The 57671-nt window shown below is 44.3% G+C and carries 42 protein-coding genes and 1 pseudogene (1 of these 43 running past the window's edge); 40 read left to right on the forward strand and 3 right to left on the reverse strand.

Annotation, left to right across the window (positions count from 1 at the left end):
• Positions 1 to 6 precede the first annotated feature (6 nt).
• Positions 7 to 279: pseudogene (locus tag BM377_RS10445) on the forward strand (transposase domain-containing protein); the annotation flags it as partial.
• Between the two features lie 31 nt (positions 280 to 310).
• Here BM377_RS10445 and yidC (BM377_RS10450) read toward each other — a convergent pair.
• Genes yidC (BM377_RS10450) through yidC (BM377_RS10460) form a run of 3 tightly spaced genes read right to left on the reverse strand, consistent with a single transcriptional unit; the run spans position 311 to position 7132 of the window.
• Positions 311 to 3082, reverse strand: a complete 2772-nt coding sequence (yidC, locus tag BM377_RS10450; protein WP_092247784.1) for a YidC/Oxa1 family membrane protein insertase — start codon at positions 3080 to 3082, stop codon at positions 311 to 313.
• A gap of 31 nt (positions 3083 to 3113) precedes the next feature.
• On the reverse strand, positions 3114 to 4349 hold the full coding sequence (locus BM377_RS10455; protein ID WP_092247787.1) for a CDP-glycerol glycerophosphotransferase family protein: 1236 nt from the start codon (positions 4347 to 4349) through the stop codon (positions 3114 to 3116).
• Positions 4350 to 4363: 14 nt separating this feature from the next.
• The gene (yidC, locus tag BM377_RS10460) at positions 4364 to 7132 is read right to left on the reverse strand and encodes a membrane protein insertase YidC (RefSeq protein ID WP_092247790.1); all 2769 of its coding nucleotides are present in this window, start codon (positions 7130 to 7132) and stop codon (positions 4364 to 4366) included.
• A gap of 137 nt (positions 7133 to 7269) precedes the next feature.
• On the opposite strand from yidC (BM377_RS10460), the gene aepX reads away from it, so the two are divergent.
• The 39 genes from aepX to BM377_RS10655 all read left to right on the forward strand — a co-directional run.
• Positions 7270 to 8571 carry a phosphoenolpyruvate mutase gene (aepX, locus tag BM377_RS10465; protein WP_092247793.1) on the forward strand — a complete coding sequence of 434 codons (1302 nt, stop codon included), beginning with the start codon at positions 7270 to 7272 and terminating at the stop codon, positions 8569 to 8571.
• A 16-nt stretch (positions 8572 to 8587) separates the two neighbouring features.
• Positions 8588 to 9334 carry a metallophosphoesterase family protein gene (locus BM377_RS10470; protein ID WP_092247796.1) on the forward strand — a complete coding sequence of 249 codons (747 nt, stop codon included), beginning with the start codon at positions 8588 to 8590 and terminating at the stop codon, positions 9332 to 9334.
• A 26-nt stretch (positions 9335 to 9360) separates the two neighbouring features.
• Positions 9361 to 10362, forward strand: coding sequence for an NAD-dependent epimerase/dehydratase family protein (locus tag BM377_RS10475; protein WP_092247799.1), 1002 nt, complete (start codon positions 9361 to 9363; stop codon positions 10360 to 10362).
• A 33-nt stretch (positions 10363 to 10395) separates the two neighbouring features.
• Positions 10396 to 11154: a DUF6564 domain-containing protein gene (locus BM377_RS10480; RefSeq protein ID WP_092247802.1), complete on the forward strand. Its 759-nt coding sequence runs from the start codon at positions 10396 to 10398 to the stop codon at positions 11152 to 11154.
• Positions 11151 to 12341, forward strand: coding sequence for a saccharopine dehydrogenase NADP-binding domain-containing protein (locus BM377_RS10485; RefSeq protein ID WP_092247805.1), 1191 nt, complete (start codon positions 11151 to 11153; stop codon positions 12339 to 12341). Before BM377_RS10480 ends, BM377_RS10485 begins: the two co-directional genes overlap by 4 nt.
• Positions 12342 to 12353: 12 nt before the next feature.
• Complete coding sequence (aepY, locus tag BM377_RS10490; RefSeq protein WP_092247808.1) at positions 12354 to 13475, forward strand: phosphonopyruvate decarboxylase; 1122 nt, start codon at positions 12354 to 12356, stop codon at positions 13473 to 13475.
• Between the two features lie 104 nt (positions 13476 to 13579).
• A complete protein-coding gene (gene pseB / locus BM377_RS10495) occupies positions 13580 to 14590 on the forward strand; it encodes a UDP-N-acetylglucosamine 4,6-dehydratase (inverting) (RefSeq protein ID WP_330392977.1) in 1011 nt (336 codons plus the stop codon).
• A gap of 148 nt (positions 14591 to 14738) precedes the next feature.
• The gene (locus BM377_RS10500) at positions 14739 to 15560 is read left to right on the forward strand and encodes a HipA domain-containing protein (RefSeq protein ID WP_242948149.1); all 822 of its coding nucleotides are present in this window, start codon (positions 14739 to 14741) and stop codon (positions 15558 to 15560) included.
• Positions 15535 to 16320 (forward strand): hypothetical protein, encoded by a 786-nt coding sequence (locus BM377_RS10505; protein ID WP_092247815.1) that lies wholly within the window; start codon positions 15535 to 15537, stop codon positions 16318 to 16320. The genes BM377_RS10500 and BM377_RS10505 overlap by 26 nt, the downstream gene beginning before the upstream one ends.
• A gap of 170 nt (positions 16321 to 16490) precedes the next feature.
• Positions 16491 to 17690 carry an SGNH/GDSL hydrolase family protein gene (locus BM377_RS10510; protein WP_092247819.1) on the forward strand — a complete coding sequence of 400 codons (1200 nt, stop codon included), beginning with the start codon at positions 16491 to 16493 and terminating at the stop codon, positions 17688 to 17690.
• A 228-nt stretch (positions 17691 to 17918) separates the two neighbouring features.
• A complete protein-coding gene (locus BM377_RS10515; RefSeq protein ID WP_092247822.1) occupies positions 17919 to 19505 on the forward strand; it encodes an NAD(P)/FAD-dependent oxidoreductase in 1587 nt (528 codons plus the stop codon).
• Positions 19506 to 19672: 167 nt separating this feature from the next.
• Positions 19673 to 20620 (forward strand): glycosyltransferase family 2 protein, encoded by a 948-nt coding sequence (locus BM377_RS10520; RefSeq protein ID WP_092247825.1) that lies wholly within the window; start codon positions 19673 to 19675, stop codon positions 20618 to 20620.
• Between the two features lie 38 nt (positions 20621 to 20658).
• Positions 20659 to 22119 carry an MBOAT family O-acyltransferase gene (locus BM377_RS10525; RefSeq protein WP_092247828.1) on the forward strand — a complete coding sequence of 487 codons (1461 nt, stop codon included), beginning with the start codon at positions 20659 to 20661 and terminating at the stop codon, positions 22117 to 22119.
• A gap of 7 nt (positions 22120 to 22126) precedes the next feature.
• Complete coding sequence (locus BM377_RS10530) at positions 22127 to 23620, forward strand: hypothetical protein (RefSeq protein WP_092247830.1); 1494 nt, start codon at positions 22127 to 22129, stop codon at positions 23618 to 23620.
• Positions 23610 to 24230 carry a uridine kinase gene (gene udk, locus BM377_RS10535; protein ID WP_092247833.1) on the forward strand — a complete coding sequence of 207 codons (621 nt, stop codon included), beginning with the start codon at positions 23610 to 23612 and terminating at the stop codon, positions 24228 to 24230. The genes BM377_RS10530 and udk overlap by 11 nt, the downstream gene beginning before the upstream one ends.
• Before the next feature lie 3 nt (positions 24231 to 24233).
• The gene (locus BM377_RS10540) at positions 24234 to 25427 is read left to right on the forward strand and encodes a DUF6077 domain-containing protein (protein WP_092247836.1); all 1194 of its coding nucleotides are present in this window, start codon (positions 24234 to 24236) and stop codon (positions 25425 to 25427) included.
• 66 nt (positions 25428 to 25493) lie between these two features.
• The gene (locus tag BM377_RS10545) at positions 25494 to 26324 is read left to right on the forward strand and encodes a hypothetical protein (protein ID WP_092247839.1); all 831 of its coding nucleotides are present in this window, start codon (positions 25494 to 25496) and stop codon (positions 26322 to 26324) included.
• Positions 26325 to 26423: 99 nt separating this feature from the next.
• On the forward strand, positions 26424 to 27380 hold the full coding sequence (locus BM377_RS10550) for a LicD family protein (RefSeq protein WP_177223858.1): 957 nt from the start codon (positions 26424 to 26426) through the stop codon (positions 27378 to 27380).
• Positions 27381 to 27383: 3 nt separating this feature from the next.
• On the forward strand, positions 27384 to 28097 hold the full coding sequence (locus BM377_RS10555) for an IspD/TarI family cytidylyltransferase (RefSeq protein ID WP_092247845.1): 714 nt from the start codon (positions 27384 to 27386) through the stop codon (positions 28095 to 28097).
• Positions 28098 to 28134: 37 nt separating this feature from the next.
• Positions 28135 to 29610, forward strand: coding sequence for an MBOAT family O-acyltransferase (locus BM377_RS10560; protein WP_177223859.1), 1476 nt, complete (start codon positions 28135 to 28137; stop codon positions 29608 to 29610).
• 71 nt (positions 29611 to 29681) lie between these two features.
• A complete protein-coding gene (locus BM377_RS10565) occupies positions 29682 to 30752 on the forward strand; it encodes a hypothetical protein (protein WP_092247851.1) in 1071 nt (356 codons plus the stop codon).
• 462 nt (positions 30753 to 31214) lie between these two features.
• A complete protein-coding gene (locus tag BM377_RS10570) occupies positions 31215 to 32813 on the forward strand; it encodes a DUF6056 family protein (protein ID WP_143104500.1) in 1599 nt (532 codons plus the stop codon).
• A gap of 2 nt (positions 32814 to 32815) precedes the next feature.
• Positions 32816 to 34021 (forward strand): SGNH/GDSL hydrolase family protein, encoded by a 1206-nt coding sequence (locus BM377_RS10575; RefSeq protein ID WP_092247857.1) that lies wholly within the window; start codon positions 32816 to 32818, stop codon positions 34019 to 34021.
• Positions 34022 to 34083: 62 nt separating this feature from the next.
• Positions 34084 to 34455 carry a transporter gene (locus BM377_RS10580; protein WP_092247860.1) on the forward strand — a complete coding sequence of 124 codons (372 nt, stop codon included), beginning with the start codon at positions 34084 to 34086 and terminating at the stop codon, positions 34453 to 34455.
• Positions 34445 to 34795: a DMT family transporter gene (locus tag BM377_RS10585; protein ID WP_092247863.1), complete on the forward strand. Its 351-nt coding sequence runs from the start codon at positions 34445 to 34447 to the stop codon at positions 34793 to 34795. Before BM377_RS10580 ends, BM377_RS10585 begins: the two co-directional genes overlap by 11 nt.
• A 3-nt stretch (positions 34796 to 34798) precedes the next feature.
• Complete coding sequence (locus BM377_RS10590) at positions 34799 to 36571, forward strand: hypothetical protein (protein WP_092247866.1); 1773 nt, start codon at positions 34799 to 34801, stop codon at positions 36569 to 36571.
• 1003 nt (positions 36572 to 37574) lie between these two features.
• Complete coding sequence (locus tag BM377_RS10595) at positions 37575 to 41318, forward strand: glycoside hydrolase family 25 protein (protein WP_092247868.1); 3744 nt, start codon at positions 37575 to 37577, stop codon at positions 41316 to 41318.
• A gap of 116 nt (positions 41319 to 41434) precedes the next feature.
• Positions 41435 to 42940, forward strand: coding sequence for a hypothetical protein (locus tag BM377_RS10600; RefSeq protein ID WP_092247871.1), 1506 nt, complete (start codon positions 41435 to 41437; stop codon positions 42938 to 42940).
• An 81-nt stretch (positions 42941 to 43021) separates the two neighbouring features.
• The gene (gene rfbB / locus BM377_RS10605) at positions 43022 to 44107 is read left to right on the forward strand and encodes a dTDP-glucose 4,6-dehydratase (RefSeq protein WP_092247874.1); all 1086 of its coding nucleotides are present in this window, start codon (positions 43022 to 43024) and stop codon (positions 44105 to 44107) included.
• A gap of 59 nt (positions 44108 to 44166) precedes the next feature.
• Entirely contained in the window at positions 44167 to 45036 is an 870-nt protein-coding gene (gene rfbA / locus BM377_RS10610) for a glucose-1-phosphate thymidylyltransferase RfbA (protein WP_092247877.1), read from the forward strand.
• Positions 45037 to 45144: 108 nt separating this feature from the next.
• A complete protein-coding gene (locus tag BM377_RS10615) occupies positions 45145 to 45618 on the forward strand; it encodes a hypothetical protein (protein WP_092247880.1) in 474 nt (157 codons plus the stop codon).
• A gap of 89 nt (positions 45619 to 45707) precedes the next feature.
• On the forward strand, positions 45708 to 46253 hold the full coding sequence (gene rfbC, locus BM377_RS10620) for a dTDP-4-dehydrorhamnose 3,5-epimerase (RefSeq protein ID WP_092247883.1): 546 nt from the start codon (positions 45708 to 45710) through the stop codon (positions 46251 to 46253).
• Positions 46250 to 47299, forward strand: coding sequence for an ABC transporter permease (locus BM377_RS10625; RefSeq protein WP_242948150.1), 1050 nt, complete (start codon positions 46250 to 46252; stop codon positions 47297 to 47299). The genes rfbC and BM377_RS10625 overlap by 4 nt, the downstream gene beginning before the upstream one ends.
• A gap of 42 nt (positions 47300 to 47341) precedes the next feature.
• Positions 47342 to 48766, forward strand: coding sequence for an ABC transporter ATP-binding protein (locus BM377_RS10630; RefSeq protein WP_092247886.1), 1425 nt, complete (start codon positions 47342 to 47344; stop codon positions 48764 to 48766).
• Positions 48750 to 50936: a class I SAM-dependent methyltransferase gene (locus BM377_RS10635; protein ID WP_092247889.1), complete on the forward strand. Its 2187-nt coding sequence runs from the start codon at positions 48750 to 48752 to the stop codon at positions 50934 to 50936. Before BM377_RS10630 ends, BM377_RS10635 begins: the two co-directional genes overlap by 17 nt.
• 10 nt (positions 50937 to 50946) lie before the next feature.
• Complete coding sequence (locus tag BM377_RS10640; RefSeq protein WP_092247892.1) at positions 50947 to 53058, forward strand: glycosyltransferase family 2 protein; 2112 nt, start codon at positions 50947 to 50949, stop codon at positions 53056 to 53058.
• Positions 53059 to 53070: 12 nt separating this feature from the next.
• Positions 53071 to 55134: a glycosyltransferase family 2 protein gene (locus tag BM377_RS10645; RefSeq protein WP_092247894.1), complete on the forward strand. Its 2064-nt coding sequence runs from the start codon at positions 53071 to 53073 to the stop codon at positions 55132 to 55134.
• 123 nt (positions 55135 to 55257) lie between these two features.
• Entirely contained in the window at positions 55258 to 56997 is a 1740-nt protein-coding gene (locus BM377_RS10650; protein WP_092247897.1) for a phospho-sugar mutase, read from the forward strand.
• A 66-nt stretch (positions 56998 to 57063) separates the two neighbouring features.
• A protein-coding gene (locus BM377_RS10655) for a glycosyltransferase (protein WP_177223860.1) crosses the window boundary here: on the forward strand, positions 57064 to 57671 show its 5' end (the start). The gene runs 802 nt beyond the window's last position; only the first 608 of its 1410 coding nucleotides appear in the window; the start codon lies at positions 57064 to 57066; its stop codon lies beyond the right edge, outside the window.

Genomic DNA, 57671 nt, shown 5'->3' on the forward strand with positions numbered 1-57671 from the left:
TAAGCTGCTGAACGAAGTATAAGACCGTTCACGATAGGCAGAAAGAACTGGGAGTTCATGAACACCATCAGAGGCGCGAAAGCCAGTGCTGTGATCTATTCAGTTGTTGAGACTGCAAGATTAAATAACCTCAGTTCCTATTACTACGTTGATCACCTCCTTACAGAACTTCCAAAGCTCCGTGATGAGAATGGAAATATAGATACGGCAAGTCTGGATCAGTTATTACCATGGTCCGAGACATTACCAGATAACTGCCGTAAACCACGCCGCAAATAAACCTGCGGCGTTTATTTTACAGATAGGCGGATTATTTGACGCTTACCTTACAATTATCAACATCAAAGATATTCTGATTCTTTATTGAAAAACGCTTTGGATCCATAAATGTGTTGCCGTTGTTTTTCTCAATAGATGATTCACTGTAAATGCCATATAATTCATCATCATTTTTTCTGTCTTCGTTTATAGGATTACCTGTAAATGGATTAACAGGGTTATCTATGATGCCTTTGAATGCTTCCGAAGGAACATCCGCAATGGTCATAAACTCATTTGATACGGTGAATTCATCACTTCCGAAATCTTTGATCATAAACAACGGATTGACACTCATGGGATCGAGCTCTTCGGAAGATATACCATCTCCTGTTAAGAGATCAAGACCGATGCATCTTCCATGGTCGGCTGTGATTATTATCCTTGTGTTATCCCATACACCGCCTGCTCTAAGATAATCAAACCATTTTCCAAGTTGAATAAGAGCGGCCATATTACTTTGATAATGCTCCATCTGTTCAGCGGTTGTAAGCTGTAGATCTTTATGATCGGGAGCAGTTCTTACGGCGTGTTCCGATTCATATTCGGTATTGTCAACTTCGTTCTTTGGCTCGAATTCCGGTTCCTGAAGCATTGTGACGTCATGGGTTGTGCCGTTTGCAAGCGACAGATAAGTGTTTTCGTCGGAATCGGTAATCTTAGTCATAGATGACAAGTTTTCAAGTGCGGTATATGAAGAAATAAAATCACCGTTTACACCTGTAGAAGTGTAAATACCGGATGGCGTATAACCGTAGTTCCATCCATCATCATTGTAACGATAACGATAATCGGCATAGTTATATATTCCGTCATTATAAACTTCTTTATGCAAGAATACGGGGCAGATCTTGAAAAGAGAATAACAGAACAGGTTTCTGTTTAATATCTGCTCATTTTGGGCGATTCGATTTTCGTCATTGTCATTAAACTTATCTGTTGTTGTATAAGCATTAATGCCACTGTATTCATCAAAAATACTAAGATCAGGATTCCATTTATAGTTGGCATAAGGAGGGTCACATACGGTAACCTTGTAGCCTTCGTTCATAAAGAGAACAGGCATTACCTTAAGGGCTTCATTATGCTTATCTTTTAATGACTCATCAGCTCTTGCATCTATTTCGTTTGGCATATATTCATAGCCACCATAGATCGGAGGAGCACCTACATTGGTACACATGCCGAAAGAGAATGCATTGGGATAAAAAGTGAATCCGGCAAATTGCTCTTTGAGCTCAGGTTTTTCTTCCATAAGATACGGAAGTAGCGCACCAATGGCTCTGTCCATCATAAGTACGATTACGTTTTGGCCTGTTGTACTAAGAGTAAACTCCGGCTGTTCCAGCTTTCTCTGTTCGGAAAGAACTTTAAGCTCTGCTGTTTCGTTCTTGATCTTTATCACATTAATAAAGGACATTACTGCGAGAGCGATGCATCCGATAATACATATAGCTTTTACTAATTCGCTTTTTCCTTTTTTCCATATGAAGTATATGATTCCGACTACTAAGCTAAGAACCAGAAAATTAATCAGGTATTCCTTGGCGGATATTTCTATAGGCAGGTCAAACTTAAGAGTTGATGAAATATTGCCATATCCCTTACCGAAAAACATGTATTCCACTACTGCACAGAATACCATGAACACAGACCCTAGGCTGAAAGCTTTCTTGGCCTTGTCGGATGAGAGTTTATAGAAAACTATGAACCACACCATAAATGTTCCGATTGCCATAAGCGCTGTGCGGAGTACATATCTTAGTGGTGAATGGAAATCGGACAGCTCAACAAACTCAGGTGTTGAGGTACTTATGATGGCTGAAGGAATAAGTACGCCGACAAGTATTGTCATAAGAAGGCAGCATGCATAGAAGATGACCTTGGCAGTGTTGTCGCCAATATGAGATTCCTTATCGGTTACGTTTTTACCTGCTTTAATAAAATATTTCTTTAGAAGCGGAAGCTGTAATATTAAAGCTACTATCAGAGAAAGAGCTTTTCTTCTTATGCCGGTAAAGAACATAAATCCTGCTATCAGGATAGCTATTCCCGTAATCGAGCATATGATCTTTATTACCTTCTTGGGATTGGGTATCTTGTAGAAGATATTTTTAACCAGTGAGAATAGGTTGTTTAAGGTCCAGTAGAATACAAGTCCCGCGGGTGATTCATATAACAGTACAAGGAAGATAAGGGCCATTCCGTAGAGCTGTATCTTGCTCTTAAGCGGCATTCCTTTTGTATATATGATACCGGAGACTATGTTTATAGCGGTCATAAGTATAGGGAGTAAATGCAAACTGATCCTTCCTATGGTGATCAGGTTGTCAGGTGCTCCCAGATCGGCAATGGGACCAAATGATGCTCCGTTAAGCAGGTTTAAGTTAGAAAGATAATGATAAGCTGCTATAAAGAACGGAATCTCCAGAAGAAGCGACAAAGAGCCTTTAAGAGCATAATAAGGCTTGTAGTTATTCTGGCGATAGAATGTCTGCAGCATCATAAAGCGCTCGTCGCCTTTGAAAACTTTTCTTATATGATCTACGCCGGGCTTGAGCTTAAGCGATTGATCCCTTTCTTCCTCCTGAAGTGCATCTGCTCTGCGGTAAAGCGGCAGAACCAAGAGATTGATCGTAAGGCTAAGGAAGATAAGGGATAATCCCGGATTACTCGTAGCCTTAAGCGCTAATGCATAAACTACGTCAAAGAGCAGTTCAAGCGGTCCTAATACAATTGTATGTAAAATCTGTAATATCGTCATAGTTTATTCTTTAAAAATCCTAATTAAATAATTATACTGCCAGAGTTTTCTGTTTCTCTATAAGGTAATCTACAGTACTGTTTACCGAATTGCCGATGTTAGCCCAACACTCGGATCTGGCTTGATCTCTTCCTTCTTTGAAGCGATTGTCTGTGAGGCAGAGATCTATTATTTCTTTTACATTTCCGATGTTCTCGTCGGTGAGCTCTACACCGATCTTATCAAGAACTTCGAAAGTCCATTCTTTCTTCTTAAGCCACCATGAATCATAGATTCCGTTGTCAAATTTAGCTTCCGTATAGATTACGGGCTTATCAAATACTAATGAATAATCAAAGATTACTCCGGAGAAATCGGAAATTAATATATCTGATTGATGGAGCGATTCGAAGTTATCACTTTTTCTGTCCCATACAAGTTTATCTGAGTCGGGATATGCCTTTAAAAGCGGATCAAGCATTTCCTTCTCAGATACAAAAGACTGGGGGTGAGGTCTGATGATGATCTTATAACCTGTTGCAATAAGTGCGTCGATCATTGTCTTTCCATATTTGTTCAGTATGGAATTGGAACCCCAAGAGGGAGCAAGAAGTACAGTAGTTTCGTGTTCCTGTTTGGGTGCTGCATTTAATAATTTATTCCTAAGATCATCCATATGAGGAAGTCCGACAAGCTTAACTTCCTTTTCGGGAAGATGGCGCAGTTCTTCAAGCTCGCGAACCTGCTGTGTCTGAAAATCACCGCTAAGAAGCAGTGAATCATAGTAGTCTACTCCGAACATACGATACATTGAGATATCGCCGGCAGCATGAAGGATATGTGTATACCATTTAACGTCCCTTGATCGTTTCCACTGATAAACATCAAGCCCCGGTGTTGTTGACAGAACCACATCTGCCTTAAGCATATTCATCCTTGCGTATGCTTTGTTTCCTTCGCCGATAAATTCAGCCTTTACGGTTTTATAGTTTTCATTTAAGATCGGATCGTCTTTTTCCGCAGTAAGGTATACAAGTGATTGTCCACGCTTATCCATCTCGTCGCATATTGGCTTGAAAATGGTCTGGTATCTTTTACTGTCTGTGAATATAGCAAAAGGGACACGTCCCTCATCTTTGGCCTTTACATTTCCTCCTGAAAAAGAAAACTTTATCTTCATAAAGGTATCTCTGAGGAAGTAATAACCTGCTCCCAAAAGACCTATAAGTATTGTGAATAACATACTTCCCGTTCCGGGATCGATATAAAGAAGCATTATCATATTCATATGTTCTAAACCTCTCAATTATTGTATGTCCAATTATCCGCATCAAAGATATTCTGATTCTTTAATGAGAAAGATATCGGATCGCTAAATGTATTACCGTTGTTCTTTTCTACAGACCATTCGGTTGATATTCCATACAGAACATCATCGTTTTTTCTATCCTCGTTTATGGGATTACTTGTAAATGGATTCACAGGGTTATCAATGATGTCTTTGAATGCTTCCGAAGGAACATCAGCGGTTGTCACGAATGTATTGTCTTCAGTATATTCTGTGCTTCCAAAATCCTTGATCATAAATAGCGGATTAGCACACATGGGGTCAAGACTATCAACTGTATCATCACATATGAAAGGATTAAGACCAACAGCTCTTCCGTGATCGGATATTATTATTATCCTGGTGTTGTCCCATACGCCGTTTTGTTTAAGATATTCGAACCATTTTCCGAGTTGTATAAAAGCGGCCATGTTACATTGATAATGTTCAACTGCATCTACTACATTAATCTGTAAATCTTTTTTCCCCGGAGCGGTCCTTACAGCGTGAGCTTTTTCGTATTCGGTATTATCGATATGGTTCCGTGGCTCAAATTCGGGCTCCTGAAGCATCGTGATGTCATGTGTAGCAGTGTTGGCAAATGACAAGAAAGTATTTTCGTCAGAATCTGTAATATTTGTCATAAACGGCAAGTTCTGCAAAGCTCGGATAGAAGAAATGAAATCACCGTTTATACCTGTGCAGGTATATATATCAGGGGACGTATGACCGTAAATCCACTCATCGTCTTCTTCTGAGCCGGTGGAGTAATCAGCATAATTGTAAATTCCGTCATTATACACTTCTTTGTGTAAGAACACAGGACAGACTTTAAAAAGAGAATAGCAGAAAAGATTTCTGTTTATAGTATTATCCTTCTGTGCGATTCGTTCCTCGGAATCATCGTTGAATTCTCCGTAAGTTATATAAGAATTCATTTCAGGGTATTTATCAAAAATGCTTAGATCGGGCACATACTTATAGTTAGCATAAGGTGGGTCACATACGGTAACCTTGTAGCCTTCATTCATAAATAGAACAGGCATAACCAAAAGAGCTTCGTTATGTTTGTCTTTGAGTGATTCATCAGCTCTGGCGTCAATCTCATAGGGCATATATTCGTATCCGCCATAGATCGGAGGAGCACCTACATTGGTGGCTTGTCCAAACGAAAAGGCGTTAGGATAGAAGGTGAAACCTGCAAATTGCTCTTTTAGCTCAGACCTTTCTTCCAATAAATATGGAACAAATGCGCCTATTGCTCTGTCCATCATTATTACAACAACGTTTTTGCCGGATTTACTGAGCGAGAATTCAGGCTTCTCTTGTTTCCTTTGATCGGCAAGTATTTTAAGTTCTGCTGTTTCGTTCTTGATCTTTATCACATTAATAAAGGACATTACTGCGATGGCAATGCATCCTATAATACATATAGCCTTTACTAATTCGCTTTTTCCCTTTTTCCATAAGAAATATATGGCTCCGGCTACAATGCCCAGAATAAGTAGGTTTATAAGATAGTCCTTGGCAGATATTTCTAAGGGAAGATCATATATAAGTAGTGATGAAATATTACCGTATCCCTTACCGAAAAACATGTATTCTACAATCGCACAGAATACCATGATAACAGAACCAAGGCTGAAAGCTTTCTTGGCCTTATCGGATGAGAGTTTATAGAAAACTATGAACCACACCATAAATGTTCCGATTGCCATAAGCGCTGTGCGGAATACATATCTTAAAGGTGAATGGAAATCAGTCAGTTCTATAAATTCTGTTGTTGACGTGCTGATGATAGCTGATGGGATAAGTACGCCAACGAGTATTGTCATAAGAAGACAGCACGCATAGAAAATCACCTTGGCTGTATCTGAACTTACAGTTTCTTTATCTTCGTTGAGCTTACTGTTTCCTCTCTTTATATAATTCTTAAACAGAGGGAACTGAAGAACCAGTGCTACGATCAGAGAAAGAGCCTTTCTTCTGATACCTGTAAAGAACATAAATCCTGCTATCAGAATAGCGATTCCTGTGATCGAGCATATGATCTTAATTACCTTCTTTGGATTAGGTATCTTATAGAATATATTTTTAACCAGTGAGAACAGGTTGTTTAATGTCCAATAGAATACAAGTCCCGCGGGTGATTCATATAACAGTACAAGGAAGATAAGGGCCATTCCGTAGAGCTGTATCTTGCTCTTAAGTGGCATTCCTTTTGTATATATGATTCCGGAGACAATATTTATAGCTGTCATTAATATAGGAAGCAGATGCAGGCTGATACTACCTATGGTGATCAGGTTGTCAGGTGCTCCCAAATCAGAGATGGGACCAAATGATGCTCCATTAAGCAGGTTTAAGTTAGAAAGATAATGATAAGCTGCTATAAAGAACGGGATCTCCAGAAGAAGTGACAAAGAGCCTTTAAGCGCATAATAAGGCTTGTAGTCATTCTGGCGATAGAATGTCTGCAGCATCATAAAGCGCTCGTCGCCTTTGAAAACTTTTCTTATATGATCTACGCCGGGCTTGAGCTTAAGCGACTGATCTCTTTCTTCCTCCTGAAGTGCATCTGCTCTGCGATAGAGGGGCAGAACCAAGAGATTGATCGTAAGGCTGAGGAAGATAAGGGATAACCCTGGGTTGCTCGTAGCCTTGAGCGCGATCGCGTAAACTACATCAAATAGTAGTTCGAGCGGTCCTAATACAATTGTATGCAAGATATTTAATATCGACATAGCTATTCTCCGTTGTTTTTTAATAAAAGACCAATAGTAATATTACCACAATCAAAACAACTAGCAAAAGGAAATTATTCAATGTATAATGTGATAGATGTTTTTTACTATAGATACATAGGAGAGGTGTTTTATAGATGAGTAAAACAGCATATACCTGTTTTAGCACGGATGTTATTCATGCCGGGCATTTGAATATTATAAAGGAAGCACAGAAATACGGAAAAGTAGTTGTAGGATGCCTTAGCGATAAGGCTTCTATTCGTTATAATCGCTTTCCTACCGTCCCTGAGAAGGACAGAATTGAAATGTATAATAATATAGAAGGTGTGGATTCTGTTGTGTTGCAGAATGACATGCTTTATGATGACGTTATCGAGAAGCTTCATCCTGATTATATTATCCATGGCGATAACTGGACCAAGGGCGTAGAATCGGCTATTCGCAGCCATGTAGAGAAGCTTGTTTCCGCATATGGTGGACAGATTATAGATGTTCCTTATACATACAACGAGGAAGTAAGTAAGATTGACCTTCAGCTTAAGGAGCGTCTTTCTATGCCTGAATATCGTAGAAAGCGTCTTCGCCAGCTTATTGAGATGACTCCGGTAGTAAAGGTTATGGAGGCTCATTCCGGACTTACAGGTCTTATCGTAGAAAAGACGGTTATCGAGGGAGATAACGGCAAGCTTGATCAGTTCGATGCTATGTGGATCTCAAGCCTTTGTGATTCTACAGCTAAGGGAAAGCCTGATATCGAGCTTGTTGATATGACTTCAAGATTCCGCACGATTGAAGATATCACTGAGGTTACGACCAAACCTATTATCTTTGACGGTGATACGGGCGGACTTACCGAGCACTTTGTATATACTGTAAGATCACTTGAGCGTCTCGGCGTTTCTGCGGTTATTATCGAGGATAAGAAGGGACTTAAGAAGAACAGTCTTTTCGGCACTGAAGTTGAGCAGACTCAGGCTACTATCGAAGAGATGAGTGATAAGATTACAGCCGGCAAGAAAGCGCAGCTTACAGATGATTTCATGATCATCGCCAGAATTGAGAGCCTTATTCTTGAAAAAGGAATGGATGATGCGCTTGAGCGTGCATTTGCTTTCGTTGAAGCGGGCGCAGACGGCATTATGATCCATAGCCGTAAGAAAGATCCTGCAGAGATAGTAGAGTTCTGCGATAAATTCAGAGCTAAAGATAAGACAACACCGATAGTTGTTGTTCCGAGTTCATTTAATGTGATCACAGAGGATGAGCTTGCTGCGCATGGTGTTAATATCGTAATCTATGCCAACCAGCTTACAAGGTCGGCATTCCCTGCCATGCAGCAGACAGCAATGGATATCCTTAAATATCACAGAGCTAAAGAAGTAGACGACAGGCTTATGTCGATCAAAGATATAATCACACTTATTGATGAGATTTAAAGAGGATTAGAGACAATTGGAAGATAAATATTTAATCCTATCGGATATTCACGGAAATGTGAGTGCATTTGATGCGGTACTTCAGGATTGCTCCGGAACAGATTTTACCGGAGTAATTCTTTTGGGAGATCTTATCGATTATGGCATGCGTTCCAATGATATCGTTCAAAAATTGATAGCATTGAAAAACGGAGCATGGAAAGATAAGATTCTTGTGAATATCTGGGGAAATCATGAAAAACTTGTAGTTGATAAAGATCTTGAGCGCCTTTCATCGGACAGAGGACGTGTTATGGCACAGTACACCGCTAGGCAGTTAACCGGTGAATCGGTAGATTATATCAACGAAAGCATGAATAAAGCAGGTATTCAGGAATTTGAACTTTACGGTCTTAAATGCCTTGCTGTTCATGGATCTTTGGAAGACAACTACTGGAAAGCAATCGGACCTGACAATCTGCGCGGTGAATATGCTGCGTATGATCTTGTTTTCGGAGGTCATTCTCATTATTCACATTGTTTCACACATTTTTATCCTATTGAGGATCAGGAGCTTAGAAATAAGAAGGCTGTTACGTTTGTTAATCCGGGATCGGTCGGACAGCCTAGGAATCAGAATCCTTGTGCACAGTATGCGGTTCTGTCGCTTCCTTCTAAGTCTGTAGAGCTTCGGGCGGTGGAATATGATATTGCCTATGAGCAATCTCTTTTTCCTGAGGAGATTGATGAGTTTTATAAGACAAGACTGACAAGAGGTGTCTGAAGATATACACGAAAGGTGGTTTTGGTATGAGTAAGTTATATGCGATCAGCGGTGTTACCGGTATGACCGGAAACGAACTGGTAAGACAGATTTTGATTGACGGAAGCACAGATCATATCCTTGGATTTGATAATTTTTATGCTTCATCAATCGATACGGTTGCAGACCATATTGATGATAACAGATTTGAGTTTTTTGAATATGACATAAACAATAAGGAGCAGATGAATGACTTCGAGAGTAGGGTAAAGGCGCAGGCGTCAAACTACGACGAGGTTATCTATATCAATTGTGCTGCGGTTGTTCACACAGAGCATTTCTACCATGTTTATGAGACATTTGAGACCAATGTTGAGGGAATGAATGAATTTCTTCAGCAGGCTATAAGAGTCGGAGCGCAGAAGTATATTAACTGCTCTACATCCGAGGTTTATTCCATGAACTCCTGGAATGAAAATGGTGGTGTCAAGGAGAGTGATTTCCTTACTATGGCGGTTGCCGAGCATAGCCAGAGAACTTCTTATGCTACAGGTAAGCTTCTTACTGAATTCTTTATGAAGGATGCCGTTGATGAGGGTAAGATTAAGGGGTGCAGCATTCGCTTTGCCAACGTTTATTCCAAGGATGAACGTTATCCCAAGCACATTATTCCTTTTATCATCAACAGTTTTAAGGATAACGGTAAGGTTGTGCTCCTTGAAAACAGCAGAAAAAACAAGAGAACTTTTTTGAACAATTATGATAGTTGCAGTGCGGTTCTTGCGCTTGCATCCACTGATTCGGCACTTGACGGAACTGTGTATAACGTTGCTACCGATGAGGAAATTTCTATTATAGATCTTGCAAAGTTATGTGCATCCAAGATGGGGATAGATAATCCTGTGATCGAGTTTGAGGGATATCGTGAGTCAGATCCCGAAAGAAGACTTTTAAGCACGGACAAGATCAAGACAAGAACCAATTGGAAGCCGGTTGTAGGTCTTGATAAAGGCTTGGAAGAGTGTATAAACAATTATCTTAAAGGATAATGTGATTAATTAGGGAAATGGGTGGATTGTTGTATGAAGATTGCGATAATCACAAATGCCGGGATATCAAGCAGGTTTAACGAAGGCGTTCCGGAAAGTGATAAAAAGCTGAAGGCAATATTTTATGAGAAAGACAGCAAGAGTACACTGCTTTATCATCAGCTTCTTAAGTGCTCGTATGCCGATAAGATCATTCTTGTGAGCGGATATAAAGCCGATTCGCTTGGTGAGTATGTAAAGACGCTGGAAGATGAGCTTAAGGATAAGATTACGATTGTATTTAATGATCATTTCAGCGATCTTGCTTCAGGCTACAGCTTGTATCTGGGACTTGAGGAAGCGTTTAAATATGAGCCTTCGGAAATACTTTTTGTTGAAGGTGATCTGGATATAGACGATAGCTCTTTTGCCCAAGTGATAGCTTCTTCAAAGAGCGTATTAACTTATACTTATGAGCCGATTTATGCCAATAAGGCGGTTGTGCTCTATAAGGATGGTGATGATAAATATCGCTATGCTTTTAATAGCAGCCACGGGATGCTTACAATAGATTCTCCGTTTTCATGCATATTGAATTCCGGTCAGACTTGGAAATTTACGGAGATAGATAAGCTTATACCGGCTAACAAAAAGTTTTTTGACGAAGCAAAAGGTGATACCAATCTAAAGATTATTCAGAATTATCTGGACTTTGGCGTTGATATTGAATTGATCCCGCTTAAGCGTTGGACGAACTGCAATACGCGGGATGATTATAGAAAAATAGTTTCATACTGGGAGAATGAGGAATGAGAAGTTTACAGGAAAGACTTAGTGTTGTAGAGAAGCACGTTAAAAATGATGATATTAAAATCATGATAATCGGACTTGGCAGCGTGGGAGCGTATCTTCTTGATTATCTTATCAGCAAAAACGATCCTGCCATCAATGTGGTCGTAGTCGGACGTGACGAAGATAAAATGCAGACCAAGGTTAATATCACAAGAGTAGCGGGGCTTATCCGCGGTGTCAATAAGAGTCATATAGAGGTTGAAGGCGGTGTTGATCTTAATGATATAGCTGCCATTCAGAAGGTTGTTGAGAAGTATAAGCCTGACTTTATTGTTAATTCAAGCCGTGCATATCCCGGACTTAAGTATGGAAGCATAAGCTGGGCCAATGTAAGAGCTTATGGAATATGGAGCCCTCTTGCAATCAGATTTACCAAGAATGTAATGGAAGCTTGCGACAAGGCTGACACGGATGCAATCGTTATCAATACATCATATTCCGATGCTGTTATTCCTTGGCTTAAGAGCGCAGGAAAGGCTTATCCCGATTTTGGATCGGGTAATCTCAATCACCTGGTTCCCCGTATGAAGTTTGCTGTTGCAAATATGCTTGGTGTTAAGGATTATTGGAATGTCGATGTTATGTTTGCAGCAGGACATTTCCATGATGTATGCATAAGTAAGGAAGGCCAGACTGAAGGCGTAGAACTTCCTCTTAAAGTTTATTACAAGGGTGAGGAGCAGAAGAATCTCAATGTAGATGAGATTTATAAGGCATGTCACATCGCTATGCCTGTCGATCAGACCAGAAATATGATGAATGCATCAAGTAACTATCAGATAATCACAGCGATTATTGATGCAATCAGAAGTGGTAAGAATCAGAAAGTGTTCACTCCCGGATTTGACGGAAATATCGGTGGATATCCAGTGCTTGTAGGATACAAAGACGGCAAGCTCGACGCTTGGATCGATGAGTCTGTATTTAGCTTTGAAGAGATGAATAAGGCTGACAGAGCATCTATGGCACTTGACGGTGTTGAAGATGTTGTAGACGGTAAGCTTATCTACACTGATGCACTTATAGAAAAGGCACAGAAAGCATTTGGAAAGACTCTTCCCAAGGAAGTTCCGTTCGCAGAGATTGAGAAGACGGCGCAGTGGATCATAGATGAGATAATTCTTCCACAGACTGAGAAAAAAGGATAATAGGTTATTGCGATGAAAGTTGAGAAATTAGTTGAAATTATTGATTCGGATTTTTACACGGGAGTACCTGATTCACAGCTTAAGGCTCTTTGTAATTATCTGATGGACAGATACGGAATAGATCCCAAGCATCATGTGATCGCAGCAAATGAAGGTAACTGTACAGCTCTTGCTGCAGGCTATCATTTGGCGACAGGCAAGGTTCCTGTAGTTTACATGCAGAACTCAGGTGAGGGTAATATTATAAATCCTGTTGCGAGTCTTTTGAATGATAAGGTTTACGCCATTCCGATGGTATTTATCGTTGGTTGGAGAGGCGAACCCGGAATTCATGATGAGCCTCAGCACATATACCAGGGAGAAGTAACCGTTAAGCTCCTTGAGGATATGGGAATAGAGTCTTTTATCATCGGCAAAGAAACTACCGATGATGAAGTTGTAGAAGCAATGGATAAGTTTAAGAAGGTGCTTGATGCAGGTAAGGATGTAGCTTTTGTTATTCGTAAAGGCGCGCTTACCGATGCTCCTTCCGTTAAGTATGAAAACAAGAATACTATGGTCAGAGAAGAGATTATACAGCATATCGTAAAGGTATCTGGTGAAGATCCTATTGTGAGCACTACAGGTAAGGCTTCTCGTGAGCTCTTCGAGACAAGAGTAGCCAATAACCAGAGCCATAAATATGATTTCTTAACTGTCGGTTCAATGGGACACAGTTCTTCGATTGCACTCGGAGTTGCGATAAATAAACCAAATCAAAAGATATGGTGTATCGACGGAGATGGTGCTGTGCTTATGCACATGGGTGCAATGGCTGTTGTCGGTGCCAATAAGCCTTCAAATCTTGTGCATGTCGTTATCAATAACGGAGCACATGAGACTGTCGGAGGTATGCCTACTGTTGCATCTTCGATTGATGTTGTTTCAATTGCTAAGGCTTGCGGATATACAAGTGCTGTTTCGGTAGATTCTTTTGAGGCGCTGGATAAAGAGCTTGAAAGAGCAAAGGCCGCCAATGAGCTTTGTCTTATAGAAGTTAAATGCTCTATCGGAGCAAGAGAGGATCTTGGAAGGCCTACTACAACAGCACTTGAGAACAAAGAGAACTTTATGGATTATATAAAGAGCCTATAATCTCATTGCCAATCCTGCCTTTGATAAATATAATATATCGGTAAACTTATTTTTTCTGATATAATAGGTAGTGATTTCAGATTTTTATGGAGATAAGGAATATAATGAAGAATTCGATTTTGGATAACAAGACAATATTGGTTACGGGCGGTACAGGCTCTTTTGGACATTGCTTTACTGAGTATGTCCTTCAGCACTACAATCCCAAGAAGATTATCATCTACTCAAGGGATGAGTACAAGCAATTCACCATGGCCAATGAGAAGATATACAAAGAGAACGCAGACAAGATGCGTTTCTTTATCGGTGACGTAAGGGACAGAGCGAGATTTGAGCGCGCGTGTGAGAATGTTGATTACATCATTCATGCGGCAGCACTTAAGCAGGTGCCTGCATGCGAGTACAATCCTGATGAGGCGATCAAGACCAATATCACGGGCGCGCAGAATGTTATCAACGCTGCGCTTAATACAGGAGTTAAGAGAGTAGTTGCTCTTTCAACGGATAAGGCGGTTAATCCGGTTAATCTTTACGGTGCGACCAAGATGGTTTCCGACAAGCTCTTTATTGCAGCCAATGCATATTCGGGAACCAAGGATGTGAATTTCTCTATCGTTCGTTACGGTAACGTTGCAGGCAGCAGAGGTTCTATCATTCCTTTCTTCAAGCAGCTTATTGAGAAGGGTGAGAAAGAGCTTCCTATTACGGATTATCGCATGACTCGTTTCTGGATCAGTCTTCCCGAGGGTGTTGAGCTTGTTCTCAAGGCTCTTGCTGAGGCTAAGGGCGGCGAGACATTCATCAGTAAGATTCCTTCATTCCATATCAAGGATCTTGCAGAGGCTATGTGCCCGGGCATCAAGACTGTTGAGGTTGGTATCAGACCCGGCGAGAAGCTTGATGAGATCATGGTAACAACAGAGGATGCTCCTTTTACATACGAGTATGACAAGCACTTCATCGTATATCCTCAGGTTACATTTAATGACAAGCAGGTTCCGGATCTTTCGGGTAAGAAAGTTCCCGACGGATTCTACTACAGTTCAGGTAATAACACAGAGTGGATGAGCGTTGAAGAGATCAGAAGAAGACTTTCGGAAGCTGTTGATCATTGAGAATAATATAATTGATAGATAGCGCCACGTATCTCGTGAAGAGGTACGTGGTTTTTTTGTTCACAGAGATATATTTGACGTGCGTCAAATAAAATGTTAACATTATATTATACATTTGACGTGCGTCAAATAAAACAAGGAGATCATGATGGCAACAATAATCAGAGAAACTCAAGATCTTACATATCTTAACTGGGCACATGCAAGGAATTCTTCGGGAACAGCGGGCACTTTTTTGAAATCAAGTGCTGTGATCGGAGGATATAAGAAGTACTATAAGCTTTCTAATTTTGATGCAGGTAAAGGTGTGATAGGACATGAATGCATAAATGAAATAATAGTGGATAGATTACTTGATATTTTTCATATTGAGCATCTTAATTATGAACTTATAAATGCTGATATAGAGGTGGATGGAAGAATTTATAACACATATCTTTGTGCGTCCTATGATTTTAAAGAGAGGGGAGAGAGTAAGGCTTCTCTGGACGATTACTACAGACTTAACGCTTTACCCGGTGAATCACACTATGATTTTTGCGTTAGAATGGGATGGCGAGATTACATTGATAGGATGTTGGTAGTTGATTATCTGGTTCTTAATAGGGACAGGCACGGAGCAAATATTGAAATTCTTAGAAATTCAAGAGCACAAACGGTGAGACCGGCGCCTTTATTTGACCATGGTCTGTCACTTTTATGCACTTGCTCTTCGGATGAAGAGGCTAAGGCTTTTGATATAATGGGCGATAAGCAGTGCAATAATTTTATAGGGAGCAGATCAACTTTTGATAATCTGTCTCTTTTAACTAAAGAAAGTGTCAAGTTGACGGGAATTCTTAAGCCTAAGCACAAGAAAGAGTTATTTGAGGGGATGGACGGAGTGCTTTCGGATGTGTTTATAGACAGGATCTGGGACATGATTTATGGAAGGTATAAAGTATATGAGAGTCTACCAAATATACGATGAAGAAAGCCAAATTGATATCGGAATTCTTTTGTATTATGAGAAAAGTAAGGATTACATAATTGAACTACGGCCTGAGCTGGATGAATGGACTGCGCCGCTTCTTTTTACTGCCTTTGTTAAAGCGGGAATATATACGATCCCGAGGGATGCAAGTCTTATGTGGGTTATGGAAAGAGTTATTCCTGTTGGCAGACAGAACATTGGCAGTATTCTGTCAACGCATAAGTTAAAAGAATATGATGAGATGGCACTCTTAGAGCTGGCCGGTGGGCGATGCTCGCAGGATGGGCTGTGCATTAGGCGGATAGAAGAAGTTCCTGAGTTTGTAAAAGAGCGAAGTGAACATAATCTGGTTGATTGCACTGCTCTTGAAGGTAATTTGCTTTTATGTTTTTTTGTGGATAAAACAGTGAAAAAGGTCTCGCTTAATGATATCAGCGATCATAAAAAAGTAGATAATGTGATCGCAAACAATGATCTGTATGAGTCGTGCGCATTGGGGCTTGGAGGATATTATGTCTCTTTTAATGATTCAATCGACATACCGGCGTGGCTTCTTTATGAGAAGGGTCGAACTGTAGATGTGGCCTATGATGACTTCCTGGCATTTGCCAAGAAGAATATCTGTGACACTACAAAGGCATGTGAGATACTTGAATGCACCAGGCAGAATCTTAACTATTTGGTGAAGAAAGAGGGCATAACGCCGATTATGACAGGTGTTAAGGGAAATTTGTATTTGAAAAATGAGTTGATATAATTTGCCGATAAACGATATTCCGTTAACTCCTTAAGACTTTCTTAAGATTAACGGCAGAAATTCTTAATTTTGATTCGAGACTATTTATTTCCCTCAAAAAGATGATACAATGATTTTGGTGTACAGCAAAAGACAGAGAAGGTGTACAGCAGATAAGAGGAGAAAAAGGAATGAGAAAAATATATACGAAGGCATTTTCTGTAATGCTTTCACTTACAATGGTTCTTACTGCGTGCTCTGCTCCGGGGAAGGGAACGGACACTGCGGAAGAATATGTTAACGAAGACATTTTAAATAATGGAGAGCAGGCGAATGACGCTGCATCTCAGGACGCTTCAATTGTAATGGCTGAGAATCTTACACAGCCTGCATTGGAGCAGGGAGCTGCATCAGCTTCAACTTCAACTGCCACACAGGAACAGCCTGCACAGGAGACACCTGAAGAGGAGAAGGCTCCTGACAGATGTTATATGGTATTCATCGGCGATAGCCAGATGGAGAACGGATTAAGTGAGAGAACGGACATTGCGCACTTGGTTGCTGAGAGAGTTCCTCATGCCAAGGTTTATAATCTTGGAATCGGCGGAACTACGGCTTGTGTTGAGATGTCTACTTCAGACACTAATCTGGACAACTGGGATTCACCTTCATTTAACGGAATCTGCTACGGCCTTGCAGGCAAGATCGATGTAGACGGCGTATTTGCCAACCGTGAAGACGTAAGACATGCTATAAAAGAAATTGATCCCGCTACAGTTGATTATTATTTTATAGAATATGGTGCCAACGATTTCTTCCAGAAGATGCCGCTTGACAATACTCAGCATGACGGCAATGATCTTCATACATTCTATGGTGGACTTGAGAGAGGTATTGCTACTCTTAAGGAGATCAGTCCCCAGGCTAAGATTGTTGTAATGACACCTTTCTACGGAATTTATACAGACGGTAACGGTAAGTATCTCGGTGACTCTTATATCGTAAGTAACGGGGTGGATACACTTGCCAACTACGCAAGAAAGGCACTTAATGTTGCCGATGATATGAAGGTTATCGATTTCGATTGTATGAACGATAAGCGTTTTGATCTTTACCTTGATACTGCAGATGAGTACCTTATGGACGGAACCCATCTTACACTCAAGGGAAGACAGGTGGTTGCAAGACTTCTTGCACATATTCCGAATTTCTATGAAGAAAATGAACCTTATGAGTATTTGGAACAAGATTATATTAAGATAGCAGATTTTGATCCCGAAGAATACTTCATGGTGCCCAATTCCGAGCTTAAGGAAGCTAACTTCAATAAACTAATTAGAGAAGGCGGATTCCCTTTGGCACGTGAGCATGGCGCAGCTGACGATAACTAAGTTTACGCACGGATTTCGCATCCATGCGTAAATCCTTCAACAAAATAACCAACAAAAGGAAAGCCCACAGACTCCCTCAAACGTCTGTGGGTTTTTCCTTGTCTAATTTAGGGGAATTCGCGTAATTCTTGAAGAATTTAGGCTCTTAGAGTATACTACTAATATTAGTGGTACTATGCCCACGGGGCGACCGCTTATTTTAAACTATAGAAGTTGAGGGTAAACAATATGAAAAAGGCTCTTATAATTGGTGCAGGTCCTGCAGGACTTACAGCTGCTTACGAGCTATTGACCAAGTCAAAAGATTATCAGGTAGTGATATTTGAGGAGACCGACCAGTTTGGCGGTATTTCCAGAACCGTAGAATACAAGGGTAACCGCATGGATATGGGCGGTCACAGATTCTTTACCAAGGTTCCCGAAGTTAACGAGTGGTGGGACAAGATGCTCCCGCGTCAGGGTAAGCCCACTTACGATGATATAGTTCTAGATAGACCGATGCAGATGAATGAGGGAGGCCCGGATCCGGAGAAGACGGACAGGGTTATGCTCAGAAGAAACAGAGTATCCAGAATCTTTTTTGACCGTAAGTTCTATGACTATCCTATTTCTCTGAAGGCTGAGACTTTCAAGAACATGGGACTTATCAAGACAATTGAATGTGGATTTTCTTATATAGGTGCTATGCTTTTCAAGCGCAAAGAGAATTCACTTGAAGATTTCTATATTAACCGTTTCGGTAAGAAGCTCTATTCAATGTTCTTTGAGTATTACACAGAGAACCTTTGGGGCAGACATCCTTCCGATATCGACCCTTCATGGGGAGCACAGCGAGTTAAGGGCGTTTCCATTATGGCGGTTCTTAAGAATGCTTTCCGTAAGCTTACAGGAAAGACCGGCGGCAAGGTTGAGACATCTCTTATCGAAGAGTTCAGCTATCCTAAGTTAGGTCCCGGACAGCTTTGGGAGGTGACGGCCGATGAGATCAAGAAACTCGGCGGTACGATCATCATGAACGCCAAGGTTACCGGAATCAAGAAGGACGGCAATCACATTAAGGGCGTATCCTACATAATGGATGGTAAAGAAGTTGAGATCGACGGCGATATCGTTATTAGTTCAATGCCAATCAAGGATCTCGTTGCAGGAATGAATGATGTTCCCGCTGATCCCGCAAGGATCGCCGCAGGACTTCCTTATCGTGATTACATGACTCTCGGCGTACTTGTTCCCAAGCTCAATCTTGAGAATAAGACCAAGATCAAGACAATCGGCAATATCGTGCCCGACAACTGGGTATATGTTCAGGACAGAACAGTTAAGATGGGAAGATTCCAGATTTATAACAACTGGTCTCCTTATTTGGTAAAAGATCTTGAGAACACTGTATGGGTAGGACTTGAGTACTTCTGTTTTGAAGGCGACAACATGTGGAACATGACTGAGGATGAATTCGCCAAGATGGCAATCGGTGAGATGGTCACACTTAACCTCATTAGCAGCGCCGACGAGGTTATGGATTATCACATGGAAAGAGTTAAGAAGGCATATCCGGCTTACTTTGATACCTATGAAGAGATGGATAAGCTCATCGAGTATCTCGATACTATCGACAATCTCTACTGCGTAGGTAGAAACGGTCAGCATAGATATAACAATATCGACCATTCAATGTGTACTTCTTTCGAGGTTGTAAAGAACATCATAAGCGGCAAGATAGACCGTAGCAATATCTGGAACGTCAACACCGAGAAGGAATATCATGAGACTGATGCGGCAGAGAATGCAGCAGAAGAAGAGGTTGAAGTAGACTAACGGGCGTAAAAACCCCAAGATATATTTGCAAACACAATGCGGTGCTTGAAAGAACATGGCACCGCATTTCTTTAAGTAATCACCAGATTTGGTATTTTCAAATCGTGGTGTACTACTTAGTTCTGGCGAGCGAATGCGAGAGCAGAACCTCATTTTTAGGAGTATTTATGAAAAAAATCAGCATTTTAATCCCTTGCTTCAACGAAGAGGAGAACGTCGAGGGAATATCGGCCGCAGTTGAAAAGGTTCTAGTAAATGACCTTTCAAACTACGACTATGAGATAGTATTTATAGACAACGCATCAACTGACAGCACAAGGCCCAAGATTGAGAAGATCTGCGAAGGCAACAAGAAGATCAAGGCAATCTTTAACGTGACGAATTTCGGACAGTTCAATTCGCCGTTCCACGGAATGTGTTCACTTGACGGAGACTGCGTGATCCCTGTTTGCGCGGACTTCCAGGATCCCGTTGAGATGATCCCCGTATTTGTAAAAAAGTGGGAAGAGGGACACAAGATTGTCAGCGGCGTTAAGTCATCGAGTAAGGAAAACGGATTCGTCTATTTCCTTCGTACGATGTACTACAAGATGATCAAGAACATGTCTAAAGTCCGCATGATCGAGCACTTTACGGGCTTTGGTCTTTACGATAAGACTTTCATTCAGCTTCTTCGTAAGCTTGACGATCCGGTGCCTTTCATAAGAGGTATTGTTGCTGAGTACGGCGAGGGCTTTAACATGACTACCGTCGAGTACGAGCAGCCTCAGAGAAGAGCCGGTAAGACTCACAACAATTTTTATACTTTATACGATGCGGCAATGCTCAGTATTACATCTTACACCAAGGTTGGTTTAAGACTTTGCACGATCGCGGGCTTTGTCTGCGCGCTTATCGATATCATCGTAGCATTTGTTTACCTTGTGCTTAAGCTTACTCACTGGTACAGCTTCCATGCAGGTTACGCGCCGATGATCATCGGAATGTTCCTTATCGGGGCTGTTCAGCTCTTTTTCATAGGACTTATGGGCGAGTATATTCTCAACATCAACACGAGAGTTATCGGTCGTCCCATCGTAGTCGAAGAAAAACGCATCAACTTCGATACAGAGTAGAAGTGATGCGTATCTAATAAAAATGTTCGGGAGAGAGTATGAGCTTTATTTCGTATGCGTTCATGGCATTTTTGCCGGTAGCAGTACTTATAAACTTCATAGTTCCAAGAAAATACCGCTACATCTGGCTTCTTATCGTGAGCCTTGCGTTTTATGCAACGGCGGGGATAGGGGCTGCGATTATTTTGGTTATCTCTATGACTTCCGTTTATGCGGCAGGTCTTTTGCTTGATAAGTATAGAGACAAGGCCAAGCAGATCTTTATCTCGTGCCTTGTATTTAATCTTGGAATTCTTTTTGTATTTAAATATCTTAATTTCTTTATGAGAATTGTGGGGCTGGTGTCATTTGGTGCTATTGATGACATACGCTTCAATCTGATACTTCCGATCGGGCTTTCTTTTTACATTCTTAAGTCCGCCGGATATCTTATCGACGTTTACAGAGGTGACATTGAAGCCGAGAAAGATCCGGTTATGCTGGCTCTTTTTATCTCATTCTTCCCTCAGATAGTTGCGGGACCGATCGAGAGAGCGGGCAATATGCTGCCTCAGTTTAAAGATCCTACGCCTGTTGATTTCGACAGATTCAGAAACGGATTTCTTCAGATTCTCTGGGGATATTTCTTAAAGCTTGTTGTGGCCGAGAGGCTTGCAATATTTGTTAATACAGTTTTTGACACAGAGACGGAGCTTGGCATAAACGGTGCTCCGGCGCTTGTTGCGATTCTTTTTTACACATTTCAGATATATACCGATTTCGCAGGATATTCGCATATATCGATAGGTGTTGCGAGGATTCTTGGAATCGATGTTATGAAGAACTTTGAATCTCCGTATCTTGCGATGTCGATCGCGGAGTTCTGGAGAAGGTGGCATATTTCGCTTTCATCCTGGCTCAGAGATTATCTCTACATTCCGCTTGGCGGAAACAGGAAAGGAACTATCAGGAAGTACATAAACATAATGATAGTCTTTGCGGTGAGCGGTCTGTGGCACGGCGCGAACTTTACGTTTGTTGTCTGGGGACTGCTGCACGGATTGTATCAGGTGATCGGAAAGGCATTAACTCCGGCAAGAGATAAGATCATAGAATTATTCAATATCGGAAGATACAGTTTTTCTCACAGAGTGGTAAAAACTGCGGTCACTTTTTTCCTTGTAAGCTATGCTTGGGTGTTCTTTAGAGCGGACAGCCTCAGCGATGCGGTGAGGATTATTAGGAGCTCTTTTTGCTTCACACCGTGGAAGCTGGTTGATAAAAGTTTGTACGGTTATGGGCTTTCGAGAGGAAATTTCTTGCTAGCTGTTGCAGGGATAGTGCTTGTGGTCATCGTAGATCTGTATAACTACAGAGGAGTTGTGATCAGGGAAAATATCTTAAAGCAGGGGCTTTGGCTTAGATGGATCATCATGATCACGGGCATCGTGCTGACTGTTATTTTGGGAATCTGGGGACCGGGCTACAACGTGGCCGATTTTATTTACAAGCAGTTCTAAGGGAATTATGAAGAGAAAGATTATAATAGCTTTAAAGTGCATATTTTTTATAATAACCGTGTTTGCCATCTTGTACGGCGCTACAATTGCGCTCAGGAGAAAAGACAGCTTGTATAAGTACGCGGACTTTTTTGAGCTGGCCAAAAAAGATCAGATAGACGTTCTTTTTCTCGGCTCGTCGCACACGATAAATGCGGTGAATCCGGCGGTTCTATATAATAACTACGGCTATACTTCCTACAATATGGGCGGTCACGGCTCGCTCCTTCAGGCGACTTACTGGGAGCTTATGGAGGCGCTGCAGTACGAGACGCCGGAGTGGGTGGTTGTAGATGCCTACATGCTTGAAAAGAACTATCGCTATCTTGATGACAGGGAGAATAATCCCGATGCGAGCGAGATCAATACTTCGATTGAGCAGCTTCATCTGAACATGGATGTCTGGCCGCTTAATAAGCTCAAAATCGAGGCGATGAACGATCTTGTCCTGGATAAAGACTTAAAGAGGGAATTCCTTTTTGATTTCATCGTGTATCACAACAGGTGGGAGTACATCACGGAGGATGATTTCAAGTCGATAGTGGGTAATGAGTCTAGGAACGAGCTCTTTGGCGCGGAGATGCGATACGAAGTTGATACGGCACCGTTTATTTGCCAAAGACCTGATGATGGCGAAGTTTTTGCTGATGAAACGGTGGGAATGCAGTATCTTTCCAAGATCATTGAGGAGTGCCGGGACAGAGAGATCGGGATACTTGTGACATTCAATCCTTTTAATCCGGAGACAAAAGATATTGTTGCGGCCAATACAGCAGGTGCGATATGTAACGCTTACGGAGTGCCTTATCTTAACATGCTTGATGGTGATGTTATCGACATTTATTCTGATCTTAACGACAGGGGTCACTTAAATGCCACGGGCGCTGATAAGACGACGAGAGCGATCGGCGACTGGCTCAAGGCCAATGCGGGTCTTGTAGATCACAGGGACGATGATGCTTACGCATATTGGGAGAAGCTGAGCAATAAGTATTATGATGAGCTTAGAGATAAGATACTTTCTGAGGATAAGCTTTTTACCAAGTTAAAGGATTTGTCCATCGGCGAGTATGGCTTTGTGCTTTATTGCAACGAGGGTTCGCAGGTGTTTACGGATGCGGCAATGAAGCATTTGATAAAAGAGATCGCGGGTTCAAATGTAATTTATGAGACGCCCGATGGTCCGTATATAATGATATGCGATCCCGGCTTTAACAAGGTTTATGAGGCTTCGGGTGGCTCGGTGCTTGATAATGTCGAGACGGCGATGGGCTTTATGAATTATCAGCCTGTTGAGAAGAATTTCAGACTTTTCTATGAGACGGACGACGAAGATACGAACTATTTATACGATGAGGATCATGTGGCTGAGGATGTTCAGCTTTTGATCTATGATAAGAATACCGGTGAAGTGATAGATCACGAGTACTATACTTCCAAAGGAGGCAATTATGGCAAATAAGGTCTGTATCGTGGGAATCGCGGGAGGTACCGCATCCGGCAAGACTACTATCGTTAGGAAGATAAAAGAGAGTTTTGGCGACGATATTGTTGTCATCAATCATGATTCATATTATAAAGCGCACAACGACCTTTCCTATGAGGACAGGACGAGACTTAACTACGATCATCCCGATGCTTTTGATACGGAGAGAATGATCGAGGATGTTAAAAAGCTCAAGAACAATGAGGAAGTCGATATTCCCATTTATGATTTTTCGATTCATAACAGGGTCGATGCGACGGTTCATATCATCCCTAAGAATGTTATAATTCTTGAGGGTATCCTTGTGCTTGAAAACAAGGAGCTGCGCGATCTTATGGATATCAAGGTCTTTGTCGACACCGACGCAGACGAAAGACTTATGCGCAGAATTATTCGTGATATGTCGGAGCGTGCAAGGAGTATCGAGTCGATCCTTACTCAGTACAGAGATACCGTTAAACCGATGCATGAGCAGTTCATCGAGCCGAGTAAAAAGTACGCGGACATAATTATCCCACGCGGCGGCGAGAACCTTACCGGTATCGGAATTTTGCAGCAGCATCTTAAGTTGATGCTTGGAGAGTAAAGCATGGTGCAGATCGCGTGGTCCGTGGTACGCCTCATCTTCTGGATGGTGGCAGTTCCCTTTTTTATCGGACAGCTATTTAACTTCATATTGCCAAGTGATAAAAAACGCAGAACCTTTGGTATCACGTATCTTTTGGGGCTTTTGATCTACTTCGCTGTGTTCGAAGTTATCTCGATTCCCTGCATGATTCTTATAAAGTACGACGCTTTTAAGTACTGTACGTGGATATACGGAGTGATTTCTGTGGTGCTTGCAGTGCTCGGTGCGTGCAGGTATTTCGGATTTCTTTTTACAGGAAAAGATGATGCGGAGGCTCGCGATATCAAGACTTCGCTTGATTATGTAAGTGATCTTAAGAGTATGAAGATTGATACCAAGATTTATTTTGGTATATTTATCGCACTGGTTCTTTTGCAGATGGTGATGAGCCTTGTCTATGCGCCGTTTGACGGAGACGATGCGTATTATGTGGTGCAGTCGCTTCAGGCACAGCAGCTTGATGTGATGAACACGGTGAATCCGTATCTTGGAAGGTCGAATCTTCTAAGCCATGAGTACAGACATGCTCTTGCCGTGATCACGATGTGGATTGGGTTTGTGGCCAAGGCTTCGGGAGTGCATGCGACGATTGTTGCGCACAGTGTTATGCCGCTCTTTGTGATACCGCTTGTTTACTTCGTTTATTATCAGATTGCGAAGGTTCTTTTTAAAGATAAAAAAGACGGAACGGGGAGAAAAGAGCTTGTTCCTGTGTTTATGATATTCATAACGCTACTTATGATGTTCGGAAATGTGTCGATCAACACGCCGGCGACGTTCCTTCTGATGAGGACTTGGCAGGGCAAGACGCTTTTCTGCAGCCTGGGACTTCCGATGATACTCTGGATTTTTTTACTTATGTTTGAGGATGTGGAGAAGGTGAGAGAAGTGCAAGGCGGCCTTAAAGAGACTGCGAAAGTCGCAGCGCCTTGGTGGATCATGCTGACTTTGGTGAATATGTTTGCCGGTATGTGTACGTCGCTTGGGGCAGGGCTGGGGCCGGTGTTCATAGCACTCCTTACGCTGATTCTTTTGATCGTATCTAAAAGAAAGACGGTTGTTTTGGGAGCGGCTGTTTCGGTGATCCCAAGCATTGTGTATGTCGGAATTTATTTGCTGCTCAAGCGCGGATTGCTGCATACGATTTTTAACTGATACGCAGGTGGCAGTGTGTGAGCACAGTTGGCATTGTGATGATGTCATTTATCGATTGAGGTTGATATGTACGGAATATTCAGAGAATGTTGGGTGACGCTTCGCCAGTACTTTGGCGGCTACGGCGAACCTTTAGACAATTTCAGAGCGTATTTGTATATAGTTCTTTTTCTTGCAGCGGCGATCTACATCGCAGTTCGTGAGCGCAATGTGGCAAGGAGAGTGCTTTTGGGATTTACGCCGCTTGTGGTGATTGCGGGATTTCTTTTTCCCTTGACGAAGTGGGTGTACGTCAGCAAGATCGATCCGCCGGTCGGGGAGACTTATTACAGGATCTTGTGGCTGGTGCCGGTGTATGTTGTTATCACTTATGCGGTGTGCCTGTTGATATCGCGCGCTAAGAGGTATACGGTGAAGACAGTGGTTGCGGTTGCTACGGTGCCGGTGATCGCGCTTTCGGGCTCGCTTATCTATACGAATAGGTATATGACCAAAGCCGAGAACATGTACCACATACCGCAGTATGCAATCAATATTTGCGATGCGATAAAGGATGCAAACGGCGAAGGCCAGGTCGTGGTCGCTTTCCCGACAGAGCTTGTTTATTTTGTAAGGCAGTACACGACTGACATCAAGATGCCGTACGGGAGGGATTATACGGATTGGACGGATAAGGATTATTTCCACCCGGTTTACGATGCGATGGAGAAGCCTGAAGTTATAAACGCCAAGGAGCTCGTCGCAGCAACGCGTGACCCTGAGGGCAACGGCAATGCGGATGTCCGCTGCAAATACATCGTCCTCAAAGAAGGTCGCAAGATCGACACTGACCTCACGACGCTGGGCTTGAAGCTCGTTGCGACGGTGGATGGGTATAATATATATGAGGATAAGTAATCAGCAGACTCAGTCCTTTTGAGTCGTGCTGTACTACTTAGTTCTGGCGAGCAAAGCGAGAGCAGAACATCATTTAAAAACTATATGGAAGTAAAATATATGAAACCAGAAGTACAGCAGTACCTCGACAGAGTGCATGAATCGGACTTTGCGATGCTCTGCGAGGTTGACAGAATTTGTAAGAAATATAATATACAGTATTATCTTCACGGGGGCACAATGCTCGGCGCCGTGAGGCACGAGGACTTCATCCCGTGGGATGACGATGTGGATATTCTCTTCCTCCGAGAAGACTACGAGAAGTTTTTGGAAGTTTATGAAAAAGAGGCGGATCCTCGCTTTAAGCTCCTTAGATTCGAGCAGTATCCGCAGTTCTTTGACTTTATTACAAAGATATCTGACAGCGAACTTACCTACGAGGAGACGACGTTCGGTGCGGAGGATTTCTATGATCACAGATATTCACACCCGACATTGGATCTTTTCGTGTTTGATAAAGAGGCGGACAATCACAAGTGGCAGCTTGTCAGGATGAAGCTGTTATACGCGCTTGCGATGGGCCACAGACCGTACGTTGATTACAGCAAATTCAGCGGCGCGATGAAGGTTGTTTCCTTCGTCCTCACAACGATTGGTAAGCTCGTGCCGTTTAAAGTGATCGCGCGCAAGTACATGAAGCTTCAGACCCTCGGCGGCGTCGCGAAGCGCGCGGCAAGCGCAGCGCAGGGCGGCCTGCAGGCGGGCGAGACTCAGGGCGAAGCGGTTTCATCAGAGATGAGCAGCGCGCCGAACGGTATTTCGGCGGGTACTGCCGCACAGGCAGCGGATGAGACGACTCTTTTCATCAGTAATGAGCAGCCTGATCCCAGATACTGGGGCCTCGACTTCGATGCGGAGCATCTGATCTACGGACCCGACACCGCGAAGATCCGCGGCAGGGAATTCCCGATTCCCAAGCACCACGACAGGTGGCTTAAGAAGACTTACGGCGACTACATGAGTCTTCCACCGGAAGACAAGCGCGTTCCGATGCACGTGAACGTGATAAAGGAGTAATTTATGAAAACAGTAGCACTTATAATTGCGGGTGGCACCGGCGAGAGAATGCACCAGGACATCCCAAAACAATTTCTTACGGTTAATGAAAAGCCCGTGATCGTGTACACGCTCGAGGCGTTCCAGAACCATCCCGAGATCGATTCGATCGCGGTTGTTTGCGTTGATGGCTGGGAGCAGATGCTTAGAGCCTACGCGAGACAGTTCAATATAGACAAACTTGACATTGTTGTGCCTGGCGGAGAAAACGGCCAGGGCTCTATCAGAAACGGTGTTTATGAGCTGGAAAAACATTTCGACAAAGACGACATTGTGCTTATTCACGACGCAATCCGTCCTATGGTCTCAGCTGAGATCATTTCGGATTGTCTTTTGAAGACCAAGCAGTTCGGAAATGCGATCACATCGATTCCCTGCGCGGAAGCCATGCTCACAACGTCAAACGGCGAAGACAGCGAGGAGACTTACCCAAGAGACAACCTCAAGAGAACCCAGACTCCTCAGGGCTTTAAGCTTGGCGAGATCTGCGACCTTCACAGAGAAGCGCTCGAAAAGGGCATCACAAGCTCAGTCGCTTCCTGCACGCTCATGATCGAGCTCGGCCGCAAGGTCTTTTTCTCTCAAGGCTCGGAAAAGAACATCAAACTCACAACGGTTGATGATATCGATATTTTCAAGGCGCTTCTTATCAGCAAGAGAAGTGAATGGTTAAAATAACATGTTGTTTAATTCGTATGGATTTGTGATGCTTTTTTTGCCAATCTTCATACTTGGTTTTTGTTTGCTCAGGCGGGCTCTTTCTGATTCCAATTCAAAAGAGCTTGCTCTTAATATATGGATTATCGCGGGATCGCTGGTTTTCTACGGCCTGTTCGGGCTTAGGAATCTTGCGATTCTTGTTGCGAGTATTCTTTGGAACGCCGCGATCGTGCGTGGACTTGCGGTTAAGAAGGATTGCGGCGCAGCCGGCCCGGCCAAGATTATTTTGGCGATCGGAATCCTCGCGGACGTCCTTCTTCTTTTGGTATTCAAATTTTCGGGGCTGATTTTGCCTATCGCGATAAGCTTTTACATTTTCAATCAGATCTCATTCATAGTCGATGTGTACAGGGGCGAGGCAGTGCTCGGATGTAACGCGGCTGACGGCGCGGGGGTTCAGGATTCGTCCGCCGGAGGCGGCGCGGCGCGTGGCGGTTTCTTCGGCCGCGACTTTCTTACGTACCTTTCGTACATTCTCTTTTTCCCTAAAATTCTTCAAGGTCCGCTCATGTCTTACAAGGACTTCGTAGCAGAGCAAAAGAAATCCTTCGTAGCTAAGGTTGATTGGGAAAACGTGATGCGTGCGATGCTTCTTTTGTCCATGGGTCTGTTTAAGAAGGTGATTCTTGCGGATACTTTCGGAAAGGCGGTAAACTACGGCTTTTCCAACATCGCGGTACTTGGACGATTGGAAGCTATTCTTTCTGCGTTCTTTTATTCGTTCCAGCTTTACTTTGATTTTAGTGGCTACTGCGATGTTGCGACGGCGGTCTGCATGCTGATGGGCTTTGGACTTGTCGTGAATTTCAATTCGCCTTATAAGTCAGTGAATATTATGGATTTCTGGAAAAGATGGCACATCACGCTCACGGACTTTTTTACCAAGTATATTTACATCCCGCTCGGCGGTAACAGAAAGGGCGCGGTTCGCACGTACGTCAACATTCTGATCGTGTTCCTTGTGAGCGGAATTTGGCACGGAACCGGCTGGACGTTCATCGTCTGGGGCCTCATGCACGGCGTGATGAGTGTGATCACACGCGCGGTGAAGAAGGCGCCGAAGACTCGCATAGGCCATGCGGCTGCGGTTCTCGCGAACTTCCTGTATGTGACGGCTGCGTGGGTTTTCTTCAGGGCGGAGAGCGTAAAGGATGCGATCGGCATTTTCGGCCGTATGATATTCGGCGGAATCAGGCCTTTCTACAGCACTTTTGCGGACGGCTTTAATCTTGATGAGATCTGGTATTTCATCAAAGTGACACCGCTTATGAAGCTAAGCTTTGCTTGGGACATTTGTTTGTGGCTGTTCACGGCGTTTGCAGTCATTATCATTTTCTTTTGCCCAAATGCTATTGAATACACGAGGAAATGCAAGATCGGAATTCGCACGACGCTCCTTACGGCGTTCCTGCTGCTGTGGTGCGTGCTGAGCTTCGGCGGCGTTGCGACTTATTTGTATATGAATTTCTAAGCGCGACGGCGCGAGGGCCGGGGCGCGGGCGAGCTTTGGCGATACAAAGAATCTTTTTACAGAGGTTATAGATGAAGAAGTATAGGAATCTTTTCATCAGTTTAATAGCGATACTTGTGGCGGCGACGGTGGCGGTGGCGGCGCTTGTTGTTTACGTGGATCCGTTTTTTCACTATCATGCGCCGATTCAGGGCTTCCCTTACATTGTCGACAATCAGCTGAGCCAGAATCCGGGCATGGCAAAGAACATGCTCTACGACTCATGCATTATCGGGTCCTCGATGACGGTGAATTTTGACACGGACGATTTCAAGGAGCTGCTTGGAAGGGATACGGTCAAGCTTAGCTACAGCGGGGCTTATCCCAAAGACGACAACAATATTTTATCAATTGTTTTTGATAGGAATACTTATGCGCGCAGGAACCGCGGCATGAAGGCGGTGTTCATTGCAGCGGACATTCCGACTATGACGGCGGACGTGGACGAGATCAAGTATCCGCTCCCCGAGTACCTTTACGACGACAATTATCTGAACGATGTTGAGTACGTGCTCAACAAGGATGTTTTGTTTGAATATATTTTGAAGCCCGTGATCCAGGGCAAGGGCTCCGATCTTTCCGAGATATACTTTAGCTGGTGGACGCCCGATTATTACAACATTCAGTGGGTTATGCACAACTACGAAAAGCCGGAGGCTGTGGCTGAGAGCGCATCCGAGGACTCTTTTATCCCGGCGACGGAGCGCAACCTTGAGGCAAATATCTTGCCGTTTGTTGGGGCCAATCCCGACACGGAGTTCTATTTCTTTTTCCCGCCCTACAGCATTCTTTATTGGAACAATGTGCTGTGCGAGAACACGTACGAGGCGACGATGAACCAGTACAGGTACGTGGCGAAGCGGCTTTTGGAATATGACAATGTGCGCCTGTTTTATTTTCAGAATATTGACGAGGTGCTGGACCTCAACAACTACGCGGATTACTCGCATTACAAGCCCGAGATTAATAGATTTATGGTAGAATGCTTTAAGAGCGGCGAGCACGAGATTCACTCAGAAGATGAGATGGCAAAAGAGCTGTCGAAGATGGACGAGATGGTGCGCGGATTTGATTTCGAGGCGCTCCTCTCGCAGGAGTGGTGAGCTTGCGCGGCGGCTGCGGGTGCGGGCTTAGGTTGAATCGGTTGGCACGGCCGAGGTTGCTCGATTTGTGGCGAGAGACTGCTACTTTCGGAGATTTGATGATATAGGCAGTTGAATTTCGGAGTGAAGTACTGCCACTTTCGGAGATTTGTTGATATAGGCAGTTGATTTCTGAGGCGAGGGACTGCCACTTTCGAGAATTTTCGGATATAGGCAGTTGATTTTTGAGGTGAGGGACTGCCACTTTTGAGGATTTGCCAATATAGGCAGAAAAGCACGGTGGAAAACAACTGCTACTTTTGGAGAATTGCAGATATAGGCAGATAATCACAGTGAAAAACAACTGCTACTTTTGAGCAATTGTGAATATAGGCAGATAAATTCCGGATAAAACATCTGCTAGCTTAAAGAAAATTGAAATCTGGCAGATAAATTCCGGCAGTTATGATAGGTATGAAATATATGAATTCAGAAAGAACAAAGAAAATTGCATCACGGGCATTGCTGATATTATCGGTACTGGCGCTGATTGTCATGATTGGCACGGTGCTGGTGACTTCGCTGTACACGGTGCCGATATCGGATGATTACTGGTACGCGAGGACCGGCATAGGCGCAAAGGGGCTGTGGCACAGGCTTATCGTTGCGGTGCAATTCTCTTATGAGATATATGTACATCACCAGGGAACATACTTCACGTCGTTCATCGGCTCGCTGTTTAACCCGCTTATTCACGGTGGTTTCCCGAAGCTTAGAGTGGTCATGTTCATCAATGCAGTGATGGCTTTTGCATCGATTTTATCATTTGTATATGTTGCTCTTGGCAAGTTAAAAGTAAACTCGGCTACCGCAAGGGTGTTTATTCTTGCAGTAGCAACCTTTGTAATTACAGGCTTTGACGCCTTTCAGGAGATATTCTACTGGTTCGTTGGCGCGTGCGTTTACGGCTTCCCGATGTCACTTGGGATGTTTGCGGTGACGCTCCTGCTTCTTGCAAACGACCGCGAAACCGCGCGGAAGTCGGAATTCGGAGCCGCAGCACCAGAAGGCAGAGTATCCGCAGTACCGTCGGATAGGATGACCTCAAAGGCAAAGCTCCTCTACATCGCATCCGCGATCCTTGGGTTTTGCGCGGTCGGAGCTTCACTTGCGATCACGGGAACCGTGTGCTGGCTTGTGCTTAGTATAGTTGTGTTCTACGCGGTAAAAGACAAGAAACTTGATAGGAAGAATATATCGGTATTTCTTGCTTGCTTTGGCGGAGCGTTGATAAATGCGGCGGCGCCGGGCAATTTCATTCGTTTGGATCTTGAAAGCGGCGAGTCATTCACACTTATCGACGGAATCAGCAATACATGGGGCTATTTCATCTACGCGCTTAGATGGCTCTTTATAAACAAGAACTACGGCTGCGTATTTCTTGCGCTCATCATCACGGGCTTCGCGATTTTCCGGAGAAGCAGAACCACAGCAACAGCCAAAGACAAGCAGCCGCATGACGACGCCGGGGCGCCGGAGGAAAGCAAGTGCTTCACCCGCGCCTACGCAATTCTTTCCGCGATGCTTTTGTTTACGCCGTTCGTGACCGTATTCCCTGTACTTATGGGCTACGGCGTAGGCTGGATGCCGAACAGATGCTTCTACATCTTGATCGTGGTCATGGATATCGCACTTGGAAACCTTGCGCTTGCGGTTGGAGCTCTTTTGTCTGACTTGTTAAAAGAGAAAGCTCAGAAGCCTGTACTTATCGCATTGGCCGCAGTATTACTTGCACTATTTGTCACAACACCGTATAACATAAGAGAGTACATCTTTTTAAAGATGGACAAGCAGCTCTACTTGGGAGAGTTCCAAGAAAACTACGATAAAACAAAAGCGATGATCGACAGCTTTGCGGATATGGAGGGCGAGGACGTTGAACTTGACGTGCCGACGCATCCGGAAGAGATCAGGAATTTCTATTGTTTTTACCTGACGGAAGATCCGACAAGCAATTTTAATAAAGACATTGCCAAGGCCTACGGCCTTAAATCTATCGTTAATACTAGGAAGGAGGACTGATCATGGGAGAGAACGAAATGAATAAGGGGAATATCAATCCTGAGATCGAAGAGAATGAGAATTACGACGTTGAAGTAAACGAGAGCAGAGATGTCGTTGAAGACGAGAATTACGACGCAGACTATGACGCTGATTACGGCGATGATGGCTACACCGACGCAGACTACGACGAGGAGGGCTACGCCGAGGAAGATTATGACGAAGAGGACTATGATGACGAGGAAGACTACGTTGAACCCGCGGAGCGTCCTACAAGAAAGATTCCGATCTGGGCGCACCTTATTGCAATAGGTGTTATCGTTGCTGTGCTTGGAGGTTCAGCAATTGCGCTTTGGAAGTGGAATCAGGGAACTGCGATCATCGAGGGAAATACAGGTGAGAGTTATGAGGTAGAGATCCTTGATCAGATTTTTCTTTTACCCGATGAAAAGAAAGCGGGACATACATTTGACGAGGAGGAGACGATTCTTTTCCTTGGTAACGATGCGATCACTTACGATATGAAAGAGTCGGGAGTTGTGGGACAGGTTCAGCAGAAACTTGGCGCAACATGCATAAATGCAGGCTTCCCGGGAACAACGATCGCAAATAAAAACAAAGAATACAGCGAAGAATATCCGCTTGATGCTTTCAGCTTTTACAATGTTGCCAAGGCGATAGCGGACGGAGATTATTCTAATCTTCTTTCTTCTGCCGAGAAGTTTGAGGATTCGACGTACGATAAGAGCGCGGAGGCACTTGCGGCGCTTGATTTTGACAAGGTTGATACGCTTGTTGTTTTCTACAACGCGCAGGATTATCTGAACGGCAGGATCGGTCTTAACCCCGATGACAAGAGCGATGTTATCACTTACAGTGGTGCGCTTTATGCGGGAATTAAGATGATCCAGGAGAAGTATCCTTACATCAGGATCGTGTGCATGTCATTCCCGATGTGCTATGCGTATGATTCGACGGGAGCGCTTGTAAGCGGCGACAGAGTTGATTTCGGTAACGGTAAGCTCACGACATACCTTCAGTTTATGATCGATGTGTCCGGCGACACCGGTGTTTCTTTTATCGACAATTATTACGGAACGATCCACGAGGACAACAGCTCGGAGTGGCTTCTTGACAACGTTCACGTCAACGCGGCCTGCAATAAGCACATGGCTCAGCATTTTGTGGAAGCCATCTATCCTGCGGACACAGCTGACGAAGCTGAGTAATCTTACTTGTATAAGAATTATTTGGGAAAAAGAGCCGGCTCTTTTAGCCGGGAGGATGTGTTATGAAAAAGAAGATTGGAATTGTAGACATACTGCAGATCCAGAGCGCGGTTGTGATTTACTCGCTCTCGACAGTTGCTGCAAATCTTGCATCCAAGCATGCTTTTTTGTCTTGGAAATATATTTTGTTTTTTGGCCTGGAGTTCTTTATTCTGGGCGTTTACGCTATCGTCTGGCAGCAGATGATCAAGAAATTCCAGCTTTCGATCGCATATGCGAATAAAGCGCTGACCCTGATGTGGTCTATGCTTTGGAACTTTGTAATCTTCAGTCAAGGTATCACGCCTTGGAAGGTTGTGGGTGTCGTGCTTGTCGTGATCGGTGTTATGGTCATGAATCTGAGCGGTGAGGAGGAAAAAGAAAATGATAAATAAGTTCTTTTTCCTGATGCTGCTTGCAGAGCTGATTGCCTCAACGTCGCAGGTTTTATTGAAAAAAAGTGCGGAGAAAAATTATCCGAATATAATCCGAGAGTATCTGAACGCGCTTGTCATCGGCGGTTACATGCTACTCGTGCTGTCTATGGTGATCTCGATTTTTTGCTACGACGAAAAAGCGCTCGGCTACATGGGCGTTGTTGTCATGGAGCCTGTCGGTTATATCATCGTCATGATCATGTCGAGGATCTTTTTTAAGGAAAAGATCAGTGCGCGCAAGCTCGTGGGCGTTGTGCTGATACTCAGCGGAATCGCGGTATTTAATTTACTTGGGTGAGTTATGGTAAATACTAATATAGATGCGAAAAAAAACAGAATACAGAGCGTGGCTCGTCACGTGGCGCTGCTGCTTCTGGACACGGTGTTGGTGCTGATCTTGTGGACTTATGCAACCGCAGACATTGGGCACTACACGGCGAGGATGGACGCGGATATCGCATCTGAGACGCTTCTTGGTGTCAGGATTTTTGAAAATGGCTTCAGGCAGCCCGATACGTGGGTTGTCTCGACGCATAATTATGTGATAATGGCGCCGAATCTGGCTTCGTTTATTTATCCCATCGTCGGAAAAAACATGAATCTTGCCATGGGACTTGCGATAGTTATCTTGTTTCTTCTGATGGCATGGCTTATGTATGTCTGCCTGAATGAGGTCGGATTGTCGCATGTCGGCGTGATTTCTGCGATGATCCTGTCGTTTTCGCTTATGCGAACGAGTGACGACATCCAGCAAATGATCTTTCTGTACGCGGCGTACTACGTCGTGCATTTCATTACGCTGTTTCTTTTGCTGATCCTCTATAACAGGGCAATTAAAAAAGACAAAGTTTCGCTGTGGGTCTTTGGGCTCACGCTTTTGCTGTCGTTCCTTAACGGGCTTCAGGGCATGCATGCCGCGCTGTTTTGCTACATGCCGCTTCTCGGAGTCGAGATCGTAAGAAGATTTGTTTCGTTCATAAAAAAAGAAAAGCAGAGCAATTTCAAGATACTTGGCTGGCTCTTGTCTACTGCGTTTTTGTCGGTATTTGCGACCAAGATCGTCGGCTCATACACGCTCGGCGCAAGCCGCAATATCAGGCATGCCGGCGAGAAGTTTGTAGAGTATGTGTGGCCTTTTTTCCTTGATGTAATCAGCTTTGAAAATATGCCGGTGCTTGTTGCACTGTTTTGCGTGCTCGCCGCGGTCGGATATTTCTTCATGGTAAAAGAACTTTTGACGGGCGGAAAAGAAAGCTTGGCCGGCGCGGAAGGTGGCGCGGGAGCCGCAGCGGAGGGATTACCTTCGGCGGAGGGAAAAGAGCTTGCGCCTGCGTGCGCGGGAGCGCCCGCAAGTTCTCCGTTCTGGAGCATGCTTGCGTTTCCGTTCGGAGTTATCGTGTGTATGCTTTCTTCGACATTCACTACGGCCGAGGCCGCGCCTCGCTACTATGTTATGATCTTGTTTGTGGTCGGCATCGGAGTCGCGCTGTTTATGCATTTCTTGAAAGAGTTGCTTGAAAAGAGAAATTGCAAGCTTGCGGAATCGAAAGCCGGAAACCGCATTGGAAAAGGCGATGAATCTGAAGCCGGAAACCGCAGTGGCAAAAACGGCATGATGATTGCAAGCTATGTTGCGCTCGCGGTGGCTGCGCTTGTTATAGTCTACGGAACGGATAAGGCATATATTTTCAACAAAGATCTTATCGTGAACGACAATTCTTCTGATTGGGCTACCGTCAAGGTTGCCCGCTGGATGGAAGACCATGGTTATGAGTATGGTTATTCTACTTTCAACCACGCCAATCCGATAACGGTTATGAGCAATAACAAGGTCAAGGTTCGCGCCGTCAATTCTATGAAAGAGATGCAGGGCGCCAAGTGGCTTTCCGACAAGACATGGTATCCGCCGTACAGATCAAGCGAAGGCCCGACCTGCTATATTGTCAGCGATTCAGGCGATGAGGACTTCGCGGAATTCCTGGCTGCGCAGCATCCCACGATTATCGAAGAGGATGATGTCGAAGGCTATTCGATCTACGTCCTTGACCACGACTACACGGTGTGGGTGGATTGAGAAAAGGCGAGGAAGCCAGGCCCGGCACTTTCGCTATTCATGCGGCTGCAGGCCGAGTTCCGTGCGTTGCGGGAGTGATGATGAATTGTGTACTGACGCGACAAGTCATACGGCTACAAGCCGAGTGCCATACGTTGCGGGAGCGATGAGGAATTGTGTAGTGACGCGACAAGTCAAACGGCTACAAGCCGAGCGCCATGCGTTGCGGGAGCGATGACGAATTGTGTACTGACGCGACAAGTTTAATATATGTGGAATTTTGGTAGTATGTACCGCCTGCGAGAGGGTTTGAGCCCTTGCGGCGGTACTTTTTTGCTGGGGCGTACCGCCTGAGAGGAGATTTTGCTGTGTGGGCGGTGTCTTTCTGCTGAGGCGCACCGCCTGAGAAGAGATTTTGCTGTGTAGGCGGTACTTTTTTGGTGAGGCGCACCGCCTGAGAAGAGATTTTGCTGTGTGGGCGGTGTCTTTCTGCTGAGGCGCACCGCCTGAGAAGAGATTTTGCTGTGTAGGCGGTACTTTTTTGGTGAGGCGCACCGCCTGAGACGAGATTTTGCTGTGTAGGCGGTACTTCTTCCCGAGGGCATACGGGTGGAGGAGAAAAAATGCGCCGAGCACCGTAAAAATTGCTGGGGCTTTACGGGTGGATGAAAGAATTGCGCTGACAACCCGTAAAAATTGCCGGGGGCATACGGGTGGAGAAAAGAAATGCGCCGAGCACCCGTAAAAATCGCCGTGCACTTACGGGGGAGATGAAGTTTACGCCTGAGAACCCGTAAGCAAGCCTTCAGGACGTTGTGCAACACATGTTTTGTGATTCTTTTGTGAAGGGCTTGTCTATTCAGTACACTGATGATACAATCACAATATATAGTGTATTACTAGGACTAATACAGTGAAACTGATCACGACAAAATACAGGTTTCAAGCCTTTTTGTAATGGCACTTGGGTAAATGAGGAGAATATGCTTCGTCAATATATGGCGGGCAGGGTTAGGTAGAGAGTATGAAAAAGAAGAAATTTGGGTTGTTCGCCGGTAAAAAAGCCGGTGCAAGACGTAGAGAGAAAGTAACCGACTTCAAGGATTACAGAGACTCATATTACGAAGATGAAGACTTTGAAGACGAATATGACAGAGACGACTACGACGACAGAGACTACGCTGAAGATGATGATTACTACAGTGATGACTATGACGATGTAGATCGCAATTACAATAAAGACGACGCTCGTTATGATGACGAGCGTGATTATCGTGACGATGATCGTTACTATGAAGATGACAGACGCCGTGACGACCGCTACGAAGACGACGTAGATTACCGCGAGGATGACCGCTACGAGGATGAAGACGGCGATTATCGCTATGATGACGATGCGGATTACCGCGACGACGATCGTTATGCCGATGAGGAAGATTCGCGCTACGAGGACACTGAAGGTGATCGTTATGCCGATGATGAAGACTATCGCGCTGACGAGGATGATCGTTACGAGGACGCCGATGATGAAGACTATCGCGCCGACGAAGATGACCGCTACGCCGACGATGAAGACTATCGAGACGAAGACGACCGCTACGCCGATGATGTAGACTATCGAGACGAAGACGACCGCTACGCTGATGACGAAGACTATCGTGACGCTGATGACCGCTACGCCGATGATGAAGACTACCGTGACGCAGAAGATCGCTACGAGGATGAAGACGACGATCGTTACGCGGACGATGACTACGACTATGACCGCTATGCGGATGATGAATATGAAGATGATTACGATTATGACAGGTATGACGAGGATGACCGTTATGCCTCTGCTTCTGCGCGCGGAAATAAGGGCGCTGCATTTGCGGGCAGATCGTCTAAGAGCAAGAGTTTAAAGAGTTCCAAGAAATCTGCGAAATCTCGCAAAGATTCAAGAAAGAAAAATAGAAAAGACAGAGATGACAGAGACAACGCTTTTGCGCGTTTCCTTTCATTTGTAAAAGGAACGAGTGCGGTTGAAAGAACTGCTGCGGCTGTCGGAGTTGTTATTTTGGCAGGTATCATTGCAGCTGTATCTTTCTTTAGCACAGTGGTCGGCAGAAATAAAGAGATAGGCTCTTTTGCCGAAATTGGTTCAAACATGGGCGATTCACAGGTGGTCGGTCAGAGTGGACTTATTGCTATGGCAGACGCTGAGAAGGCTAAGAGCATGACAGCCGAGATGGTAGAAGGTGACGAGGAAGAAGAGGAAGAAGAGGAAGAAGAGGAAGACGACGCAGCAGGCGTTAAGATCAACATGAGCCTTACTACCATCAAGAGCGACATGAAGATTAAGTTTGTAAATTCCAAGACCAACAAGCTTGTTGCCAGCGTACCTTTCAAGGTTGACGTTGTAACTCCCGACGGATCAAGCACGACTTTCGAGGATGACGACAAGGACGGAATCATTTATAAAAAAGAGCTCAAGGCCGGCAAGTACAAAGTTACTCCCATTGCGCTCACAGGAGACTACGCCAAGTACGATCTCGACACCACATCCAAAACTCTTAATGTAAAAGACACTGTGGAGATGAAGGCAGTCGATGTCAGCAACGAGATCAAGAAAGAGTCTCAGGTCAATGCTGCAAAAGAGGATACGGCTGTTCAGACACAGGTTGAATCTGTTTTAAAAGATACGGTTGAGTGGGTAGAGAGCACAAAAACTCCCATCGGTGACGGTGAAGGCGACGGTGAATACGAAAAGATTGATAATGATGAAATTGATCTTAAAAAGTATAGCAAGAATGATGCTTTATTTGCCCCCGGAACTTTTGTAAAAACAGCGCTGTTCGCAGCAGTTGGAGATGATTCATCACTTCCGGAAAACAAAAATAATTCTACGGACTCAGGTGCTTCAACCGGCACTACCGATAATCAAAATGAGAAAACAGACGAAGAGAAGGCGGCTGAAGAAGCTGAGAAGCAAAAAGAGATAGAAAAGCAGAAAGAGGCGGAGAGACTTGCTCAGGAACAGAAAGAGAAAGAACAACAAGAGGAGCAAAAACGCTTAGAAGAAGAGAAACAGAAACAGGAAGAACAAAAACGCCTGGAAGAAGAGAAGCAGAAGCAGGAAGAGCAAAAGCGCTTAGAAGAGGAGAAAAAGAAGCAAGAAGAACAGAAGCGATTAGAGGAAGAGAAGAAAAAACAAGAAGCCAATAAACCCAAGAAAATGGCGCTTAGCTGGAATAAAAAGTTGACTGTAGGACAGACAATGACAGTAAATGTCACTGATCCCAAATCATATTCACTGGAATTAAAGGATGCCAATGATAAGAATTATGTTGAAATCAGTGGTAAAAATATAAAGGGACTTAAAGCGAAGGCTAGCGTTGAGATTTTAGTTAAAGCAGATGGATACGATACAGAAACTATTGCCATCAGTATTGAAGATGCCAAATTAAAGAATATGGCATTAAGCTATAAAGATAAACTTACTGTTGGTCAGACAATGAATATTAATGTTTCAGATCCTAAAGATTATTCATTGGAACTTAAGAACTCTAAGGATTCAGAGTTTGTTGAACTAAGTGGAAAGAATATAAAAGGTCTGAAAGCGAAGGATGGTAAAGTTGAGATTCTTGTAAAAGCATCCGGATATAATACTGAGACGATAGCCATATCAGTAGTTGGTAAGGGCAAACTTATAAATACCGATAAGATAACCCTAAAGAAAGATCAGAAATATAATCTTACTGATGCAGGACTTAACAAGGACCTCAAAGTAAGTATTAAATCTGACAACACCAAGATTGTAGATATAGATGGTAAGACTCTGATTGCTAAGGGCGCAGGTAAAACAAAGATAACTATTTCTTCAGACGGATATGACGCGGCTACAATAGAGGTTACCGTAGCAGACAATGAACCACTTAAGGATAAAGACGGAAATATTCTGTACATCAAGAATTCCGACGGAAAGTATGTAGAAGCAACATATGCAGACTATCTGGCTGATCCTAACAGAAAGTTTTACAGAAAAGCTAAGGCAAAGGAATACAAATACACCGGCTGGCAGACGATTGACGGAAAGACTTACTTCTTTAAGAAGGATCATGAGTACGTTACGGGAGAGCAGGTAATTCAGGGTGCGAAGTATACGTTTGGCGCTGACGGTGTTCTTTCAAGCGGTTCGGGATCGAGAGGAATCGACGTAAGTAAGTGGAACGGTTCGATCGATTGGAAGAAAGTTAAGAACGAAGGAATCGATTTTGCTATAATAAGATGTGGATACAGAGGTTCATCTGCGGGTGCGCTTATTGAGGATCCTACTTTCAGGGCCAACATGAAGGGGGCGCAGGCAGCAGGAATCAAAGTTGGAGTATACTTCTTTACTCAGGCTGTCAACGAAGTTGAGGCGGTTGAGGAAGCATCAATGGTTATCAACCTTTGCAAGGGATACGGATTGTCATATCCCGTATATCTTGATGTTGAGGGCTCTAACGGACGAGGCGACGGAATCAGCACGGCTCAGCGTACAGCCAACATCAAGGCGTTCTGCGGAACAATTCAGAACGCAGGCTACAAGGCAGGTGTATACGCAAACAAGACTTGGTTTACAAGTAAGATCAATACAAGTCAGCTTACAGGCTACAAGATCTGGCTTGCACAGTATGCGGCAACTCCGACATACAACGCCACAAGATACGATATGTGGCAGTACACATCCAAGGGCAAAGTATCCGGAATTTCAGGAAACGTAGACATGAACACTTGGTACAGGTAATGCGATACAGCCCTGCGCACTCCGCTGCGCTGGGCGTGAGAAAATGAAACAGGAGTGAGGGGCGATTTTGCGAAGCAATTTCATTATCGCCCCGAATCTATTTTCCGGAGGAAAATATGAGCAGACGTAGTATGCGAAGATATGCGTCTTTCGAGACGTTGTCCTTTGTTTTGCCATTTATTTTTTATACGGGATTTGCATTGTTCGACGGGCCTGTTTGGTGCGTCGATTCTCCCAGTTATACGAGTATGGATTTTTCAAGGGAACCGGTTTATCCGTTGTTCCTTTTGCTGTTTAGAAAGATATTTGAATTATTCGATTGGTCCGGAAAAATGTACGGCCTTGATTCATATCTTTTCCCTGTGATCCTTGTCCAGACTATGCTCTGGGTGCACGTTACAGCCAGACTCGGAAAAGAAATTTATGAGGAAGCCGGAAGATTTCTTAACGAAAAAAAGGCATTGTTCCTGGGCTACACTGCGATCGCGACGCAGCTCGCGGTTTCTGCGCTCAACAGATTAATGGCAAACAGAGGCTCGATGTACTCTGAGTGCATTATGACGGAGGCACTTGCAATGCCGATTCTTGTGATGTTCGTCATTTATCTGTGGAAGCTTCTTAGGAATTTCAGTAACGCCAATCTCATCAAAACATTTTTGCTTGCGATCCTTGCTGCGAGCATAAGAAAGCAGATGCTGATCCTACTCATTGTTTGGGGCGGTACGGCGCTTGTGGTTTATCTTATGTCGATCAAAAACAACGGACTTCACAAGCTTTTTACCACGATCCTTATGATTTTTGCTGCATATGTTTGTATCAGCGGTGCGGACAGGATCTACAATTATTGTGTGCGCGGCGAGTTCGCGGAGCACATCGGAAACAGCAAGGGCGGGCTTGATACGGTTCTTTACACAGCGTCCGCTGAGGATAAAGATCTTTTTACCAAGTATGATGAATCCGAGGATTATCCGAATCTTTCCGGGCTCTATGAGGAGATCTACAATACTTTGCAGGAAAAAGAGCTGACGATAGATTTTGCACCCGGCTATGAGAAAAAAGAAGAATCGACAATCTTTAACAGCGATTGGGCAGCTATGGCTTCACATTATGCGGACAGCTACGATGTGATCGGTTTTGACGTCGTGCAGGTTAAGTGCGATGAATACGTGGCGGAGAACTTCCCGGAGCTGGAAGGTACCAAGGCTCAGTTAAAAGAAAATGCGGTAGAGGGAGTTCTTTTTAAGACTCTTTTGAAAAAAGACATCAGTGACGTTTTCCATAAAAAAGGCGGCGCGGTAAAATACGTATTTACCGCAAATGTACTGAAGGCCTTTGTAATATCGGCGGCAAACATGAGACCCGCGGCACTTATAAAAGCTTCGTTTTTGATCTATTTCTTTTACCTTGCGATATTTATCATGTTGGCTTTGAAGGCTGCGCAGGGTGCGGGCACAAATGTGACGAACGGCCGAAGAACTTTTTTGCTTTTATCGTTTATAACTTTTGCGGCAGTCGCCGTAAACTGCGTGGTTACGGGCTCTATGATATTTCCGCAGCCAAGATATATGTGTTACACAATGGGACTCTTCTACTTGACTCTGACTTGTGGTATACTGTGCTAGTGTAATTGTCAAAATTATGCTTTCATGACAGTTTCATTGTGATTTTATCTTTTTTGAAAGGACAATAAGAAGGAAAAAGAAATGAGAACTTATCTTGTGACAGGTGGAGCCGGATTCATCGGTTCTAACTACATCCATTACATGTTTAAGAAGTATGACAACGACATCCGCATCATCAACGTGGATGTACTCACATATGCAGGCAATCTCGAGAACCTCAGAGATGTTGAGAATCGCGATAACTACACATTCGTAAGAGCCGACATCACAGACAGAGAGGCAATCGACAAGATCTTTGCAGAGAACGACATAGACAGAGTTGTTCATTTCGCTGCAGAGAGCCACGTTGACAGATCTATCGTTAATCCCGAGATCTTCGTTCAGACCAACGTTCTTGGTACAGCTACAATGCTCAATGCTGCCAAGAAGGCGTGGGAGCTTCCCGACGGATCTTTCAAGGAGGGAAAGAAGTTCCTTCACGTTTCAACTGATGAAGTTTACGGAACACTTGATGACGATCCGAATGCTTATTTCTATGAGACAACTCCTTACGATCCTCACAGCCCTTACTCAGCAAGTAAGGCAGGATCCGATATGCTCGTTAAGGCATACATGGACACATACAAGTTCCCTGCTAATATAACAAACTGCTCTAATAACTACGGACCTTACCAGTTCCCTGAGAAGCTTATTCCTCTTGTTATCAACAATGCACTCGCAGGAAAAGATCTTCCCGTATACGGCGACGGTAAGAACGTTCGTGACTGGCTCTATGTTGAGGATCACGCCAAGGCTATCGACATGGTTCAGGAACAGGGCAGACTTTTCGAGACATACAATGTCGGCGGACATAATGAGAAGCAGAACATCGAGATCGTTAAGACTATCATCGACGTTCTCAAGGAAGAACTTGACGATTCAGATCCCAGAAAGGCACACCTTTCTTACGACCTTATCAAGTACGTAACAGACAGAAAGGGTCATGACAGAAGATATGCGATTGCGCCCGACAAGATCAAGAGCGAGATCGGCTGGGAGCCTGAGACAATGTTCAAGGAAGGCATCAGAAAGACAATCAAGTGGTACTTCGAGAACCATGAGTGGATGGAGCACGTTACAAGCGGTGACTACGAGAAGTACTATGATGCAATGTATTCAAACAAATAATGTATGAATTGCGGTGGCGCAGTGATGCGCCAACCGTGGAATTATAGGAGATTACACAAATGAAGGGTATTATATTGGCGGGTGGCTCAGGAACTAGGCTTTACCCCCTTACAAGAGCGATTTCCAAGCAGATCATGCCTGTTTATGACAAGCCTATGATCTACTATCCTCTTTCAACACTTATGCTTGCAGGTATCAGAGATGTACTTATCATCTCAACTCCCAGAGACCTTCCTATCTTTGAAGATCTTTTCGGAACAGGCGAGCAGCTCGGCATGCACTTTGAGTATGCTGTTCAGGATCAGCCCAGAGGACTTGCGGATGCATTCATCATCGGCGAGAAGTTCATCGGAAGCGATTCTGTAGCACTTGTACTTGGAGACAATATCTTTTACGGACAGAGCTTTTCTAAGCTCCTTAGAGATGTTGCCGCAAGAGAAAAGGGTGCGACTATCTTCGGATACTATGTTCGCGATCCCAGAGCTTACGGTGTTGTAGAGTTTGATGAGAACGGAAAGGCTATCAGTATCGAGGAGAAGCCCGAGCATCCCAAGAGCAACTACGCGGTACCCGGACTTTATTTCTACGACAACGATGTTGTTGATATAGCCAAGAATGTTAAGCCTTCTGCTCGTGGCGAGATTGAGATCACAAGCATCAACAATGAGTACCTCAGAAGAGGAACTCTTCACGTTGAGACAATGGGACGGGGCTTTGCATGGCTTGATACAGGCAATCACGATTCCCTTCTCGATGCGGCTGATTTCGTATGCGCATTCCAGAAGAGACAGGGACTTTACGTTTCATGTATCGAAGAGATCGCGTATAAGCGCGGATTTATAGATAAGGAGCAGCTCCTTAAGCTCGCAGAACCACTCATGAAGACCGACTACGGTAAGTATCTTGTAGAGGTAGCTAACGGGCTGTAAGCTGTGAGAACTTGGCTGTGAGCACTTGACGACGTATTTTGGAGTCTAGTGCGAACGTCTTCCACAGAGCAACGCGATGTGGAAGTTCCTTGTGAAGGGGGCACAATAGTGGACAAACGTGTATTCACCATGGCGATCCTCACGATCATAAGTGCCTTTATCCTTGTACTGGTGATCGTATACGCCACTAATGCAGATAAAATAAACAAGCTCACGGGCAAAGGAAGCAATGATGATGCGGACAGCGCAGCGTCTTTTGTATCCGGGAACGGAATGCTTGAGGGTGATCAGATAGGTGACAATCTCGACGCTTTCATTTATGATGACGAGTTTTTTGACGAGAACGACCAGGTTCCTGCCATCGTCGTGATAAAAGAAAACGAGTCCGATGCCGCAAACAGTGTATCATCGGGAGCATCTTCGGAAGATGACGGCTCCGACAAAAAGCGTGTCGGTATGGGCAAGGTCAAGGGCGGCGAGCTTGAAAATCCCAATCCTATAGATGAAGACGAGCTTCCTTTGACAGGAAGTACATTACCTCCCGTTGAGGGAACACCCGTTGGATCTGCAGCGGGAAATTGAAAAACCGGGGGACCGGTAGAATTCGGAGAACGCAGCTGCTGTGCGGCGTGAACCGATCAAATAAATAACATATCAATCGGAGATGTAAAATGGGCAAGATAACAGTAGAGACATGCGAAATTGAAGGACTGAAGGTTATTACTCCGCAGGTTTTCGGAGATGCCAGAGGTTATTTTGTAGAGACCTACAACAAGAATGATTTTGTAGAAGCAGGAATTGATGTTGAATTTGTTCAGGACAATCAGTCGGCTAGCAAGCAGGGAGTATTAAGAGGACTTCACTTCCAGAAAGAGTTTCCTCAGGATAAGCTTGTACGCTGCATCAACGGTGAAGTATTTGACGTAGCCGTTGACCTCAGAAAGGGCTCCAAGACTTTCGGTAAGTGGTTCGGAGTTACTTTATCTGCCGAGAACAAAAAACAGTTCTTTATTCCCAAGGGTTTTGCCCATGGATTTTATGTTTTATCGGAATATGCCGAGTTTGCTTACAAGTGCTCGGATTTTTATCATCCTAATGACGAGGGTGGACTTATTTGGAATGATCCCGATATTGGAGTAGAGTGGCCTCTTATTGACGGCGTAGAGCTCAATCTTTCCGACAAGGACACTAAGTGGGGAGGAATTAAGGAATATTGAATAAGGGATTAAATCTTAGAAAGCCCCCCAAGAAATTCTTCTTGGGCGTTTTCTATGTAATGGCGGTTATATTCATGCTGTTACTGGTAATGCACAAAAATCCTCTTGCAGACCAACACTCAGAGCACCTTAAAAAGATATGCGGATGTCTTTTACTTACGGTGGGCTGTGTACTGGTCTCGTTTTGGTATGATAAATTGACCGTTCTTCCAATTGAGCTTTGGCACAACAGAAAGCTTATCTGGAGACTTTCAGTAAATGATTTTAAGAAAAGATATGCAGGCTCTGTTATGGGTGCTGTCTGGGCTATGGTACAGCCTGTTGTTACGGTTATGCTGTATGCTTTCGTTTTTGGATATATATTTACTCAGAAAGCGCAGTATCTCGCAGGCGGAGTTAAGGTTGAGTATGTTCTTTTTCTTACCGCAGGTCTTGTTCCGTGGTTCTTCTTTGTTGAGGCGCTCACCAACGGAACTACCGCACTTCTTGAGTACAACTACCTTGTAAAAAAAGTTCTTTTTAAGATAAGTATCTTGCCGCTTATCAAGATAATCGCGGCTATGTTTATCCATATTTTCTTTTTGGCAGTGCTTCTTATTATGGCATGGTGCATGGGATGTCCGCCGAGCATTTACTGGCTTCAGCTTATATATTATGTTGGCTGTGAGTTCATACTTGTTTTGTCCATCAGCTATGCTACCAGCGCGCTGGTTGTCTTTTTCAGAGATCTCCTTCAGATCATAAATATCGGACTTCAGTTGTTCCAGTGGTATACACCTATTCTCTGGAGCTTTACGGATATCATGCAGACTCATGTGCATGACAGTGACAGATTAAGACCTTACGAGGATCTCATAAAAGTCTTCATCAAGATCAATCCTATGGCTTATATCGTTGAGGGCTACAGGAATTCGATCTACGGCCAATCATGGTTCTTTGAACACTTCTACTCATCCACTTATTTCTGGATGTGTGTTGTAGTTCTTTTCTGCATAGGAACGCTTTTGTTTAAGCGACTTAAGCCGCATTTTGCGGATGTGCTTTAATAAGCCGCGGCGCCCACAGTGGCGTGGCATGGAGATTTATACATGAACAAAGACATTGCTATCGAGGTAAAAAACCTCACTAAATCATATAAGCTTTACGACAAGCCGATGGACAGGATCAAGGATTCACTCGGACTTGCCAAGAAAAAGAAGTTCAAGGAAAAGCTTGCCCTGAACAATGTTAATCTTACGGTCAAAAAGGGCGAGACTGTCGGAATTATCGGAACAAACGGTTCGGGTAAGTCGACTATCCTTAAGATCATCACAGGTGTCCTTACACCGACATCGGGAGAAGTCAACGTAGACGGCCATATCTCAGCTCTTTTGGAACTGGGCGCAGGCTTTAACATGGAATACAACGGAATCGACAACATCTACCTAAACGGTATGATGATCGGTTTTTCCGAAGAAGAAATAGAAAAAAGAATGGATGCGATCCTTGAATTCGCAGACATCGGAGATTACGTATATCAGCCGGTCAAGACTTATTCAAGCGGTATGTTTGTAAGACTTGCGTTTGCTGTTGCGATAAACATCGATCCCGAGATCCTCATTGTCGATGAGGCGCTTTCTGTAGGAGACGTGTTCTTCCAGGCCAAGTGCTATCACAAGTTTGAGGAATTTAAGAAACAGGGAAAGACAATCCTCTTCGTGTCACATGATCTTTCAAGTATCAGTAAGTACTGTGACAGAGCGGTTCTTCTTAACCAGGGCGTGCTCCTTGGAGAGGGAACACCGAAGAAGATGATCGATATCTACAAGCAGGTTCTTGTAGGACAGTATCCGCTTCCGAGCGGTGACGAGGGCAATCTTCTCGATGACGAAGATATCCGAAATGCCGCAGCTAAGGCAGATGAAAGAGCTGATTCCAAGGTTAAGAGTTCGGCCAAGAACTCCAAGAATGCCGCAGCCAAAAACGCAGCTTCAAATGCTCAGGCATCACAGTCCGGCTCAGTCAAAGCCCCGGCCTCAGATGCACCCACCGCGCAGGCAGGAGCCAATCCCGACACTCTCGAGTACGGTGACGGAGCAGCAACGATCACGGATTATTACGTGACCGATTCAAACGGAGTGCAGTCCAATTCGATCGTAAAAGGAACGGAGTTTACGGTTCACATGAAGGTTAAGTTCAATGAGGACGTTGCGGCGCCCATTTTTGCTCTTACTTTCAAGAATATAATGGGTATCGAGATCACAGGTACCAATTCAATGGTTGAGAAATCATTCCTTGAGCCTGTCAAAAAAGGTGATGTAAAAGAAATTTCTTTTACCCAGAAAATGTCTCTCCAGGGCGGCGAATACCTTCTAAGCTTTGGTGTTACGGGCTTTGAACAGAATGATTTTACCGTATATCACAGGTTATATGATGCACTAAATATCACGGTAGTTTCCGACAAGAACACGGTAGGCTACTATGACATGAACACAACATGTAAGGTGAAAGACGCAGATGCAGGAACAGATTAAGATCGGAAGCGTTACGCTGAACTTCAAACATTACTCAGGGGTTGATCTTTATAGCGACGGTGCTATAGAGAACGACCTTCTTGACATTGTAAAAAATCATACAAAAGACGAGTATCAGAAGATAATCGAGGAACGCGCTAGCTGGCCTATTCTCTATCATCTTTCGGATCAGAGAGCAAACATCGTAGAGTGGATCCCGATGAGCAAGGACGCCAAGGTTCTTGAAGTCGGATCGGGCTGCGGCGCCATCACGGGCATGCTCTCAAGCAAGGCGGGACAGGTCGTGTCCTGCGATCTTTCAAGAAGAAGATCCGAGATCAATGCGACAAGGAACAAGGACTGCGACAACGTTACCATTCATGTCGGCAATTTCCGCGACATCGAACCCGACCTCGATAAGGATTTTGATTTTATCTTTTTGATAGGTGTGTTTGAGTACGGACAGGGATACATCGGCACCGAGAACCCTTACGAGAAGTTTCTTTTGATGCTTAAAAGACATCTCAAAAAGGACGGACGTATCGTAATCGCAATCGAGAATCGCCTCGGACTTAAGTATTTTGCGGGATGTACGGAAGATCACCTCGGAACGTACTTTTCCGGAATCGAAGGTTATACTGCGGACAGCGTAGCCAAGACCTTCACAAGAGGCGGTCTTATCAATATATTCAAAAGATGCAGGATAAACGATTATCATTTCTATTATCCTTATCCCGATTACAAGCTGATGACGCTGCTTCACTCGGATTCGTATCTTCCGAAGTTCGGAGAGCTTCAGGACAATGTAAGAAACTTCGACAGAGACAGGCTTGTTTTGTTTAATGAGAAGCACGCTTACGAGGATCTTGTTAAAGACGGCTTGTATCCTGAGTTTGCAAACTCTTTTGAAGTAATAATCGGACCCGGATTTGACACCATCTACAGTAAGTACAGCAACGACAGAGTTGATGAATTCAAGATCCGTACGGATATCGCGATCGGCAGAAACGGTCGCAAGGTTATAAAGAAATTCCCTCTTACGGAAGCTGCAAGAGAGCATGTATACAGTATCAGAGACGCCTATGCGGGACTGAAAGAGAAGTACCACGGCGGCGATCTGGAGATCAATGACTGCCAGATAGACGAGAACGAGGGCTGCGCCGTATTTTCTTTTGTCAACGGTGTACCGCTTGCTTCCGTTCTTGATGAGTGCATTGATAAGGACGATATGGAGGGCTTCAATGCTCTTATCGCCGAGTACGTCAAGAGGATCAGGCACAATGAGGATTATCCGGTATCCGACTACGACCTTATCTTCAGCAATATTATGGTTAACGGTCCGATCTGGACTATAATAGATTATGAGTGGACTTACGGTAAGTGTATCCCTGCAAAAGAGCAGGTGTGGAGAGCACTTTACTGCTACAGACTTGAAGACAGGAAAAGAGAGAAGTTTGATCCCAAGCCTATCTTCAAAAAACTCGGTCTTTCTGACAAAGAGATGAAGGTGCTCCTCGAAGAGGAGTATGCTTTCCAGAAGTATGTGACCGGTAATCGCAAGTCCATGGTAGAGATCTGGAAAGATATAGGACGCAAGGTCATCGTGCCAAAAGAGCTTGCGATGAACCCTGAGGCAGCAAGAGCTGCGGATTGCATACAGATATATATGGACGAGGGTACAGGCTATTCCGAGGATGATTCGATCTTCCCCGAGGAGCAGTACGATGAGAAAAATATCGTGACACTTAATATCGAGGTGCCTTCTTCATGCAAGACGCTTCGTGTGGATCCGGCTTTTTCACCTTGTCTTGTGACTATACTTGATGCGACTTGGAATGATGATTCGATTGAGGACGGAACGGCTGATATTTCGGTTAATCCCGGCAACGGCGAGTGGCTGAGCGATGATTCTTTTGTCTTTAATTCAGACGATCCGAATATCGAGTTTGATCTTACAAGCAGCAGACTTTCCGTTAAGGAAAACAATAAGCTGGTGCTTAAGCTTCTTACGACGCTTGTTCCCAAGAACGCCGCGGATGCGGTCGCTGCGTCGGTTAAGTCCAATGAAGATAACGATAAGGAAAAGATCAGTATCATCCGCAAGATCGGAAGAAAGATTAAGAATAAACGTAAAGAGCGCCGCGAAGACGCCGATTACGATGAGCTTGACGACTATTTAGACGAGGAGTAATCCCTGACAGATGCTTAAAGATTTAGTTAAGAAATCTCTTATTCTGAAGAGGACAACTAAATACAATAGGGTTTTAAACAACAAATCAGGCGCATATGACAAGTGGCAAAAAGAAGTCGAGAAACAGCCCGTCATAACCGCCGAGGCTCCCGTATCCTACGAAGAGGACGAGAACGGCGAGCTTGTACCGCATAAGCTTCCTGCACCAAAGGTCAAGGTTGTTCCTTATGCCAAGGTCTGGGAGATGACGGATGCCAAAAAAGATGAGAATGTGGTCTATCTTTTTGTAAGTCCCAAAGGAAAGCTTACAAAGAGGGCTTCCGAGGTTGTGAAGCAGTATTTTATCGCTCATCCCGAGCACAATGTTGTTTACGGAGATGAGGATGAGCAGGGAAGCGGTGGAAAATACATTCATCCGTATTTTAAGCCCGATTGGTCACCCGATGCTTATCTCAATGCTTTTTATATCGGCAGCTTTTTTGCCTGCAGAGCGAGCGCACTTCATGCGGCTACTCCTGAATACGACAATGCTGTAAAGATGCTCGGAGGAACAGCCAACAAAAAGAATTCTCCCGAACAGGTGGGGCTTGAGGCTTCTCTTTTATCTGCGGATGTTCTTTTCTGCATGCTTGCTATAAGCGAAAGAGCTTTCGCAAAGAGAACGGGAACCGAGCTTCCGATCGGACATATAAAAGAAATCTTGTATCACAGAAACGCGGGACAGGATGTCTTTTACGGAAGACCATTTCATAATTCCAAGCATATGCTGCTTAAACCTACGACGGTCAGCATCATCATTCCGTCGATGGATCACCCTGAGATCTTCAGGCAGTGCCTCAATTCGATAATCGAGACAACGAAGGATGCGGGTATCACCTACGATATCGTTGTTATTGATAACGGAAGCAGTGCGGCAAACAGAGTTAAATACGGCGTGTATGCTTCAAGAGCAGAGCGAAAGAACGGTCTTACCAAGATCAATTACATATATAAGAATCAGGAATTCAATTTCTCTTCGATGTGCAATCAGGGTGTGAGAAATTCAAACGGCGAGTATCTTCTTTTCCTCAATGACGATATTGAGGCCGTTTCAGACGGATGGCTGACGGAGATGGTTTCACAGGCGCAGCTGCGTCACGTGGGCGCTGTCGGAGCCAAGCTCATTTATCCCGACACGGATCTTATCCAGCATGCGGGAATAGCGAACGTGCGTCGCGGTCCGGTGCACAAGCTTCAGAAGATGCACGACGGAAAGAGCCATTATTTCGGATATAACAGAGGTATCCACAACTGCATCGGTGTGACTGCAGCCTGCCTTCTCATCAGCAGAAAGAAATTTCACGATGTCGGCGGCTTCCCGGAGGAGCTCAAGGTTGCATTTAACGACGTTGATTTTTGCTACAGTGTTTTTGAAAAGGGTTATTACAACGTTTGCTGTAATCACATATATCTATATCATCACGAGTCGCTCACAAGAGGGCTCGACAATCTCGATCCCAAGAAGATGGAGAGGCTTGCGGTTGAGGGCGATACGCTGATGAGGAGACATTCGTATCTCTACAATGTTGATCCGTTCTACAGCCCGCACCTTACCGAGGATGAGACGATATCAGCGATCATTCCGAGAGAGGACTACACACCGGTTGAGGATATTCACTTCGCGGCTGTGTCGGTTCACGATAAAGGGATCAAGGGCGCGAGAGAAGATCAGTGCCTGAGAGTCGGTTGTGAATACAACGGAACCATGGATAACTGGTTATACGGCGTCAATGCGACGGGCAACGAGGAAGGTTATTTCCTTAAGGGCTACAGCTTTGTTATCGGTTCGGACAATGCTCTTTATGAAAAGAGATTGCTCCTTCGCCTGGTAGAAAGATATGAAGACGGCGCGGGCCCTGTTGATTCTAAGGTTTACAGCTTCCCAATCTACGTTTGGTACAGACCGGATATCAGAGTAAGACTTCAGGATCAGGTGAACGTCGATCTTACGGGATATAAGCTAAGGATAAGAAAGGGCGACCTTACGCCCGGCTTTTATCAGATAGGAATGCTTGCTGTTGATAAGACGGGCAGAAACAAGCTTATCAACTGGGTTCCCAATATTTTACATATTAAGAATTAATGGATTTTGATTATGTCAGAGCAAAAAGATTTTGATTTTAAAGCCGCATATGAGCGGGAAAAATTAAAGAGCGCAGACCTTGCGGAGAGGATCGCGGAGCTTGAGGACAAGAATTCGGAGCTTGAATTTAAGCTCAATCGTATCAAGAACAATCCCATCTGGAAGGCAAGTACACCCATGCGTAATACCATGCACTGGGTTATCAGACAGCGCGACCGTATAAGAAATCAGGGATCTCTTCGCGGTGTTATCGCTAAGATCAAGTACAAGCAGATCGAGAAAAAGGCGATGACTCACTACGGAACGGAGAGTTTTCCCGATGAGAACACAAGAAAAGAGCAGGAGAATGCTGTTTTTGCCAACATGGTAAAGGTCTCGATCCTCGTGCCTTTGTATAACACACCCGAGAAATTCCTTCGCGATATGATAGGGTCTGTGCTTGACCAGACCTACGCAAATTGGCAGCTGTGCCTTGCGGACGGCTCCGATGAAGCGCATATCGAAGAGGTTTCAAGAATAGTTTCAGAGTACATGAAGGATGCACGTGCGCTTGATAAAAACGGTGAGTGCAAGATCTCATACATGAAGCTTGAAAAGAATGAGGGAATCGCGGGCAACACCAATCACTGCCTTGAACTTGCAACGGGCGAGTATATCGGTCTTTTCGACCACGATGATATTCTTCATCCAGAAGTTCTCTACTGGTATGTGAAGGCTATCAATGAAGAGAATGCGGATTACATCTACTGTGATGAAACAACCTTCAAGGGCGATGATATCAACAAGATGATAACCATGCACTTCAAGCCTGATTATGCTATCGATAATCTAAGAGCCAATAACTATATCTGTCATTTCAGCGTGTTCAAGAGAACGCTGCTTGAAGGAACGGAGCTCTTTAGAACTAAGTTTGACGGAAGTCAGGACCATGATATGATACTTAGGCTTACCGACAGTGCGCAGCACATCGTGCATATTCCGAAGCTTTTGTATTACTGGAGATCGCACGCTGCTTCCGTTGCGTCTGATATAAGCGCCAAGCCCTATGCGATCGAGGCTGCCAAGGGCGCTGTTGCGGATCACTTAAAGCGCCACGGCTACGATCACTTCAAGATCACCAGCACAAGGGCTTTTGAGACTATATTTAAGATTACTTACGAAGTTAAGGGAACGCCCAAGATCAGCATCGTTATCCCTACCTGCGAGCATGCGGAGGACCTTAGAAGATGCATTGATTCGATTTACGAAAAGTCTGTTTACGACAACTACGAGATCATTGTTGTCGAGAACGGAAGCAAGGCTTCCGAGACTTTGGGCTATTACGAGGAGCTTAGAAACGGCTCGTTAAAAGACATTGTTAAGGTCGTTGATTTCTACGCAGATCCGGCTAATCAGCCCGCTGCGGGAGAAAAGAGATCTTTTAACTATTCAAAGGTTGTAAACTATGGCGTGTCACAGTCTACGGGTGACTACATCATCCTTCTTAATAACGACACGCAGGTTATTACCGTAAACTGGATGGAAGAGCTTCTTATGTATGCACAGAGAAGCGACGTCGGAGCGGTAGGCGGCAAGCTCTACTTCCCTGACAGAAAGATCCAGCACGCGGGCGTAGTTCTTGGGCTCGGAGCTCACAGAACTGCGGGACATTCGCATTACGGTCAGGCCGGAATGAATCTCGGATACATGGGAAGACTGTGCTATGCGCAGGATGTGAGTGCTGTTACGGGCGCCTGTCTCATGGTTTCAAGAGCTAAGTACGACGAAGTCGGCGGTTTCGATGAGTCTTTTGCCGTAAGTCTTAATGACGTGGACTTCTGCCTTAAGCTCAGAGAAAAAGGATATCTCAACGTATTTACGCCGTTTGCGGAGCTCTTCCACTATGAGTCGCTTTCAAGAGGACTCGATCTTGAGGGAGAGAACGCCAAGCGTTACGATGCGGAGTCCGATCACTTTAAAGAGAAATGGAAAAAAGTTCTCGAGAAGGGAGATCCGTACTACAACCCGAATTTCTCGCTCGACAGAATCGATTATAGCTTGAATGTTGAAGGATATTCGAGTTTGAGAGTGCAATGAGACTGTTTCGCTTAGCGAGGTATTTTCGAGCTTAGCGATAAGGCTACCGTAATTCTTAGTGAGGTACTTTCGAACTTAGAATTATGGTATAATTCTTACGATTATACAGAGAGGAGTGTTATTATGAGCACAGCAACAGATCAGCTTAACTACTGGTTAAATGATTCTTACTTTGACGATGCCACCAAAGAGGAGCTTATGGCTATCCGCAATAACGAGGCTGAAGTTGAAGACAGATTTTATAGAGAGCTTGAGTTCGGTACCGGCGGACTTCGCGGAGTTATCGGAGCGGGCACCAACAGAATGAACAAGTACACTGTAAGAAAGGCTACTCAGGGTCTTGCCAACTATATCAAGAAGAACGGCGGCCCCGATGCTTGCAAGAAGGGTGTAGCTATTTCTTTTGACTGCAGAAGATTTTCTCCCGAGTTTGCGGATGAGACTGCGCTTTGCCTTGCAGCTAACGGTATCAAGGCTTATGTCAGCGATATTCTTCGTCCCACACCCGAGCTTTCTTTTGCACTTAGAGAATTCGGATGTATCGCCGGAGTTATGGTTACGGCTTCTCACAATCCGCCCGAGTACAACGGTTACAAGGTTTACTGGCAGGACGGCGCGCAGGTAACACCTCCTCACGACACAGGTATCATCGCAGAGGTTGTTGCGATCACCGATTATCACGATGTTAAGACAATGTCCAAAGAGGATGCCATCGCTCAGGGACTCTATGTATCTTTCGGAACAGAGATTGACGACAAGTACATGGTTGAGCTCAAGAAGCAGATCATTCATCAGGACGTTATTGACGAGATGGCTGACAAGTTCACCATCGTATACACTCCTTTCCACGGAACAGGTAATCTTCCGGTAAGACGTGTTCTTAAGGAGCTTGGATTTAAGAACGTATTCGTAGTTCCCGAGCAGGAAGCTCCGGACCCTGATTTCACTACACTTGAGTATCCCAATCCCGAGGATCCCAAGGCATTCAAGCTTGCTCTTGAGCTTGCAAAAGAAAAGGATGCTGATATCGTCCTTGCTACAGACCCCGATGCGGATCGTCTCGGAATCTATGCAAAAGACCTTAAGACAGGCGAATATGTTGGATTTACAGGAAACATGTCAGGTATGCTCATCGGTGAGTATATCTTAAGAGAGCGTCAGGCTACAGGCACAATGCCTGCAAACCCTGCGTTCGTAACCACTATCGTTACAACCAACATGGCTAAGAGAGTCGCAGATAAATACGGACTTTACTATACAGAGGTTCTCACAGGCTTTAAGTACATCGGTGAGCAGATCAAGATCTACGAAGAGAACAATCAGTCTCACAACTATGTATTCGGCCTTGAGGAATCTTACGGATGTCTTGCAGGAACACACGCAAGAGATAAGGACGCTATCGTAGCTGTTATGTGTCTTTGCGAGCTTGCCGCTTTCTACAAGAAGCAGGGCAAGAGCGTATGGGATGCAATGATCGACATGTACGAAGAATACGGCTATTACAAAGAGGGTCAGTACTCAATTACCATGAAGGGTAAAGAGGGTGCAGGTCAGATCGCAGCTCTTATGGAGAGACTCAGAAGCAATCCTCCCAAGGAGTTTGGTTCATTCAAGGTTGAGCAGTTCAGAGATTACAAGACAGGCAAGACTCTTGATATGGCTACAGGAAAAGAGGGAACAACAGGACTTCCCGAGTCCAACGTTCTTTACTTTGCACTTGATAACGATGCTTGGTGCTGTGCAAGACCTTCGGGAACAGAGCCCAAGATCAAGTTCTACATGGGTGTAAAAGGCAAGAACCTTGAAGATGCCGCTAAGCTTGAAGATGAGCTCACAGAGGCTGTGAAGAAAGCCATTAGCTAAGAAATACAGGCTGTGGCTTTCGGGCCACAGCCGAATAATATAAAAAATATGAGGAGCAATCCACATATGGGTATAAAGAACGCAGTCTCAAAAACAATTGCATATGCTGAGCGCAATGGGATAAAGGCTGCTTTTTACGCTGCAATGGAGCGTATCAAGATTAATTCTTCGGAGAAGTATTCGTATCGCGAGCTTTCCGAGGAAGTTTTACGCGAACAAAATCAGGAATACAGACTTTTGGCAGAAACAGGGGACGCTGTGCGTTTTAGCATAGTTGTGCCTCTTTTTAATACTCCGGAAGTTTACCTTAAGCAGATGATTGATTCCGTTGTGAATCAGTCCTACGGAAACTGGGAGCTGGTGCTCGCCGATGCGTCGGAGAAATCTCTTGATGTCGCGATTTCTGCGGCTAATGATGATCCGAGGATCAAGTACTATCACTTGGATAAGAACGCAGGGATCTCGCACAACACCAACAGAGGGCTTGAAAAGGCGACGGGCGATTATATCGGTCTTTTAGATCATGACGATATCTTAACTCCCGATGCGCTTTACGAGGTTTCAAGAGTTATAAAAAAGAGTATGCAAAAGAATAAGCTCTCAAGGTTCATCGATTGCCCTATAAGGCTTATTTATTCGGATGAGGATAAGTTTGAGGATGAAAAGGGCGTTCG

This window comes from Butyrivibrio sp. INlla21, assembly GCF_900116875.1.
GTDB lineage: Bacteria > Bacillota > Clostridia > Lachnospirales > Lachnospiraceae > Butyrivibrio.

Bases quoted from the DNA above. Each gene is read 5' to 3' on its own strand.
- BM377_RS10640 (WP_092247892.1), top strand. From the start codon at position 50,947: ATGCTTAAAGATTTAGTTAAGAAATCTCTTATTCTGAAGAGGACAACT.
- BM377_RS10545 (WP_092247839.1), top strand. From the start codon at position 25,494: ATGTACGGAATATTCAGAGAATGTTGGGTGACGCTTCGCCAGTACTTT.
- BM377_RS10600 (WP_092247871.1), top strand. From the start codon at position 41,435: ATGAGCAGACGTAGTATGCGAAGATATGCGTCTTTCGAGACGTTGTCC.
- BM377_RS10570 (WP_143104500.1), top strand. From the start codon at position 31,215: ATGAATTCAGAAAGAACAAAGAAAATTGCATCACGGGCATTGCTGATA.
- BM377_RS10595 (WP_092247868.1), top strand. From the start codon at position 37,575: ATGAAAAAGAAGAAATTTGGGTTGTTCGCCGGTAAAAAAGCCGGTGCA.
- BM377_RS10580 (WP_092247860.1), top strand. From the start codon at position 34,084: ATGAAAAAGAAGATTGGAATTGTAGACATACTGCAGATCCAGAGCGCG.
- BM377_RS10520 (WP_092247825.1), top strand. From the start codon at position 19,673: ATGAAAAAAATCAGCATTTTAATCCCTTGCTTCAACGAAGAGGAGAAC.
- BM377_RS10590 (WP_092247866.1), top strand. From the start codon at position 34,799: ATGGTAAATACTAATATAGATGCGAAAAAAAACAGAATACAGAGCGTG.
- BM377_RS10455 (WP_092247787.1), bottom strand. From the start codon at position 4,349: ATGAATATGATAATGCTTCTTTATATCGATCCCGGAACGGGAAGTATG.
- BM377_RS10585 (WP_092247863.1), top strand. From the start codon at position 34,445: ATGATAAATAAGTTCTTTTTCCTGATGCTGCTTGCAGAGCTGATTGCC.
- aepX (WP_092247793.1), top strand. From the start codon at position 7,270: ATGAGTAAAACAGCATATACCTGTTTTAGCACGGATGTTATTCATGCC.
- BM377_RS10500 (WP_242948149.1), top strand. From the start codon at position 14,739: ATGGCAACAATAATCAGAGAAACTCAAGATCTTACATATCTTAACTGG.
- BM377_RS10555 (WP_092247845.1), top strand. From the start codon at position 27,384: ATGAAAACAGTAGCACTTATAATTGCGGGTGGCACCGGCGAGAGAATG.
- rfbB (WP_092247874.1), top strand. From the start codon at position 43,022: ATGAGAACTTATCTTGTGACAGGTGGAGCCGGATTCATCGGTTCTAAC.
- BM377_RS10645 (WP_092247894.1), top strand. From the start codon at position 53,071: ATGTCAGAGCAAAAAGATTTTGATTTTAAAGCCGCATATGAGCGGGAA.
- BM377_RS10650 (WP_092247897.1), top strand. From the start codon at position 55,258: ATGAGCACAGCAACAGATCAGCTTAACTACTGGTTAAATGATTCTTAC.
- BM377_RS10540 (WP_092247836.1), top strand. From the start codon at position 24,234: ATGGTGCAGATCGCGTGGTCCGTGGTACGCCTCATCTTCTGGATGGTG.
- rfbC (WP_092247883.1), top strand. From the start codon at position 45,708: ATGGGCAAGATAACAGTAGAGACATGCGAAATTGAAGGACTGAAGGTT.
- udk (WP_092247833.1), top strand. From the start codon at position 23,610: ATGGCAAATAAGGTCTGTATCGTGGGAATCGCGGGAGGTACCGCATCC.
- BM377_RS10575 (WP_092247857.1), top strand. From the start codon at position 32,816: ATGGGAGAGAACGAAATGAATAAGGGGAATATCAATCCTGAGATCGAA.
- pseB (WP_330392977.1), top strand. From the start codon at position 13,580: ATGAAGAATTCGATTTTGGATAACAAGACAATATTGGTTACGGGCGGT.
- BM377_RS10630 (WP_092247886.1), top strand. From the start codon at position 47,342: ATGAACAAAGACATTGCTATCGAGGTAAAAAACCTCACTAAATCATAT.
- BM377_RS10510 (WP_092247819.1), top strand. From the start codon at position 16,491: ATGAGAAAAATATATACGAAGGCATTTTCTGTAATGCTTTCACTTACA.
- BM377_RS10485 (WP_092247805.1), top strand. From the start codon at position 11,151: ATGAGAAGTTTACAGGAAAGACTTAGTGTTGTAGAGAAGCACGTTAAA.
- yidC (WP_092247784.1), bottom strand. From the start codon at position 3,082: ATGACGATATTACAGATTTTACATACAATTGTATTAGGACCGCTTGAA.
- BM377_RS10515 (WP_092247822.1), top strand. From the start codon at position 17,919: ATGAAAAAGGCTCTTATAATTGGTGCAGGTCCTGCAGGACTTACAGCT.
- aepY (WP_092247808.1), top strand. From the start codon at position 12,354: ATGAAAGTTGAGAAATTAGTTGAAATTATTGATTCGGATTTTTACACG.
- BM377_RS10635 (WP_092247889.1), top strand. From the start codon at position 48,750: ATGCAGGAACAGATTAAGATCGGAAGCGTTACGCTGAACTTCAAACAT.
- BM377_RS10505 (WP_092247815.1), top strand. From the start codon at position 15,535: ATGAGAGTCTACCAAATATACGATGAAGAAAGCCAAATTGATATCGGA.
- BM377_RS10565 (WP_092247851.1), top strand. From the start codon at position 29,682: ATGAAGAAGTATAGGAATCTTTTCATCAGTTTAATAGCGATACTTGTG.
- BM377_RS10550 (WP_177223858.1), top strand. From the start codon at position 26,424: ATGAAACCAGAAGTACAGCAGTACCTCGACAGAGTGCATGAATCGGAC.
- BM377_RS10475 (WP_092247799.1), top strand. From the start codon at position 9,361: ATGAGTAAGTTATATGCGATCAGCGGTGTTACCGGTATGACCGGAAAC.
- BM377_RS10525 (WP_092247828.1), top strand. From the start codon at position 20,659: ATGAGCTTTATTTCGTATGCGTTCATGGCATTTTTGCCGGTAGCAGTA.
- BM377_RS10530 (WP_092247830.1), top strand. From the start codon at position 22,127: ATGAAGAGAAAGATTATAATAGCTTTAAAGTGCATATTTTTTATAATA.
- rfbA (WP_092247877.1), top strand. From the start codon at position 44,167: ATGAAGGGTATTATATTGGCGGGTGGCTCAGGAACTAGGCTTTACCCC.
- yidC (WP_092247790.1), bottom strand. From the start codon at position 7,132: ATGTCGATATTAAATATCTTGCATACAATTGTATTAGGACCGCTCGAA.
- BM377_RS10480 (WP_092247802.1), top strand. From the start codon at position 10,396: ATGAAGATTGCGATAATCACAAATGCCGGGATATCAAGCAGGTTTAAC.